40 protein-coding genes (1 of these 40 cut by a window edge) are annotated in these 46402 nt (G+C 69.7%); 14 read left to right on the top strand and 26 right to left on the bottom strand.

All coding sequences use genetic code 11. The features are described from left to right. Window positions 1-73 precede the first annotated feature (73 nt). A complete protein-coding gene (locus QFW96_RS17705) occupies window positions 74-1879 on the bottom strand; it encodes a CocE/NonD family hydrolase (protein ID WP_281456782.1) in 1806 nt (601 codons plus the stop codon). Between the two features lie 410 nt (window positions 1880-2289). Here QFW96_RS17705 and QFW96_RS17700 point away from each other — a divergent pair, with 410 nt between their 5' ends. Together QFW96_RS17700 and QFW96_RS17695 are read left to right on the top strand one after the other, a co-directional pair. Continuing rightward, window positions 2290-3195 (top strand): hypothetical protein, encoded by a 906-nt coding sequence (locus tag QFW96_RS17700; protein ID WP_281456781.1) that lies wholly within the window; start codon window positions 2290-2292, stop codon window positions 3193-3195. Continuing rightward, window positions 3192-3575, top strand: a complete 384-nt coding sequence (locus QFW96_RS17695; protein WP_281456780.1) for a GntR family transcriptional regulator — start codon at window positions 3192-3194, stop codon at window positions 3573-3575. Before QFW96_RS17700 ends, QFW96_RS17695 begins: the two co-directional genes overlap by 4 nt. 453 nt (window positions 3576-4028) lie before the next feature. On the opposite strand, the gene QFW96_RS17690 is transcribed toward QFW96_RS17695, so the two are convergent. The 4 genes from QFW96_RS17690 to QFW96_RS17675 all read right to left on the bottom strand — a co-directional run bounded on the left by QFW96_RS17690 (window position 4029) and on the right by QFW96_RS17675 (window position 8797). Beyond that, window positions 4029-4838: a nitrilase-related carbon-nitrogen hydrolase gene (locus QFW96_RS17690; protein WP_281456779.1), complete on the bottom strand. Its 810-nt coding sequence runs from the start codon at window positions 4836-4838 to the stop codon at window positions 4029-4031. Further along, on the bottom strand, window positions 4835-6274 hold the full coding sequence (locus QFW96_RS17685) for an APC family permease (protein WP_281456778.1): 1440 nt from the start codon (window positions 6272-6274) through the stop codon (window positions 4835-4837). Before QFW96_RS17685 ends, QFW96_RS17690 begins: the two co-directional genes overlap by 4 nt. Before the next feature lie 131 nt (window positions 6275-6405). Continuing rightward, window positions 6406-7617, bottom strand: coding sequence for a CaiB/BaiF CoA transferase family protein (locus QFW96_RS17680; protein ID WP_281456777.1), 1212 nt, complete (start codon window positions 7615-7617; stop codon window positions 6406-6408). 13 nt (window positions 7618-7630) lie between these two features. Next, entirely contained in the window at window positions 7631-8797 is a 1167-nt protein-coding gene (locus QFW96_RS17675) for an acyl-CoA dehydrogenase family protein (protein ID WP_281456776.1), read from the bottom strand. Between the two features lie 190 nt (window positions 8798-8987). Here QFW96_RS17675 and QFW96_RS17670 point away from each other — a divergent pair, with 190 nt between their 5' ends. From QFW96_RS17670 to QFW96_RS17660, 3 genes are read left to right on the top strand one after another with little or no spacing between them, the layout of a single operon-like run. Further along, on the top strand, window positions 8988-10319 hold the full coding sequence (locus QFW96_RS17670; RefSeq protein ID WP_281456775.1) for an MFS transporter: 1332 nt from the start codon (window positions 8988-8990) through the stop codon (window positions 10317-10319). A 41-nt stretch (window positions 10320-10360) separates the two neighbouring features. After that, window positions 10361-11092 carry an IclR family transcriptional regulator gene (locus QFW96_RS17665; RefSeq protein WP_281456774.1) on the top strand — a complete coding sequence of 244 codons (732 nt, stop codon included), beginning with the start codon at window positions 10361-10363 and terminating at the stop codon, window positions 11090-11092. Window positions 11093-11129: 37 nt separating this feature from the next. Beyond that, window positions 11130-11858 carry a FadR/GntR family transcriptional regulator gene (locus QFW96_RS17660; protein ID WP_281456773.1) on the top strand — a complete coding sequence of 243 codons (729 nt, stop codon included), beginning with the start codon at window positions 11130-11132 and terminating at the stop codon, window positions 11856-11858. On the opposite strand, the gene QFW96_RS17655 is transcribed toward QFW96_RS17660, so the two are convergent. The 3 genes from QFW96_RS17655 to QFW96_RS17645 are packed head-to-tail and all read right to left on the bottom strand — an operon-like array spanning window position 11813 to window position 16988. Beyond that, window positions 11813-13039 carry an amidase gene (locus QFW96_RS17655; protein ID WP_281456772.1) on the bottom strand — a complete coding sequence of 409 codons (1227 nt, stop codon included), beginning with the start codon at window positions 13037-13039 and terminating at the stop codon, window positions 11813-11815. The two genes, QFW96_RS17660 and QFW96_RS17655, sit on opposite strands and share 46 nt — an antisense overlap. Window positions 13040-13092: 53 nt before the next feature. Next, window positions 13093-14910: a hydantoinase B/oxoprolinase family protein gene (locus QFW96_RS17650; RefSeq protein ID WP_281456771.1), complete on the bottom strand. Its 1818-nt coding sequence runs from the start codon at window positions 14908-14910 to the stop codon at window positions 13093-13095. Further along, window positions 14907-16988 (bottom strand): hydantoinase/oxoprolinase family protein, encoded by a 2082-nt coding sequence (locus tag QFW96_RS17645; RefSeq protein ID WP_281456770.1) that lies wholly within the window; start codon window positions 16986-16988, stop codon window positions 14907-14909. The genes QFW96_RS17650 and QFW96_RS17645 overlap by 4 nt, the downstream gene beginning before the upstream one ends. Before the next feature lie 1010 nt (window positions 16989-17998). Between QFW96_RS17645 and QFW96_RS17640 the strand changes: the two genes are divergently transcribed. Next, window positions 17999-18409 (top strand): hypothetical protein, encoded by a 411-nt coding sequence (locus tag QFW96_RS17640; protein WP_281456769.1) that lies wholly within the window; start codon window positions 17999-18001, stop codon window positions 18407-18409. A 168-nt stretch (window positions 18410-18577) separates the two neighbouring features. On the opposite strand, the gene QFW96_RS17635 is transcribed toward QFW96_RS17640, so the two are convergent. The 10 genes from QFW96_RS17635 to hxlB all read right to left on the bottom strand — a co-directional run bounded on the left by QFW96_RS17635 (window position 18578) and on the right by hxlB (window position 30719). Further along, the gene (locus QFW96_RS17635) at window positions 18578-19165 is read right to left on the bottom strand and encodes a GPR1/FUN34/YaaH family transporter (protein ID WP_281456768.1); all 588 of its coding nucleotides are present in this window, start codon (window positions 19163-19165) and stop codon (window positions 18578-18580) included. Window positions 19166-19276: 111 nt separating this feature from the next. Then, window positions 19277-20254 carry a class I fructose-bisphosphate aldolase gene (locus tag QFW96_RS17630; RefSeq protein WP_281456767.1) on the bottom strand — a complete coding sequence of 326 codons (978 nt, stop codon included), beginning with the start codon at window positions 20252-20254 and terminating at the stop codon, window positions 19277-19279. Window positions 20255-20743: 489 nt separating this feature from the next. After that, window positions 20744-21154, bottom strand: coding sequence for a LytTR family DNA-binding domain-containing protein (locus QFW96_RS17625; protein WP_281456766.1), 411 nt, complete (start codon window positions 21152-21154; stop codon window positions 20744-20746). 54 nt (window positions 21155-21208) lie between these two features. Further along, complete coding sequence (locus tag QFW96_RS17620; protein WP_281456765.1) at window positions 21209-22897, bottom strand: PQQ-dependent dehydrogenase, methanol/ethanol family; 1689 nt, start codon at window positions 22895-22897, stop codon at window positions 21209-21211. A gap of 13 nt (window positions 22898-22910) precedes the next feature. Next, window positions 22911-23372, bottom strand: a complete 462-nt coding sequence (locus tag QFW96_RS17615; RefSeq protein WP_281456764.1) for an MSMEG_3727 family PQQ-associated protein — start codon at window positions 23370-23372, stop codon at window positions 22911-22913. Between the two features lie 378 nt (window positions 23373-23750). After that, window positions 23751-25946, bottom strand: a complete 2196-nt coding sequence (gene katG / locus QFW96_RS17610) for a catalase/peroxidase HPI (RefSeq protein WP_281456763.1) — start codon at window positions 25944-25946, stop codon at window positions 23751-23753. A gap of 90 nt (window positions 25947-26036) precedes the next feature. Then, window positions 26037-27428 (bottom strand): DNA-binding protein, encoded by a 1392-nt coding sequence (locus QFW96_RS17605; protein ID WP_281456762.1) that lies wholly within the window; start codon window positions 27426-27428, stop codon window positions 26037-26039. A 261-nt stretch (window positions 27429-27689) separates the two neighbouring features. Then, complete coding sequence (locus QFW96_RS17600) at window positions 27690-29099, bottom strand: ATP-dependent 6-phosphofructokinase (RefSeq protein ID WP_281456761.1); 1410 nt, start codon at window positions 29097-29099, stop codon at window positions 27690-27692. Window positions 29100-29108: 9 nt separating this feature from the next. Then, window positions 29109-30077 carry a class II fructose-bisphosphatase gene (gene glpX, locus QFW96_RS17595; protein WP_281456760.1) on the bottom strand — a complete coding sequence of 323 codons (969 nt, stop codon included), beginning with the start codon at window positions 30075-30077 and terminating at the stop codon, window positions 29109-29111. Between the two features lie 45 nt (window positions 30078-30122). Continuing rightward, entirely contained in the window at window positions 30123-30719 is a 597-nt protein-coding gene (hxlB, locus tag QFW96_RS17590; protein ID WP_281456759.1) for a 6-phospho-3-hexuloisomerase, read from the bottom strand. A 634-nt stretch (window positions 30720-31353) separates the two neighbouring features. On the opposite strand from hxlB, the gene hxlA reads away from it, so the two are divergent. The 5 genes from hxlA (at window position 31354) to QFW96_RS17565 (ending at window position 35722) form a co-directional block, all read left to right on the top strand. After that, window positions 31354-31980 (top strand): 3-hexulose-6-phosphate synthase, encoded by a 627-nt coding sequence (gene hxlA / locus QFW96_RS17585; protein WP_281456758.1) that lies wholly within the window; start codon window positions 31354-31356, stop codon window positions 31978-31980. Between the two features lie 80 nt (window positions 31981-32060). Beyond that, window positions 32061-32798: a ribulose-phosphate 3-epimerase gene (gene rpe / locus QFW96_RS17580; protein ID WP_281456757.1), complete on the top strand. Its 738-nt coding sequence runs from the start codon at window positions 32061-32063 to the stop codon at window positions 32796-32798. A gap of 32 nt (window positions 32799-32830) precedes the next feature. After that, window positions 32831-33100: a hypothetical protein gene (locus tag QFW96_RS17575; protein ID WP_281456756.1), complete on the top strand. Its 270-nt coding sequence runs from the start codon at window positions 32831-32833 to the stop codon at window positions 33098-33100. A 39-nt stretch (window positions 33101-33139) separates the two neighbouring features. Beyond that, entirely contained in the window at window positions 33140-35248 is a 2109-nt protein-coding gene (tkt, locus tag QFW96_RS17570) for a transketolase (protein ID WP_281456755.1), read from the top strand. Between the two features lie 3 nt (window positions 35249-35251). Then, window positions 35252-35722, top strand: coding sequence for a ribose-5-phosphate isomerase (locus QFW96_RS17565; protein WP_281456754.1), 471 nt, complete (start codon window positions 35252-35254; stop codon window positions 35720-35722). 121 nt (window positions 35723-35843) lie between these two features. Here QFW96_RS17565 and QFW96_RS17560 read toward each other — a convergent pair whose 3' ends face one another. Genes QFW96_RS17560 through QFW96_RS17550 form a run of 3 tightly spaced genes read right to left on the bottom strand, consistent with a single transcriptional unit; the run spans window position 35844 to window position 39596 of the window. Then, window positions 35844-37430 carry a flavin-containing monooxygenase gene (locus tag QFW96_RS17560; protein WP_281456753.1) on the bottom strand — a complete coding sequence of 529 codons (1587 nt, stop codon included), beginning with the start codon at window positions 37428-37430 and terminating at the stop codon, window positions 35844-35846. Beyond that, on the bottom strand, window positions 37427-38374 hold the full coding sequence (locus tag QFW96_RS17555; RefSeq protein ID WP_281456752.1) for an alpha/beta hydrolase: 948 nt from the start codon (window positions 38372-38374) through the stop codon (window positions 37427-37429). Before QFW96_RS17555 ends, QFW96_RS17560 begins: the two co-directional genes overlap by 4 nt. 43 nt (window positions 38375-38417) lie before the next feature. Then, window positions 38418-39596, bottom strand: coding sequence for an LLM class flavin-dependent oxidoreductase (locus tag QFW96_RS17550; protein ID WP_281456751.1), 1179 nt, complete (start codon window positions 39594-39596; stop codon window positions 38418-38420). Window positions 39597-39730: 134 nt separating this feature from the next. On the opposite strand from QFW96_RS17550, the gene QFW96_RS17545 reads away from it, so the two are divergent. The 3 genes from QFW96_RS17545 (at window position 39731) to QFW96_RS17535 (ending at window position 41941) form a co-directional block, all read left to right on the top strand. Further along, window positions 39731-40522, top strand: a complete 792-nt coding sequence (locus QFW96_RS17545; protein WP_281456750.1) for a thioesterase family protein — start codon at window positions 39731-39733, stop codon at window positions 40520-40522. Between the two features lie 384 nt (window positions 40523-40906). After that, on the top strand, window positions 40907-41734 hold the full coding sequence (locus QFW96_RS17540; RefSeq protein WP_281456749.1) for a helix-turn-helix domain-containing protein: 828 nt from the start codon (window positions 40907-40909) through the stop codon (window positions 41732-41734). A gap of 3 nt (window positions 41735-41737) precedes the next feature. Then, window positions 41738-41941: a DUF397 domain-containing protein gene (locus QFW96_RS17535; protein WP_281456748.1), complete on the top strand. Its 204-nt coding sequence runs from the start codon at window positions 41738-41740 to the stop codon at window positions 41939-41941. A 59-nt stretch (window positions 41942-42000) separates the two neighbouring features. Here the strand turns inward: QFW96_RS17535 and QFW96_RS17530 are convergent, their stop codons facing one another. From QFW96_RS17530 to QFW96_RS17510, 5 genes are all read right to left on the bottom strand, one after another. Then, on the bottom strand, window positions 42001-42165 hold the full coding sequence (locus QFW96_RS17530; RefSeq protein ID WP_281456747.1) for a hypothetical protein: 165 nt from the start codon (window positions 42163-42165) through the stop codon (window positions 42001-42003). Between the two features lie 143 nt (window positions 42166-42308). Next, window positions 42309-43898: an L-lactate permease gene (locus QFW96_RS17525; protein ID WP_281456746.1), complete on the bottom strand. Its 1590-nt coding sequence runs from the start codon at window positions 43896-43898 to the stop codon at window positions 42309-42311. 153 nt (window positions 43899-44051) lie between these two features. Continuing rightward, window positions 44052-45494 (bottom strand): hypothetical protein, encoded by a 1443-nt coding sequence (locus QFW96_RS17520; protein ID WP_281456745.1) that lies wholly within the window; start codon window positions 45492-45494, stop codon window positions 44052-44054. 46 nt (window positions 45495-45540) lie between these two features. Continuing rightward, entirely contained in the window at window positions 45541-46344 is an 804-nt protein-coding gene (locus QFW96_RS17515) for a WXG100 family type VII secretion target (RefSeq protein WP_281456744.1), read from the bottom strand. 27 nt (window positions 46345-46371) lie between these two features. Next, window positions 46372-46402: the final stretch of a YbaB/EbfC family nucleoid-associated protein gene (locus tag QFW96_RS17510; protein WP_281456743.1), read on the bottom strand. Its footprint extends 479 nt past the window's final position; the window shows 31 of its 510 coding nt (coding positions 480-510); its start codon lies off the right edge, out of view; it ends in the stop codon at window positions 46372-46374.

Raw genomic sequence — 46402 nt, 5'->3', positions numbered from 1 at the left:
AACAACCCCCCCCCCCCCCCACCACGAACAGGTGGCCGACCGAAGGTCACCCGATCCACGACCGGGACCCCGGTCAGTTGCCTCCGACGGGTTCGACGTAGTCGCCGGTGAACACCGAGCCCGGCGGCGGGTCGGCGAGCGGCGCGGGCAGCGCGAACTCGGCGGAACCCGTGGGGCCGGCGGCGATCTGCTGCTCCAGGTAGCCCGGGAGCTGCACGCCCGGGTCGCCCTGGACGGTGCCGGTGCGGCGGTACGTGAGGAACGGCAGGTCGATCGAGCCGCCGCGGACCTCGACGGTCTGGCCGCTGGGCGCGGCGAGCTGCCACCAGTCGCGGTTGTTGTCGGTGACGCGCACGCCGATCCGGTGCCCGGCGGGCAGCTTCCAGTCGGCACCCCACAGGGTCAGCGGCACCGTCGACTCGCCGGGTTCGCGCACGAGGTGGCCCTGGCGGGTGATCAGCGGCCCGGTGCCGTCGGGGCCGAGGTCGTAGACGTCGACGACGAGGTTGGCGTTGGGCCGGGTCGTGGTGACGTCGACGGAGACCTCCGGCGAGCCGGACAGGTGCGCGTCGTGCGGCAGCGGCTGGGACACCGTCCACACGCCCGAGGTCACGGTCGGGTCGGTGGGGTCACCGGACGACGAGTTCGCCGCGGTGGACACCGACTGAGCGGTGTCGACGTAGCTCCCGCCGATCAGCGGCGTGCGGTGCTCCCGCACGTCGGCCGGGGGCCACTGGGCTTCGGAGCGCCACCTGCCGTCGTTGGTCTGCACGGCGTGCGGCGGGTCGGCCACGGTCGGCGCCTGGTCCTTGAGGAACCGGTCGTAGAAGCGCATGACCTCGTCGAACCAGCCCTGGCGCCCCATCTTCAGGCGCCCGTTCTCGTCGGTCTCGTTGCCGCGCACGTGCTCCCACGGGCCCATCCAGCTGCGCTCGTAGCCGGTGTGGTTGGCCAGGTACTCCTGCATGCCGTCGGCGACGGTGTTGTTCTCGGTGAGGCCCTGGGCGAGGAACAGCGGCACGTTCGACCCGGTGGCGCCGGGGATCAGGTTGCGCTGCTTCCAGAACTCCGAGTCGTGCCGGTCGTCGAGCGACTGCTGGGCGAGGTTCTTGCCTAGGCACAGCGGGTCGTTGAGGCTGCGCAGGTTGTAGCCGGGATCGTCGGTGATCGGGCCGGGCGAGGCGGCGATCCCGTCGTAGAGCGCGGGTGTCGCGACCGAGTTGGTGCGGCGCATGCCGTCGCCGTAGAGGTAGCGGTAGTCGTCGTACACGGGCTCCTGCGACACCACGGCGGCCAGGCCCGGCGGCCGTTCGTTGACGCCGACGAGCCCGGTCAGCCCGTCGTAGGACTTGCCGTACATGCCGACCCGCCCGGTCGACCACGGCTGGTTCGCGGCCCACTGCACGGCGTTGACGACGTCGGCCTTCTCCCCCGGTCCCGACCAGTCCAAGCACCCGGTGGACCCGCCGAACCCGCGCAGGTCGACCATGACGAAGGTGTAGCCCTTCTTCAGCAGTCCGGAACCCTCGACGAAGTCCTGGAATCGTTCGGAAGGCCCGTCGTTCGGCCCGATCGGGTCGTACGGAGTGCCCTCGACAGCACCCGCGGGACCGGTTTGCCCGGAATGGTTGAAGTACGGCCCGATTGAGAGGATCACCGGAGTCTTCTCACCGGGAGCGAGCCCCTTCGGCCGGAGCACGTCGGCGTGCAACGTCGCCTCCCCGGCGCTGGAAGGCGACGAGATCCAAGCCTCGCTCCACTCCCCATCGGGATAGGCCACCCCAGACGCCTGAGCAGGCACAACAGGAGCGGCCAACGCCACAACCCCGAACACCACCCCGGCACCGCGCCGACGCCACGACCTCCGGAACCCGCGCATCCAAACCTCCCCGAAGCCCTGAAAACCTCCCCCGAGTCACCCACCCCGAACACCCCCTGCCAACCACCCCCGAACCCCCGATGCACGATCGATGCCCCGAAGAAACCCACCCGGAAACACCCGCGAAAAACCGGACGTCGCACCACCACTCCCCCGAAGACGCGGCCCCCCCTCTCCCGCGAACTCCTCACCCCGTTCGCGATTTCAATGGAAGTCGGGACCCCGATCTCCATTGAGGTGATCACAGTGGGTTTCATGTGAGTCGGCCGTGTTCGAGGCGGGGTGGCATAGAGCGCAGCGAGCGCGTGCTCGCGGGCGGCGGTGAGGTCATGCACCGAACCTGGCCTGTTCCGTTCCGCGATCTTTTCTGACACCCTTGTATCAAGCCCTTGATACAAGAGGAGGTGCTCGTGAACATCGCGGTGCAAGCCGTGACCACGATGCTGGTGGGACTGCTGCTCCTCGCCGTCCTGTGGCCCAGCCCCAGGTCCGGCCGAAATCTACTTCGCCGTTGGCTCACCGAGGAACCCAGCGCCGAACAGGTCGGCGTCGCCGTGCGATACCTGAAACGTCGCCGACTGTGGTATCCGGTCTTGTTCGTCGCATTGTCACTGGTGGCTTCCCCGCTGTTGCCCGCCGACAGCGACCGAGGTGGAAGCGCGGTTGCGGGGTACCTGTGGCCGCTGCTGTGCGGGATGCTGCTGGCCGAGCTCGCTGATCTGCGTCCCCGACGCGACGTCCTGCGCGCGGCGTCACTGCGCAAGCGCACGCTGACCGATCTGGTGCCGGGCTGGGCGCTGGTGGTGTTCGGCCTGTTCACGATCGTGACGGTGTTCCTCGGAGTTCTCGGCGTCGTGTACCGGGAACCTGTGCAGGCTTTGCTGCGAGAGCACTCCTCTCAGGTGGACGCGTACGTCGCGGTGCTCATGCTGGAGCAAAGCCCGCGACCCGCGTTCGCGACCGGATTCGCGATCGCGTGCGCAGTGATCGTGCCCGCGATCGCCTGGACCGCCATGGCGCGCCCGACCCGCGACGATCCGGACGTGGACACCGCGCTGCGCCGCCGCAGTGCGCGAGTCGCGTTCGGGCTGGGCATCGCGGTTCAAGCCGTCCTGCTCCAAATCGTGTGCGCGCCCCTGGACAATCCGCTCACCGTGCTGAAGGGCATGCTTTCGCTGTTGCCGGGCCCGGTGCAGTACGCGCACTCCCTGAGCTTCATCTTCAACCGCGTCGCTCCCGTGGTGGGACTGCTGGGCTGGATCTGTTCGGTTTTCCCACATCGACCCAGGGCCCGAACGCGGTCAGCGGTCGGATGACCGGATCCCACCGCGTCGTCGTCGACACCGGCAGCGACCGAGCGCCCTGGCGGCAGGTCCGCGACCAGATCGTGCACCTCATCGCCACAGGCGAACTACCGGTGGGCAGCACGCTGCCTTCGATCCGGCAACTCGCACGTGACCTGGGCCTGGCACCCGGCACAGTCGCACGCGCCTACCGGGCCCTGGAAACGACCGGTGTCCTCGAAACCGCGCGCAGCAAAGGAACCCGCGTCGCATCCTCACCAGAAGCCGCCGCCACAACGGAACCACTGGCGGCGGCCGCACACGAGTTCGCCGAACGAGCACGAGACATCGGCGCCGACCTCAACACTGCCCTGGCAGCCGTCGAGGACGCTTACCGCGCCTCCGAACCCTGACATGAGCAGGAGCCATGAGCACGCGCGTCTCACCGAAAGCCGCAACACGACCGCAACGAGGTGCGAGCGAGCGAACGCCACTGATCACGACGTCGTCGTTGGTCGCTTCAAAGGAGGAAACATGGACATTCTTTCGATCGGACACCGAGTACTGGAATACCTAGCCCTGGGCGTTGTGTCGATGGCCATGGCGGCGCTCGTAGTAGCAGTGCACCCGAAGAAGAAGCGAAGCTGGTGGCGAGGTGGAGGGAGCAGCAACAATGACGACTGAAAGACAGCGCCCAGTGGCACGAACCAGCGCGCGGCGGTGGGGTCGCGCCGGTAGACCTGCCGCCGCGCTGCCTCGGTGAACGTGGCTTCGCCGTGCTCACCGGACGCCGGCCCACCCCGCACCACATCATCGCCGGCCCCCGGTTTTCGCGGACACGGGCAGTGATCGGGTCCCCCGTGGGGTCAGGAGGTGGTGTAGAGGGACGGGTGGCGGTCGTGGAAGAGGTTGTTGCGGGGGCTGATCTGCTTGTCGCGGGCTGTGGTCAGGTCTGCCGTGCACGCGGCTCGGTGGTCGGGGCCCGCTGTGGCGGCGGGCCAGCCGTTGTGGTCGATGACGGTGGTGCCCTCGGTCCACTGCTGGCCTCGTTCGGTGCCGGTGCGGTCGCAGCAGGCGATGGTGACCCGGTTGACGCGGGCCGCGGCTTGGGCGATGAGGACTTCGGGCGGGCGTTCGCCGTCGGGGCGGTCGACCAGCGGCCAGTTGGTGGGGGCGGCGATGAGGTCGGCGCCGGCGAGGGCGACGCTGCGGGTGTACTCCGGGAATTCGAGGTCGTAGCAGATCACGGTCGCGATCCGGCCGAAGCGCGTGTCGACGACCTCGGGCAGCCGGTCTCCCGGCGTGAAGAACAGCTTCTCCCGGTCCCACAGGTGGACCTTGCGGTAGGTCGTGAGCGCACCGGAGGCGTCGAGCACGACGGCGCTGTTGTGCACGAGCCCGTTCTCGCCGCGCTCGGCGAACCCGCACACCACCACCGCCGCCGCACCGCTGATCGCCGCGGCCCACTCACCGACGAGCGGGTCGTCCGGGGTGATCGCGCACGCCGCGACCTCCTCCGGGGTCCGGAAGACGTAGCCGCTGGTGGCCAGTTCCGGCAGGACCAGCACGTCTGCGCCGGCGGCGGTCTCCTCGGCGATGGTGCGGACGATCTCGCGGTGGTTGGCGGCCAGGTCGCCCAGCACCGGGGCGAGCTGGCGGCAGACGATGCGGGTCACTGGTCGTCTCCGTGATCGGTGATGCGGGAGCGCACGCGGTCGGCCAGGCCGGGCACGAACACCACGGTGCTCGTGGACACGACCAGGACCGCGAGGATGACGTACGGGAAGTACCGGGCGGTGCCCTCGGCGTCGACGACGTTGGTGAAGATCGTGTAGCCGAGGAACGCCAGCGCCAGCACCGGGATGACGGCCTGCCAGCGCGGCGCCCTGGGCCGCGGTCCGGTGAACAGGAACCGCAACGCCCCCACCGTGGCCAGCGCGTAGGCGACGAGCAGGGCGAGGGTGCCGAGGGTCAGCCAGTTCATCGTCGCGTCGAGCACCCCGGTCCCGACCAGCCACTGACCGGTCGCGAACACCAGGATCAGCGCGCTGATCACCACGATCGTCCCGGCCGGGGCCCCGCGCCGGGTCAACCGCACCAGCGGCCCGGAGAGCCCGGAGTCGCGGACCAGCGCGTAGCCGATGCGCGCGGCCCCGTTGACGGTGCCCAGCGTGATCGCGAACAGGCTCAGGCTCGCGACGAGGTCCAGCAGCACTCCCATCCAGGTGCCCAGGTACTGCCCGGCCAGATCGCCGTAGGGGTCCTCGGCGGCGGCGAAGGCGTTGACGCCGCTCGTGCCGTAGCCGATGACCTGGCCGACGATGGTGACCAGGAAGAACACGCCCACCACCACGATGGTGATCTTCAGCGCGCGGGGGATCTCCCGCTTGGGGTTCATCGTCTCCTCGCCGAGCGAGGCGGCACCTTCGAACCCGGCGAACGCGAGGAACCCGAACACCGCCGCCGCGGCGATCGTGCCGACGCCCGTCCCGGGCGGCAGCTGAAGGAAGTCCCAGCTCAGCGTCTGCCCCTGCGGGGCGTGGCCGGTGCCGGCGCGCACCAGGATCACCGCGCACAGCAGCACCACCAGCGCGGCCCCGGCGAGCTCGACCAGCAGCAGCGCTCGGGTGATCACCCGGACCTCGCTCAGCGACAGCCCGACGACCAGCACCAGGGCGACCAGGCCGGTCCAGATCCACTCGGTGGGCCCGGTGCCGATCAGCCCGAGCCGGGCGAGCGCCTTGTCGAAGAACAGCGCGATCTCGATCGTCGACCCGGTCCCGATGGCGGCGTAGGCGGTGAGCAGCGCGGTCCCGGCGACGAACCCGGCGCGCGGCCCGATCGTCCGCCCGACCAGCGCGTACACCGAGCCGGTGTGCGAGATGTGCTGCGAGAGCTTGATGAACCCGTACCCGACGAGCGACACCCCGAGCACGGCGAACACGAACGCCCAGGCCGCCCCCTGCCCCAGCAGCCCGGCCGCTCCGACGCCGAGCAGCGCCATCGCACCGACGGGCCCGATGAGCCCGATGGAGAACGCGGCGGCGTCGGTGACCTTCAGCTCGCGCCGCAACCCCTGGGCGGCGGTGTCTGATCCGGTGGTTGCGGACATGTTCCTCGGCTTCTGCTGGTGAGGCTGTGGACGCGGATCGCGCCGTCCCGGGCCCGATCCGGTTCGGAACGCTAAGCACCTCGCCGCCACAGGACCAGTGGGGCAACACCTGGACTTCCCGCAGGTTTTCCCTATGTCGCCGCGTCCTCGCTGGTCAACGCGGCGTCGGCGGCGATGAGCGCTGAGATCTCGGCGTCGGAGTAGCCGAGCGAGGCCAGGATCCGCCGGGTGTCGGCGCCTCGTTCGCGCGGTTCGGTGCGGACGTTGCCGGGGGTGCGGTCGAGCTTGATGGGGATGCCGACACCCCGGTGGCCCTCGTGATCGACGACCATGTCGCGGTGCCGGACCTGGGGGTCGGTCAGCGCTTCGCCGACGTCGTGCACCGGGGTTGCCGGAACTCCCCTCTCCAGCAGCGCCCGGGCCAGGTCGTGGCGGGTCCGCGCGCTGATCGGTTCGGCCAGCAGCGCGCGCAGCTCCTCGACGTGGTGGACGCGGTCGGCGTTGCCGGTGAACCGGGAGTCCTCGGCGAGGTCCGGGATGCCCAGCACTGCGACCAGGTTTCGGAACATCCGGTCGTTGCCGCCGCTGATGAAGATCGGCCCGTCGGCGGCCTCGAAGGTGTCGTACGGCGCGATCGAGGGGTGCGCGGACCCGGTGCGCTGCGGGATCTCGCCGGAGACCAGCCAGGCCGAGGAATGCGGGTGGAGCAGCGAGATCGCGGTGTCGAGCAGCGTGCAGTCGACGAGCTGGCCGCGTCCCGTCCGGTGGCGGTCGTGCAGCGCCAGGAGGATGCCGGAGAACGCGTAGATGCCGGTGACCATGTCGACGATCGGCACGCCCATCCGCAGCGGTGGACCGGTCCGCTCGCCGTTGATGCTCATCAACCCGCCGTAGGCCTGCAGGATCGCGTCGTAACCCGGTGTGCCGCCCATCGGACCGTCGGTGCCGAACCCGGTGATGCGGCAGCGCACCAGGCCCGGGAAGCGCTCGGTGAGCACGTCGTCCGAGAACCCCCACTTGGCGAGCGTTCCGGCCTTGAAGTTCTCCACCAGGACGTCGGCGTCGGCGAGCAGCTCGCCGAGCACCCGCTGCCCCTCGGGTGAGGTGAGGTCCAGGCAGGCGTTGGACTTGTTGCGGTTGATCGCCGAGTGGTACGCGCTCATCGTGCCGGTGACGAACGGTGGGCCCCACGCGCGGGTGTCGTCACCCGCCGGTGGTTCGACCTTGATCACCTCGGCGCCGTGATCGGCGAGCATCTGCGCGCACAGCGGGCCGGCGAGGATGCGCGAGAGATCGAGGACGCGGAGTCCCCTCAAACTGCCTGTCGTTTCCGGTGCGGTCATCCCGTGCTCCCGATCAGTAGGACTTGGGCAGGCCGAGGACGTGGGTGGCGACGTAGTTCAGCACCATCTCCTGGCTCACCGGGGCGAGGCGCAGGATGCGCGACTCCCGGAAGTAGCGCTCCACGTGGTACTCGCGGGCGTAGCCCATGCCGCCGTGGGTCTGGATCGCCTGGTCCGCGGCCTGGAACCCGGCTTCGGCGCAGAGCCACTTGGCCATGTTGGCCTCCCGTCCGCAGGACAGCCCCTGGTCGTAGCGCCAGGCCGCGTTGCGCGCCATCAGCTCGGCGGCGTCGAGGCGCGTCGCGACCTCGGCCAGCGGGAAGGCGATCCCCTGGTTCCGGCCGATCGGCCGGTCGAACACCTCGCGCTCCTTGGCGTAGCGCACTGCGCGGTCGAGGGCGGCACGGCCGATTCCGAGCGCTTCGTGGGCGAGCAGGATGCGTTCCGGGTTGAGGCCGTCGAGGAGGTACCGGAACCCCTCGCCCTCCTCGCCGACTCGTGCGCTGTCCGGGACGAACAGGTCCTCGATCACCACCTCGTAGGACGACACGGCGTTGCGGCCGAGCTTCGGGATCGGGCTCAGGTGCACGTGTTCCGGGTCGATGTCGATGAGGAACAGCGACATCCCGTCGGTCGGTCGGGTGACGTCCTCGCGGCGGGTGGTGCGGGCGATGAGCACCATCTTCTGCGAGTCTCCCGCCTTGGTGATCCACACCTTGCGCCCGTTGACGCGGTAGCCGCCGTCGACGCGTTCGGCGAAGGTCGAGATGCGGGTGGTGTCGGTGCCCGCATCGGGTTCGGTGACGCCGAAGCAGACGTGCAGCGATCCGTTCGCCGCGGCGGGCAGGATCTCCTGGCGCAGCGCCTCGCTGCCGTGCTTGACGATCGTGTTGAGCCCGAAGATGGTCAGGTGCATCGTGCTGCAGCCGTTCATGCCGGCGCCCGAGGCGGCCACCTCCTCCAGCAGCAGCGCGGCTTCCAGCACTCCGAGCCCTCCCCCGCCGTACTGCTCGGGGATGGCGATGCCGAGCCAACCGCTCTCGGCGAAGGCGTTGTAGAACTCCCACGGGAACCGGTTGTGCACATCGCAGTCGGCCCAGTACTCGTCGGAGAAGCTCCGGGCCAGGCCCCGCGCCCCCGCCCGCAGGCTCTCCTGGTCCTCCGACAGCCCGAAGTGCATGAGGTTCCCCTCCTCGAATCAATGCGTTCGTATATACGAATCGTCGCAGGAATGCTCGACCACAATGCTTCGCCGCACTGTTCGATGTCAACTGGTTGACAAGGGAAACGTGCCCTTCTTAGATTTCCTCATCCACGTCACCTTGTTCGTATTTACGAACAGATTCCGCCTTCGACGCGAGGACACAGCAATGACGCTGCACAACGCACCGGCATCACCACCTCAGCCCTCCCGCAAGGCCGTCGGACCAGCGGTGGTGATCGGTTCAGCGCTGGAGTGGTTCGACTTCTACCTGTACGCCTCGATGGCCGCGCTGGTCTTCGGCGAGCTGTTCTTCCCCTCCGGCAACCCGACCGCGGCGACGCTCGCGTCGATGGCCACCTTCGCGGTCGGTTTCCTGGCCCGCCCCTTCGGCGGCATCCTCTTCGGCGTCCTCGGCGACAAGTTCGGCCGGAAGAGCGTGCTGTCGGCGACCTTCCTGCTGATGGGCGTCTCGTCGGGGTTCATCGGACTGCTTCCCACCTACTCGTCGATCGGGCTGGCAGCGCCGATCCTGCTGGTCGTGCTGCGGGTGCTCCAGGGCCTCGGCGCCGGAGCCGAGCTGGGCAGCGCGACCGCCGTCGCCTACGAGCACGCCGACGCGAAAAGCCGCGGCCTGCGGGGATCACTGCCCGCGCTGGGCGTCAACATCGGACTGTTCGCGTCGTCCCTGACCGTCACCGTGCTCACCAGCCTCAGCGACGACGTCCTCCACACGTGGGGATGGCGGATCCCGTTCGTGGCCACGTTCGCGTTGGTGGGACTGGGTTTCTGGGTGCGCCGCCAGATGCCGGAGACCCCGGAGTTCGAGAAGTCCTCCCGCGCCCGGAAGAAGATCGCACCGCTGCGGACGCTGCTGCGGTCGGACTGGCGCGGTCTGGCGGTCGTCATGGCCGTCACCGCGGGCTACAACGGCGCCAGCTACGTCTTCAAGACGTTCTCGCTGTCCTACCTCACGGAGTTCCGCGACGTGCCCGCCAACGTCGGCGCCTTCGGGATCACGCTGGCCAGCGCGTGCGCCATCGTCACGGTGCCGGTCGCCGGACGGATCTGCGACGCGGTGGGCGCCAGGGCGGTCCTGCTGATCGGCGCCGCGGCCACGGCCGTGCTGGCGTTCCCGTTCTTCTGGCTGCTGGACACCGGGCAGAACGCGATGATCTGGGTCGCCCTCGTCCTCGCCACCGGGATCGTCATCCCGTCGATGCTCAGCGCCCAGGGCGCGTTCCTGTCGCAGCAGTTCCCGACCCGCACGCGCGTGTCGGGCCTGGGGACCGGCCGCGAGGTGGGTGGCGCGTTCTCCGGCGGCCTGGCACCGGTGGCCGCGCTCGCGCTGGTCAGCGCCACGCCGGGGCACGCGACCTGGGCGGTGTCGCTGATGTTCGTCGTCGGCGCCGCGTTCATCGGTGTCGGGGCCCTGTGCGACCAGGTCGGACGCGTCGAGACCCGGGAGCAGCGGTCCGCGGGAACCACAGCCGGGCGGTGATGGTCTAGGTTCGACGTGTCCACTCACGACGGAGGAACGCAGTGCCACCTTCCGAGACCGGAGCGGCCAAGGAGCACCGGACCGTTTCGCGGATCACCACGATCCTCGAACTCGCCGCCGCGCACGGAACCGGGGTGCGGCTGTCCGAACTGGCCGCCGCGCTGGACGCACCGCGCTCCTCCGTTCACGGGCTGGTCAAGGGGCTGGTCGCCACGGGCTACCTGCGCGAGGACGACGGCGCCTACATCATCGGCCCGGCGATCAACTCGCTGCTCGCCGCGGCACCGCCCACCGTCGCGGGCCCCGCGCGCACGGCGATGGAGCAGCTGCACGACCGCTTCGACGAGACCGTCATGCTCGCGTCGCTGGTCGGGGACTCGGTGGTCTACACCGACACCATCGAATCCACCCAGCCCATCCGCTACTCGGCCCCGCTCTCCACCCGCCGCCCGCTGCACCCGACCAGCTCCGGCAAGTGCTTCCTCGCCTTCAGCTCAGCGCCGTTCCGCGAGAACCACCTCGCCGACCTGCCACGACGCGAGGAGATCCGCCGCGAGCTGGCCGAGATCGCCGAGAACGGCGTGGCGATCAACCGCGGCGAGACGTTGCCCGACATCTGCGGTGTCGGCGCCCCGATCTTCGACAGCGGGCGCGTCGTCGCGGTCATCGCGGTGGCGGGCCCGACCACCCGCGTCGGCCCCCTGCTCACCGAGGTCGCCGACGCCACCAGGTCCGCCGCCCGGGAAGTCTCCGCCCGCCTCACCGGCCGTTGAGCTCGGCGGCGGGCACCGGCTTGGTTAGCCTGGGGGCGTGAAGGGCGAGGGTGCGGACGAGTCTGTGAAGCTGCCGGCGTACGCGGTGGTGGCCGACCGGATACGACGTCGGATCCTGTCCGGTGATCTGCCGCCCGGGGCGCGGTTGCCGAACGAGGCCGAGCTGATGCAGGAGTCCGGGTTCAGCCGCAGCACGATCCGCGAGGCGACGCGCATCCTCGCCAGCGAGCACCTGGTGCGCACCACGCGCGGACCGGGCGGGGGCACGTTCGTGCTGCGGCCCGATCTGGGGCGGTTGACCACGCAGGTGGAGAACAGCGTGGCGCTGATGACGGTGGCCGAGATGGTCACCGTCGACCAGCTGATGGACGTCCGGCTGCTCACCGAGGTCCACGCGGCCGGGACCGCCGCGCACCAGCGCAGCGCCGAGCAGCTGGCCGCCATGCGGGCCGCGCTGCAGCCGCGCACCAGCCCGACCTACGAGGCCGACCAGGACTTCCACATGCAGATCCTGGCCGCCGCGGGCAACCCCATGCTGGAGCTGGCGTGCGCGCCGGTGTTCCGGGTGCTGCACGACCGGTTCTCCAGCGAGCACGCCTCCGACGACTTCTGGAGCGCCTCGCACGCCGACCACGAACGCATCCTGGCCGCCATCGAGCGCGGTGACTCGATGACGGCCATGACGGAGATGCGCAGGCACCTGGACCGGTTGAACGACACCTACAAGGAGATGGGGCTGCTGCGCGGGGCGTCCGAAGAGGACTGACGGACGCGAACCGGCGGTCGCCGCCGGTGCCAGTCGGTGGCGCGCTGGTAGTCGCGCCCGACCGCGAACAGCGCCGCCTCGTCGGCGTGCGCGGCGGTGAGCTGCGCGCCGATCGGCATGCCCGAGCCGGGGTGGAACCCCACCGGCAGCGACAGCGTCGGCCCGGTGTGCAGCGACCACGGGTAGGACAGCTGCCCGAGCCTGCGGGACTCGGCGATGACCGACTCGTCGCCGTCGATGAACGGCACGTCCACCGGCATCGTCGGCGTCACCACCACCTCGACCTCCTCGAACACGCGGCGCAGGTCCTTGCGGAAGTCGTCGCGGGCTTGGGCAGCGGCGCGCATCGCCCGCTCCCCGATGTCCAGGCCGAGGCGGATGCGCTCCAGGGTCGCCGGTTGGAAGTCGGCGGGCGCGGTGCGCAACCGGTCCCGGTGGATCTCGGCGAGCTCGGGGTACAGCAGCGTGTAGACGTGGTCCTGCGCCTGCTCGGCGTGCGGGATCTCGACCTCGCGGACCTCGTAGCCCTGCCCGCGCAGCTCGTCGACCAGCCCGGACACCGCCGCGGCGATCGCCGGGTCGACGTCGTCGGTGACGAACCGCGACGGCACGCCGATCGCGCTCGGGCGGGGGCGCGGGCGCTGCGGCTGGTGGGTGAGGACGTCGAAGGCCCGCGCCACCAGGTCCACGTCGCGGGCGATCGGCCCGACCGCGTCGAACTCCGCGCTCACCGGGTACACGCCGACGGTGTCGACCAGGCCGGGGCTGGGCCGCAGCCCGCACACCCCGCACGCCGACGCGGGCAGCCGGACCGAGCCGCCGGTGTCGGTGCCCAGCGCCAGGTCGACCAGCCCGGCGGCCACGGCCGCGCCCGAACCGCCGCTGGACCCGGCCGGGACGCGGCGGAGGTCCCACGGGTTGCGCGGACCTCCCGCCGCCGAGTTCTGCGAGGTCACCCCCACGGCGAACTCCGCGAGGTTGAGGGTGGCGACGACCCGCGCACCCGCGTCCTCCAGGGCGCGCACGACGGTGGCGTCGTGCGCGGCGACGTTGTCGCGCAGGAACTTCGACGCGCACGTCGAGCGGACCCCGGCGACCTCGATGTTGTCCTTGATGCCGACCGTCAGCCCCGCCAGCGGCCCCTCGGCGGCGGGCGTCCGGTCGCCGACCCAGCTGATCACGGTGTTGAGCCGGTCGTCGACCGCCGCCTGCTCCGCCGAGGGAGCCCCGGCGTTCAGGACGCCACCCCCGCGCGCAGCGCCGCGGTCGCCGCGTCGTCGACCGTCCAGGTGTCGGTGTCGACCACGACGCCGTAGTCGCGGGCGGCCTCCTCGGCGGTGAGGTACTCGTCCCACACGTCCGAGAGCACCGCGAACGGGTCCCGCTCGAAGGGTTCGCCGAACCCGCCGCCGGAGGGGAGCTTGATCTCCAGCGTCTCCCCAGCGCGGACGACCTCCTGGGTGACCTTCGAGAACAGCACCTCCTCGCGGTCGGTCCCGGCGTTGCGCACGAACGAGCCGGACACGCCGTCGGCACCGCCGAGCGCACCGGCGGGTGCGTCGCTGCGGTTGTCGGCCTCCGAGCCCAGGAACGTGTCGGTCTGCATCAGCCAGGTCCGCACGCTGCCGATGCCGCCGCGCCACTTGCCGGGAGCGGGTGGTTCGTCGCGGAGCTCGTAGCGCAGCGCCCGCATCGCGTGGTTGAGCTCCAGCTCCTCGATGGGGTTGTTGCGGGTGTTGGCCATGAGCGAGTCGACGGCGTCCATGCCGTCCTTGCCGTTGCGGCCGCCGTAGGAGCCCTCGTTGATCTCGATGTAGACCCAGTAGGACCGGCCGTCCGGCGCGAGCCCCGAGTAGGCGATCGCGCACAGCGCAGCGGAGGAACCGGCCACGGCGTGGTCGGGCAGCACCGGCGCCAGCGCCAGGTTGATCGCGTCGAAAACCCGGTTCACCTGGGAGAAGCGGGCGAAGCACGACGCCGGGAAGTTCGGGTTGAAGATGGTGCCCTCGGGCGCGTACGCCTTCACCGGCCGGAAGCAGCCGTCGTTCTGCGGCACGTACTCCTCGGTGACGGCCTCGTCGAGCAGGATCGTGCGGATGGCGCTCACGGCCACCGGCAGCACCGAACCCTCGAACGGCACGTTGAACGCGGTCGGCACCTGGTCGTTGGAGCCCGTGAGGTCGACGAGCACGTCCTCGCCGTCGATCTGCACGCGCACCTGGACCTTCAGCGGCACGCCCCGGTTCTTGCCGTCGTCGTCGAGGTAGCCGATGGGCGCTTCGTAGCTGCCGTCGGGGATCTCGCGGACGCGGGCGCGCAGCATCTGCTCGGAGTAGTCCATCCACCGCTCGGCGGCGCTCATGACGGTGTCGAGGCCGAACTTCTCCAGCAGTTCCAGGAACCGCTTCTCCCCGATGCGCGCGCAGGCGATGAGCGCTTCGAGGTCGCCGCTGTTCTGCTCGGGCGTGCGCACGTTGTCGAGGATGTGCTGGATGAGCATGTCGTTGCGGGCGCCGGCGTCGTAGATCTTCATCGAGTCCATCAGCTTGCCCTCGGCCCAGACGTCGACGACGTCCATGCACAGGCCGGGGAAGTTGCCGCCGATGTCGGAGACGTGCCCGGTGCACCCGGCGAAGCCGACGTGCTCGCCCTCCCAGAAGATCGGGATGACGATGCCGTAGTCCGGCGAGTGCGCGGCCCCGTGGTACGGGTGGTTGTGCAGGATGACGTCCCCGGGCCGGTAGGTCCCGGCGAGCCTGCGGTTGATGCCGCGGATGTAGGCGGGAATCGAACCGCAGTGCATCGGCGTGGAATCCGATTCGCACAGCTCGCGGCCGTTGACGTCGAAGATCCCGGCGCCGAGGTCCTCGGATTCGCGGATCAGGCTGGAGTAGGCCATCCGGTAGAGGACCTGGGCCATCTCCTTGGCCATCGAGTCGAGGGCGCCGCCGATGACCCGCAGCGTGATCGGGTCCACCTCGACGTCGTCCCAGGTGCGGGTGGCGGCACCCGCGAGCGAAACACCGCTGGTGGGCATGGGTTTCGTGGTCATGCGGCTGCCCTTTCGATGATGATGTGGCCGACGCGGTCGACGGTGGCGCGCTGGCCGGGCCCGACGATGGTGGTGGAGTCGAACTGCTCCACGATGGCCGGTCCGGCGAAGGTGTTGCCCGCCAGCAGGTCCTCGCGGCGGTAGACGGGGGTGTCGTGCCAGTCCGGTTCGGTGGAGCCGGGTTCCCAGAACAGCGCGCGCGTCGTGGTCTTCACCGCGTGCGCGGCGTCGGTGCCGCCCCGGGCGATCTCGCCGATGCGCACGTGCGAGACCGCGCCCACGCCGGTGACGCGGATGTTGATGAGCTGCACGGGTTTGTCGTCGAAGCGCTGCGAGTAGGTGCGGCCGTGGATCTCGTGGAACGCCTCGGCGGTCTTCGCCACCCACTCGGCGTCGATCTCCCCGTCCGGTGCCGGGACGCGCAGCTCGTAGCCCTGCCCGAGGTAGCGGCAGTCGGCGGTGCGCTCCAGGGTGATGTCGGCGTCGGCGACGCCGTCGGCGCGCAGCTGGGCTCGGGCCTCGTCGCCGAGCCGCTTCATCTCGTGCCGGATGAGCTCGATGTCGGGGTCGCTGGACGAGGTCCACACGGTGGTGGGCAGTTCGGTGCGGATGTCGGTGGTGAGCAGCCCGACGGCGGAGGTGATGCCGGGGTGCCGGGGCACGACGACGCGCGGGATGCCGAGCTGCTCGGCGATCTGCCAGGCGAACAGCGGTCCGGCGCCGCCCTCCGCGACCAGCGAGAACTCGCGCGGGTCGTAGCCCTTGCGCACCGAGTGCAGGCCGATGGCCTCGGTCATGGAGTGCGCGAGGATCGTGAAGATGCCCATCGCGGCCTTGTCCAGGCCGGTGCCGAGCTTGTCGGCGACGTGCTCGCGGATCGCCGATTCCGCCAGCGCGGGCACCACTTCCATCGATCCGGACAGGAAGCTGTCCTCCCGCAGCCAGCCCATCACGACCATCGCGTCGGTGGAGGTGGGTTCGGTGCCGCCCCGGTCGTAGCAGGCGGGTCCGGGCACGGCTCCGGCGCTGCGCGGGCCGACGCGGAACATGCCGCCCTCGTCCACGGCGGCGATGGAGCCGCCACCAGCGCCGATGGTGTCGACCTCGGCCATCGGGACCATCGCGTGGTAGTCGCCGATGCGGGTGTCGAGCAGGTGCTTCATCCGCAGCCGGCCGTCGGGCGCCACGCCGATGTCGGCGGACGTGCCGCCCACGTCGAGGGTGATGACGCTCGGGAATCCCGAGGCCCGCCCGATCGCGCAGCCGCCGAGCAGCCCGGCGACCACGCCGCTGGCCAGCAGCGACACCGGCTTGTCCTGGGCGCTGCGGGAGGTCACCAGACCTCCGGCGGAGGTCATCAGGTGCACGTCGTCGCCGACCTGCCCGTCGCGAGCGGCGTCGGCGAGGTGGGCGATGTAGCTGGAGGTCTTGGGTCCGACGAAGGCGTTGAGCGCGGCGGTGGAGAACCGCTCGTACTCGCGGTACTGGGGCGCGACCTCGCTGGAGAGCGAGACGAAGGCCTCCGGGAACTCCTCGGTGATGAGCTCCTTGACGCGGCGCTCGTGCGCGGGGTTGCGGTAGGCGTGCAGGAACGCGACCGCGATCGCCTCGACGCGACGTTCCCGCAGCAGCCGCACCTCGCGGCGCACGGCGTCCTCGTCGAGCGGGGTGAGGACCTGACCTGCGGCGTCGATGCGCTCGGGCACGACGCGGCGGTTGCGGCGCGGCACCAGCTGCCACTTCTGCCAGGGCAGGTCCTGGTAGTTGGAGTAGTTCAGCGGCCGCTTCTTGCGCGCGATGTGCAGCAGGTCGCGGAAGCCGTCGGTGGTGATCATCCCGACGTCGCTGCCGTTGTGCTCCAGCACGATGTTGGTGGCCACGGTCGTGCCGTGGAAGAACATCTCGATCTCGGCCGGGTCGATGCCGGCCCGCTCGGCCAGCACGCCGATGCCGTCCATGGTGCCGATCGACGGGTCGTGGTTGGTCGACGGCGTCTTGTGCACCGTCACGCTCCCGTCGTCGTCCCACAGGACGAGGTCGGTGAAGGTGCCGCCGACGTCCACTCCGATGCGCTTCATAGGTGTCCCGATCTGTTGCCTGGCGAAGGTGGGGCGCCACCGTCGACGAGCAGCGCGGCCCACATCGTGGCCCACAACACACCCCGAAGGCAATACCTCTGATGTTTAACCCGCATGAACCCGCGTTACGCCTGGCCACGGCAAGATCAGACCACCACAACCACCAAAAAAGCAGATCTATACGACCGCCCACACCCCCACCACCCCTCAACCCAAACCCGCAGCACGCCCTCCAGCCGAGCCCCCACACACATTCACCCGGGCGAAAACCCCGGTTTTCACGCGACGAAAACCGGGGTTTTCGACACCAGCCGGAACCGAGGCACCGGAGGTGACCGGATTACGGCCGTAATCCGACACCCGAATACGGCCGTAATCCGACACCCGAATACGGCCGTAATCCGGGGTGGGACGGCGTGGTCCTTCGGCAACCGGTCGCAGTGGGGTGGTCTTCGAGGCTGTGGTCGGATCGGCGACGACGGCCACGTCGCCCAGGTCCGGAACGAGGGCCTCGACCGGCCCGTGCGGGCGACTCCGTGTCCACCCCTATGCCCTGCGTCCGAGGCTGGGCAGCCAGACCTGGACCTGCCGAGCCACCGGCGGAGGTGGGCCGATGCCGTCGCCGAGGAAAGATGGCTTCGAAGGACGCGGCCGGTGGCGGAAGATCGTACCAATGAGCGTTGTTCCATTCCGCGAACGCGAAACCTCGTCACCCGTTGCCGCTTTCGTCGAACGCGAAGCGGAATTGCCCAATCCGATTGAGAAACGAGTGGCGCGGGGGCTCGCGAAAATCACCCCAATGCTCCAGTAACGCACACCCGATCGGGTCCTGCGGGGGGCGTCACGCGTGGCGACGGGGATTCGCTGCGGTATCGGTGGTGCGGAGCCCCGGGCACGGTCGTGCGGTTCAGCCCCGATCCGCGCGGTCCAGCAGGCTCCGGACCGGTGCCGTCCACCCCACCTCGACGCGGTGCCGGAACGGGGATCCCCGTTTCCCGAAAGGATTCCACTTGTTCCAGGATCCTGACCAGTGGCTGCGGCGCGGCATCCACTGGCACGCCTACGTCGAGGTCTCCAGCGACGACCCGTTCGAGACCGTCACCACTCGCGACGATCGCCTGGCCCAGCTGCCCGAGTCCGTGCTGCTGTCACCCGGCGACGTGTGCGAATGGATCGCCACCATGACCCACGAGCACGCCCGGCACGACCTCGTCACCCTCCTCGAATCCACCGATTCCGACGGCGGGACCCGGGCGCGGGTCGGCGACGACCGGCACGTCGCGCGCGACCGGCACGAGAACCTCGAACAGCTCGTCCGCGGCAGCTCGGTCTACACCCAATTCCGCCGCTGCCACGACCGGATGCGCCTGTGGGCCGAGGCCGTCACCGGCGAGGACTGCCGGGAGACGCACGGGAGGTGACCGCACGACCCGATCGCGCCCCGAGCCGAGCTCGGGCGCGTCGGGCCGAGCGTCGAAAACCCCGGTTTTCGCGGGGACGAAAACCGGGGTCTTCCACTCCCCCACAGGGCGTGGATGTGGGGGGGGAAGCGCGGAGGCGGTGGGTTGGGGCCGCCTCCGCGCTCCTGTTCACTGGCCCCGCAGGGGGCGGCCCAGTGGCAGCCCTCGGCCGCCCGTGGCCAGTGACAACACGTGCAGGAACATGTACGCGCCCAAGGTGGCGAAGGTGAAGACCACGTACCCGCCGATGGTCTTCAGCTGCGCCGAGTCCTGGGCCGTGGCCAGCAGCACCAGCCCCAACGCCGCCGCGATCAGCGCGAACAGCAGCGTGTAGGCGCTGGGCAGGCGCAACGTCCCCGCCGTCAGCAGTGCCACGACGATGAACCACGACGTCAGGAACAACACCTGCGTGGCGGTGGCGCTGTCCTCAGGCACCCCGAACCAGCTGTGGGTCAGGCCCAGCACGAGGAACCCGTAGCTGAGCCAGAACCCGGCGAAGGTCCCGAAGATCGACGCGACGGCGCTCTGGCCGATCGCCGCCGCCCACAGGGCCGCCACCAGCTGGCCGAGACCGGTGGCGGCAAGGATGATCGCCACCGGCGCTCCGACCGCCTCCGCGGGGACGAAGCCGACGAGGGTCATGCCCAAGGCGATCGAGCCCACCACGAACGTGGGGACGCCGATCAGCGCGGGGTCGCCCGCGAGCGGCCCCGTCACCTCCTCGGGCTCTCGGTGGGCCGGTCTTTCACGGTCCGTTGCAGTGTCCGATGTGGTCACAATCCGCTCCTTTGCGGTTCCGGTGCACCTTGTCGCCGCGGTCCGGGTTGCTCAGCGCGCCGCGGCGTTCGCGACGGCGCGCACCGACAGCGCCTGCTGGGCGTCGGCCCACTTGGCGCTGTCACCCCGCCACGTCTCCAGAGCGGGCCCGACCAGGGCGCGCCCGAAGGAGTAGGTGAGCTCCCAGGGGAGGTCACCGCAGTTCTGCATGGCCCCCAGGTGCCGGGTGGCGAGCTCGGGGCTCTGGCCACCGGAGAGGAACGCGATGCCCGGCACCTCGGCCGGAACAGTGTCGCGCAGCGTGTCCACGGTGGTCTGGGCGACCAGGTCGACGCCGGGCTGCTCGGGGCAGTTCTTGCCGGCGACGACCATGTTGGGCTTGAGCACCATGCCGTCGAGCCGCACCTTCATCAGGTCGAGCTCGTCGAACAGCACCCGCAGCACCGCGCGGGTCACCTGCTGGCACTGCGCCAGCGAGTGCGAGCCGTCCATGAGGACCTCGGGCTCGACGATCGGGACCAGCCCGCCCTCCTGGCACAGGCCCGCGTAGCGGGCGAGCGCGTGCACGTTGGCGCGCACCGCGCGCTCGGTGGGGATGCCGTCGCCGATGGTGATCACGGCGCGCCACTTGGCGAAGGTCGAGCCCAGGCTCACGTACTCGGCGACGCGCTCGCGCAGCCCGTCGAGCCCCTCGGTCACCTTCTCGTCCGGGGAGCCGGCCAGCGGCTTGGCACCGGTGTCGACCTTGATTCCCGCCAGCATGCCCATGTCCTGGAGGGCCTGCGGGAAGGTGCGGCCGTCGGAGAGCTTCTGGCGCGTGGTGTCGTCGGCCAGGATGACGCCGCTGATCGAGTCGACCAGCTGGGGCGTGGTGACGATCAGCTCGCGGTACACGCGGCGGTTCTCGTCGGAGGCCGCCACACCGACGCTCTCCAGACGCGACGACATCGTCCCGATGCTCTCGTCGGCGGCGAGGATTCCGCGCCGGTTGGAGACCATTTCGCGCGCGATTTCGTTCAAGGTGGCCATGTCTCGTTACGCCTCCCAGCGTGAGGCACTACCAGTGCCGGGTTGAGATTCTTCGACTGCGCGAGGGTGACCGCGCGGAGGTTCTGCCGTCCTTGCTCGTACCTGCGGTTTCGAGCCGCCGCGAGGACGCGTATCGGATTCCCAGGCTGCCCCGAACCCCCTGGTGCGTCAACGATTTCGGCACGAACCGGGACGGTCGGCGCACGAACGGTTCTCACGCGAGCGCAAACGGGGGGAACGCACGTGGAGGGCTCGAAACCCATTGCGTCGCCCAAACAGTACGCGTATTCTTTGGCCAGCAGGAAAAAGCACGTGCTTTTCACTCCCGCTCGGACTCCGGATCCGCACCGCGGTGAGCGCACGGAAACGGGGACGGGAACGCGAAAAAGCCGCACCCGCCCCGAGACCCACCCCCAGCGCAGGGGAGCGCCTGGAGCCTCGGAACAGGTGCGGCGACGTGCAGGTGCCGGCCGAAGACGACCGAAAGCGCTACAGACCCAGTGCTTCGGTGACGAACTTGGCCCGCCGGCGGGACACCGGAACGATCCACCCGTAGTTCTCGACGGTGAGTTCCAGCTCCCCACCGTCCTTGCGCGACACTTCGCGAACGCGGTTGAGGTTCACCAGATAACTGCGGTGAACCCGCACGAATCCGCAGGACGCGTACTTGTCATCGATCTTGTCTATCCCATCGGTGGCGCACCGGAATCGTCCGAGGTCGGTCCTCAGCCACACAGCCCTCCCGACGGCTTCGGCCACGATGACCTCGGCGATGTCGAACAGGACCTGGCGGTCCCCCTTGATCCCGACAACGCGTCGTTGTTCACCCAACGCATCCTCCCGTTGCTGTGGTCTCGCGGAAGCGGGTGCGAGCTGAGTCCGGCCGGGCGGTGCGTCCACACGCACACCGCCCGGCCGGAGCCTCCCTGCTTCACTCCGTCTTGCTGATCCCGATCAGTCCGGCAGCGCGAACACGATCAGGGCGGAGCCGTGGCCGGCGCCGAGCATGCCGGGGATGATGCCCTCGAGCCATCCGCCCCAGCCGACCGGCACGGCGACGTACTGCTTGCCGTCGACCGAGTAGGTCATCGGGCTGCCGTGGTGGCCGCTGCCGCACTGGAACTTCCACAGCTCCTCGCCCGTCTGGGCGTTGAGCGCGATGAACTCGCCCGCCGGGGTACCGGCGAACACGAGGTCACCGGCGGTGGCCAGCACCGACGAGGCCATCGGGTGCGGGTTGCGCCAGCGCCACTTCTCGACGCCGTGGGAGTCGAACGCGCTGACCGACCCGGCCATGTTGTCGATGTCCACCTGGACGGCCGCGCCCCAGTAGGGCTGACCTTCCTTGAACTCACGACGACGACGGGTGGCGGTGGCGCCCACGTCCGCGACCGGCACGTAGAACAGGTCGCGGTTCGGGTTGTACGCCGCGTGCGTCCACTCCTTCGCGCCCGCCGGGCCCGGGTAGAAGTGAACCGGCTCGCCTTCCTTGTCCGGGTACTTCCGCGGGGTCACCTTGCCGTCGCGGGTGATGGTGCCCCAGTCGATCCGGTCGACGAACGGCGTGACGTGCTGCAGCTCGCCGTTGGTGCGGTCGAGGACGAAGAAGTACCCGTTCTTGTCGAAGTGGCCGAGGAGCTTCTTCCCGTCCCGCTCGAAGAGGGTCATCTCCATCGTCGAGTCGTAGTCCCACAGGTCGTGCGGGGTGAACTGGTAGTGCCACACGATCTTGCCGGTGTCCACGTTCACCGCGACGACGCTGTCGGTGTAGAGGTTGTCGCCGGGGCGCACCTCACCGTCGAAGTCGGGGGCCGGGTTGCCGGTTCCCGCGTAGTACAGGTTGGTGTCCGGGTCGTAGGTGCCGGTCACCCAGTGGTTGGCACCGCCGCGGGCCCAGGCGTTGGCCTCGGCGTCGCCCCAGGTCTCCGAACCGGGCTCGCCCGGCTTCGGGACCGTGTAGCAGCGCCAGCGCTGCTCGCCGGTCTCCAGGTCCCAGCAGTCGATGTGACCGCGGACGCCGAACTCGCCGCCGGCGCTGCCGGTGATGAGGGTGTCCTTGACGACCAGCGGCGCGAGCGAGGCGCTCTCACCGGCGCGGACGTCGCCGATGGTCTTCTCCCAGACCTTCTTGCCCGTGGTGGCGTCGAGCGCCAGCAGGTGGGCGTTGGGGGTCACGAAGTAGACCTTGCCGTTGGCCACGGCGCAGCCGCGGTTGACGTTGCCGCAGCACAGCGAGACGTCGAACGGGACCGCGTGCTTGTAGCGCCACAGCTGCTCACCGGTCTTGGCGTCCAGCGCCCAGAACCAGCCGTCCCACCCGGTCACGTACATGACGCCGTCGACGACCAGCGGGCAGGTCTCGAACGCGTAGGTCGAGGCACCGGCGATCTGGCCGGAGGTGCCGGCCTGGAAGATCCAGGCGGGGCCGAGGCGCTTGACGTTCTCGGTGTTGATCTGGTCCAGCAGGCTGAAGCGCTTGCCGTCGTAGTCGCCGTAGTAGGTGATCCAGTTGTGCGACTCGGAGCGCGCGTTGAGGATGCGGTCGTAGTCGATGTTGTCCGTGACCGCCGGGGCGGTGCCGGACACGGCGCTCAGCGCACCGTGATCGATCGCCTCACCTGCGTCAACGTACTCGATGGTCATCTGTTCGTTCCTTTCACCGGCGCGGCTGGTCGGGGCGGTCGAGACGGGCTTCCGGCGGGACCTCGCCGAGCACGACGATGGCGGCGGTCAGGCCGCGGCCCTCGTCGTTGCCGCCGGGCGAGCTGTACCAGTAGTAGCCGGGACCATCCAGGTCGAGCGTCGCCCTGCCCTTGGAGTGGTTCAGCAGCCACAGGAACTTCTTGTCGCCGTTGCTGGGCAGCAGGCACGCGTGGGTGTTCTTGTCATCGTTGATGACCGTCAGCTCGACCTTGCCGCCGTGGGGCAGCACGAGGATCGCCGGGTCCCAGGCGATCTCGTCCTCGTTGATCCGGATGGTCGCTTCCATCGTGCCGTCGGGGCGTTCGGTCGCCCGCTCGATGTTGCCGGTACCGAGCACGCGGCCGATCGCCGCGGTGTTCTGTGCGTCCAAGCCCAGTTCGCTCAGAAGGTCGTCGCGTTCCTGAGTCGATGTCATCGGACCTCACCTCCTATTTCGAGTCCACATCCGGATCACTCGCGCACGGGTGTGCCCCGGCCTTTCCGAGGGGATTCGCAGAAAGGCGCTGCGCGCGTTGGATCGGTTTCCTCCCCACAGGCGGTGCAACGGCGTTTCCGACCTGGAGCCGAATGTCCCGAGCACTTCCGAATTAACCTGTGATACTCCGAAATTTTACGGTGACCGGAACCACATAGGAAGGGCTGACCGCTAACCTGCCGTGCCCCACCGCTCCCCCGGAATTAGCTACCGCCCAACCGGATTCGTGCTCGTCAGGGCCTTCGGCGAGACGCCGGAGAACGAGAAAGGTCCTGGTGCCACGAGGGCCCAGGACCTTACTCCAGCGCACGATTTCGGTCAAAAGCGGTCCAGGTTCATCACCTTGTCCCACGCGGCGGCGAAGTCGTGCAGGAACTTTTCCTCGTCGCTGGCGTACACCTCGGAAATCGCGCGGAGTTCGGAGTTCGAGCCGAACACGAGATCCACCCGGCTCGCCTTCCACCGCTGCGCTCCGCTGCTCCGATCGTGTCCGGTGAAGATCCCGCCCTGCGGAAACCACTCGGTGTTCATGTCGAGGAGGTTCACGAAGAAGTCGTTGCCCAGGGTTCCCGGTGTTTCGGTGAGAACGCCCAGCAGCGATCCGCGGTGGTTCGCCCCGAGCACCCGCAGCCCGCCGATGAGCACCGTCATCTCGGGGGCGCTGAGCGTGAGCTGGTTGGCCCGGTCGACGAGCAGGTACTCCGAGGGCAGGGGTGGTTTCGGGCCGAGGTAGCTGCGGAACCCGTCGGCGCGGGGCTCCAGGACGGCGAACGACCCGGTGTCGGTCCACTCCTGGGTGGCGTCGGTGCGACCCGGCGTGAACGGCACCTGGACCCGGTGGCCGGCGGCGTGCTCCACGGCCGCGCACCCGGCGAGCACGATCAGGTCGGCGAGCGAAATCCACTTGGTACCCGGCTGTTCCGCGTTGAAGACCTCCTGAATCCGTTCGAGCTCGGCCAGAACGGGTCCGGTGATCTCGGGATCGTTGGCCTCCCAGTCGCGTTGGGGTTCGAGTCTGATGCGGGCGCCGTTGGCGCCGCCGCGCTTGTCGCTGTCGCGGTAGGTCGAGGCCGATGCCCATGCGGTGAACACCAGCTCCGACACCGACAGCCCCGAGTCCAGGACCCGCCGCTTGAGCTCGGCGACGTCGTCGGCGTCCACCAGTTCGTGGTCGACGGCCGGGACCGGGTCCTGCCAGAGGAAGCGCTGCTGCGGCACCAGCGGTCCGCGGTAGCGCTCGATCGGTCCCATGTCGATGTGGGTGAGCTTGAACCAGGCCCGCGCGAACGCGTCCTCCAGCAGCTCCGGCCGGGCCAGGAACCGCATCGCGATCTTCCGGTACTCCTCGTCCTCCTGCAGCGCGAGGTCGGTGGTGAGCATCGTCGGCCGGTGCCGCTTCAGCGGGTCGTGGGCGTCGGGGATGGTGCCGTGGCCCTGGTCGCCGCGCGGAATCCACTGCCACGCCCCGGCCGGGCTGAGCTCGACGTCCCAGTCGTAGCCGAACAGGGTCTCCAGGAAGCCGTTGTCCCACTGCGTGGGGTTGGGCGTCCAGGTCCCCTCCAGGCCGGTGGAGATCGTGTCGGGGCCCTTACCGGTCCCGAAGTCGCTGCTCCAGCCCAGTCCCTGGTGCTCCAGGTCCGCGCTCTCCGGCTCCGCGCCCAGGTGCGAGACGTCGCCGGCGCCATGGGTCTTGCCGAAGGAGTGCCCGCCGACGATCAATGCCACGGTCTCCTCGTCGTCGAAGGCCATCCGGGCGAAGGTGTCGCGGATGGCCCGCGCCGCCGCGATCGGATCCGGCAGCGTCGCCGGTCCCTGCGGATCGACGTAGATCAGCCCCATCTCGTCCGCCGCCAAGGGTTCTTCCAGGTCGCGGACGCCGGTGTGCCGCTCATCGCCCAGCCAGGTGCGTTCCGGACCCCAGTAGATGTCGGCGTCGGACTCCCAGACGTCCTCGCGACCACCGGCGAAGCCCAGGGTGCGGAAGCCCATCGACTCCAGCGCCCGGTTCCCGGCGAAGATCATCAGGTCGGACCAGGACAGCGTGCGGCCGTACTTCTGCTTGACGGGCCACAGCAGGCGCCGCGCCTTGTCCAGGTTCCGGTTGTCCGGCCAGCTGTTCAGCGGCGCGAAGCGCTGCAAACCCGAGCACGGGCCACCGCGACCGTCGCCCACCCGGTAGGTGCCCGCGCAGTGCCAGGCCATCCGCAGCACCAGCGGCCCGTAGTGACCGAAATCCGCGGGCCACCAGTCCTGCGACGTGGTGAGCGCGCGGTCGATGTCGCGCGCGACCTGATCCAGGTCCAGCTTCGCGAACTCCGCGGCGTAGTCGAAGTCCTCGCCCAGCGGGTTCCGGCTCGGGTGGTGCTTGGCCAGGATCTCCAGGTTCAGCCGACGCGGCCACCAGTCCTGGTTGCTGCCCCCGGCCGACGGCTGATGGCGGGACCGCTCGGCCGCTCGCTTCACGCTCTGGTCGTAGTTGCGCGTGACCGCGATGGCATCGGGGTTCTCCGGCATGGAAGCTCCTTCCCACGACTCTCAGGGGCCCAGCGCCTAGCGTCTCGACGACTCAGCGCCTCGGGTCTCGAAGACCCAGCGCCTCGCGTCTCAAAGACCCAGCGCCTTGCGCACCACCGGGGCGTTGCGCCGCGACACCGGCACCATCGTGTTGGCCTCGTTGTCCATCACCAGGGCCAGTTCGCCCTTGAAACCCCGCTCGACCTCGCGAATCCGGTCGAGGTTGACGACGTACTGCCGGTGCACCCGCAGGAACCCGGCGCCGCCCAGCTCGCGTTCGATCTTGTCCAGCGCCGGGGAGGAGGCCCGCAGCTTGCCCTGGTCGGTCGACAGCCACACGTCGCTGCCGTCGGACTCGGCGAAGGCGACCTCCGGCGGGCGCAGCAGCACCATCCGGTTCTCCCGGGAGGCCACGATCCGCGGCGCCCTGCCCTGCTCCGGGACGGCCGCGCCCGGCTCGGAGCGCGGCATCTGCTCGCCCTCGGAGGTGCCGAACACGACGATGTTGCCCACCAGGTGCCCGAACTGGAACACCGGCCGGATGCTCACCGGCGTCGGCTCATCGGCCAGGTGGGTGAAGATCTGCGTGGACCCGACCCAGTCGGGGTTGCGGGAGGCCTGCTTGGCGGCGTAGCGGACGGCGCGGATCAGGCCCGGCAGACCGGGGTTCCAGCGCTCCGCCGGGTCCGGCGCCGGGGTGCAGCTGGGGACGCCCAGCAGCACGCCCGCGCGGTCGTCGGCGATGACCACGCGGCCCGACGGGTCCACCGCCGCCAGCGACACCGCCGCGCGCGAGCGGGCGTGGTTGTAGGCGGCGATGAGCTCGGCGCCGGCGTCGCGGGCGCGGCGGCGCAACGTGAACTGGGTGCGGCTGGCGGCGTTGCTCAACCACGCACCGGCCGCCTTCGGCAGCTCGCTGCGCCAGCAGGAGATGTTGAGCACGGCCACCGGCTGCTTGGTGACCACGTCGCGAACCGCCACGCCCGCGCAGTTCCAGTCGTGGAACGCCTGGCACCAGTGCTCGGGCCCGCGGATGACCACCGGGGCGGTGGTCTCCAGCGCGGTGCCCATGCCGTTGGTGCCGGTGGCGCTCTCCGACCAGCAGTACCACGGCGCGAGGTTGGCCTTCGCCGCGAAGTTCCGGGTGTCCTTGTTGCCCCACTCGGCCAGCACGCGCCCGGTCGCGTCGGCGACGGTGACGACGCCTCCGATGCTGCTGACCTCGTCGACGACCGAGGCGGCGCGGAAGCCCAGCTCGGCGAACACCACGTCGTGCTCCAGGCTGTGGTCGACGTCGGTGATGGCCACCGGCGCCTCCGTCAGCTTCGGGTCGACGCGGTACTGGTCCCGGCAGCGGTGCCAGGACAGCGCCACCTCGGGCCGCACGCCCGCGATGTCGTCCTCACCCCGCACGAACCGCTCCCACGCCCCGTAGACCGTGGGCTTGCCCGCGTTGCGGGTCGGCAAGGTCAGTCGCTGCATGTCCGCCATCTTCAGACCGCCTTTGGTCTTCTCAACCAACCCGGCGCGCGCGGAGCTCGCGAGGGGAACCGGGCCGGACCACGCCGCCGCGCGGACCGCTGACTTGCTGGAACAGGCCGCGAACCCGAGCGCGGTCGCCTCCTGAGCTCAGGTTTCGCGGCATCGTGGCGAAAGTTACGTCGTGCTGGAATCGCGCGGCAAGCAGAGCACCACGACCGCTGCCGAACGGACCACGAGCGGTGGTGCCGCGACAACCAGCGGTCAGCCCGCGACGACCCCGGCACCGCGTTGCCGGGGTGCGCCCGGGATGCCGGGCCGGTCGAGCTTGCGGCCGTCGCTGGGCGCCACGAGCCCACCGGTGGCCTCCTGCACCGACATCCACAGATCGCCGTCCGGGTCGACCTCGTTGCGGTGGCTGATGATCAGCGGCATCGGCACGTGCACGAACCGGCGGCGCCAGCGCACCACCGCGGTCTCGGTGCGCCCCGCCATCGCCGCGTGGACCGCGTTGTGCGCCAGGCGCAGGCAGTACACGCTGTCGTAGGCGTTGGCGGTGACGCTGCGGATCGCGTAGCTGGGGTCGATGTAGCGCACCGTCGGCGACAGGCCCGCCTCGGTGAGGTGGGCGCTGATGGTCTCGCGCAGCAGCAGCCCGATGTCGCCCAGCTTGGCGTTGCCGGAGGCGTCGGTGGCGCCGCCCTGCAGCAGGCCGCGCTCGGCGAGCACGTCCTGACCTGCGCCTTCGGCGACCACGATGACCACGAAGCCCTTGTCGCGCACGTGGCGCTCGACCCGAGCCAGCAGCCCGTCCTCGCCTTCCAGCCGGAACGGCACCTCCGGGATGAGCACGATGTCGGCGGCGTTGCGGGCCAGCGACGCGTAGCAGGCGATGAAGCCGGAGTGCCGGCCCATCAGCTTCACGATCCCGATGCCGTCCGGGCTGGCCGAGGCTTCGATGGAGACCGACGAGATGAAGTTCGCGGCCTGCGCGAACGCGCTCTGGAACCCGAAGGACTGGTCGGTGTAGGGCAGGTCGTTGTCGATGGTCTTGGGCACGCCGATCACGGCGATGTCCAGACCCCGGGCGCGGATGGCCGCGGCCAGGTTGGTAGCCGCGTTCATGCCGCCGTCGCCGCCGACGACGAACAGCACGTTGACGCCGCGCAGCACGAGCGTGTCGACCATCTCGTCGGCGTCCTGCCCGCCGCGCGAGCTGCCGAGGATGGTGCCGCCCGAGTTGTGGATGTCGCGCACCACGTCGGGCGTCAGGTCGACGGTGTCGTGCCGGTGCTGGGCGGTCAGCCCCCGGAAACCGTTCCGGAAACCGAGGATCCGCTTCACGTCGTACTGGACCGTCAACTCCTGGACCAGGCCCCGGATGACGTCGTTGAGCCCGGGGCACAGGCCACCGCAGGTCACGATGCCCGCGGTGACCTCGGCCGGGTCGAAGTAGATCTTGCGACGCGGCCCCGCGGCCTCGAAGCTCGGCAGCTGATCGGGGGTCATGCCCCGCCGGTCGAGCATCGACACTGTGTCGTCGAGCAGGACCCGATCCCCTTCCGAGACGTAGTGCGGGGAGGTCTTCTTGTCCGCGACCAGATCGGCCAGCGGCGAGTCGTGGCGGCATTCACCGAGGTGGCGAACGCGAAGGTCGTCCAGGTGCAGAGTCACCGGAGCTCCTCACTTCCGGGGCATCGAGCCGAAGGTGGTGTGCGCGATGCGGCGCACCTGACCGCGGGAGACCAGCAGCGACTCGGCGAGCAGGGCGCCCTCGGACTCCCGGGGGCGGCCCAGCAGGGAACCGCTGGTCACACCGGTGGCGGCGAACAGGGCGTCGCCGCCGACGAGCTCGTCGCAGGTGTAGATGCGATCGAGGTCCATGCCTGCCGCGCGGATCGCGTCGGCCTCCTCCTGGCGCTGCGGGGCGAGCCGCCCCAGCATGTCGCCGCCCAGGCCGCGCACGGCCGCGGCGGTCATCACGCCTTCCGGTGTGCCGCCGATGCCCAGCAGCAGGTCGGCGTCACCGGTGGGCAGCAGCGCTTCCAGGCTGCCCCCGACGTCGCCCTCGGCGGGCGTGTGCACCGCCGCACCGGCGGCCAGCAGCCGCGCGATGAGGTCGGTGTGGCGGGGCTTGTCCATGACGACCACGCGCATCTCGGAGACCTTCTTGCCCAGCGCCTTCGCGACGCTGTCCAAGGTGGACTCCGGCGGGGCGTCGAGGTCGATGACGCCCTTGGCGCCGGGCCCGACGACGATCTTGTCCATGTAGAAGCCGGGCCCGGGCGACCAGAGGGTGCCGGGTTCGGCGAAGGCGATGGTCGCCATCGCCCCGGGGAGGCTCTTGGCGCAGAACGAGGTGCCCTCCAGCGGGTCCACGGCGATGTCGAAGTCGGGCCCGTCGCCGTTGCCCACGGTCTCGCCGTTGAACAGCATCGGGGCCTCGTCCTTCTCCCCCTCGCCGATCACCACCGTCCCGCGGCCGGGGGCGTCGGCCAGGACCTGGCGCATCGCCTCGGTCGCCGCGGCGTCGGCGGCGTCCTTGTCGTGCCGTCCCACCCACGGGTAGCTGGCCAGCGCGGCCTGCTGGGTGGCGCCCAGCGCCACGGCCTCCAGGGTGTGGATGTCGCTGCGGGTTCGCGTTTCCTGCATCTCAGGGTCTCCTCGTCTCGACCGTTGCCTCGGTGGCGAACCCGCTCACTCCAGGTTGGCGTGGAGGCGCCAGAGCTCGGTGGCCTGGGTGCCGCTGGAGCGCCAGAGGGCGTGGAACAGGGCGTCGGTGAGCAGCAGGACGGACTGCTCGAACAGGCTGCCCGCGTACTGGTCGGACGCCTTGCCGTCGAAGTCCTGCTTGTCGGCGGCCGGGATGACCAGGACCTCGGTGGAGACCGCGGCCAGCGGCGAGTCGGGCGCGGTGGTCAGGGACACGACGTTGGCGCCCTGCTTGCGCGCGGTCTCGGCCGCCTGCACGACGCGCTTGGTCGTGCCCGAACCCGACGCGGCGATCAGGACGTCGTCCGGGCCGATCGCCGGAGCGGTCACCTCGCCCACGACGTGCACCGACAGGCCGAGGTGCATCAGCCGCATCGCCGCCATCTGCAGGGCCAGGCCGCTGCGGCCGGTGCCGACGGTGAACACCGCCGGAGCCTTGAGCAGCATCGAGCCGGCGCGGGCCCAGGCCGCGGGCTGCACGCCACGGCGGATCCGGTCCACCTCACCGGTGATGGCGAGGGTCGCGTAGTTGAACAGCGGCGGGTTGAGCGTGTCGCCGCCGGGATTCACGGTGTCGGTCATCGTGGCACTCCCCACTCGGATGTCTTCCGTCCAGGCCGCGATGCGCAACCGGACGTCGAGCGGTCCGGTTGCGAGGGCCGAGTTCTTCACCGAAACCCGCGGGAATTCGCGGAGCACGGGACCAAGACGCGGTCGGTGCCGCATCGGATAGCGAGACTGCACGCCGGCCAACGCCCGGTCAACGAATCGGGAACGAACAGATACCGGGGAAGCACGAACGGTTTTGAATTGGGCTCAAACGGATCCGCGGAATCGAATCACATTCTCAGATCACGTGAACAATACCTGATCGCTTCATCAGCGAAAGTGATCGCACAAGCCCCATACCTGGGGTTCCGGACATCTGGAGGCGCGTGGGAGACCGTTTGTGCCGCCGTGACCGCCGTTCGTTCCGCAGAGGTTGACCGCACGGTGAGAATCCGTGCAGTGTCACAGGCCGTTGCTCGTTTGCGGCTCCGATCACCACTGCGGGGCCGGGAAAGGCGCAGCCCGCGGAATCTTTAGTGATCCGCACACATCGCCCGGAATTCTGATCGGTTCGGGCGCCGGACATTGCTCACCGCATCGCGGATCTCGGTTTCGCGGATCATCCGCGCCCGAAATCCGCAGAGCACCACCGATTGAGGAGATTATCGTGAAGCTGCAGGTAGCACTGGACGTCGCCACGCTCGGCGATGCGTTGACCCTGGCGCGCCAGACCGCTGAGCACGTCGACATCCTCGAACTGGGCACCCCGCTGATCAAGGCCGAGGGCCTGCGGGCGATCACGGCCATCAAGGCCGCCCACCCGGACAAGCTCGTGTTCGCCGACATGAAGACCGCCGACGCCGGTGAGCTGGAGGCCGACCTGGCCTTCACCGCGGGCGCCGACCTGGTCACCGTCATGGGCACCGCCGACGACGACACCGTCAAGGGTGCCGTGGCCGCCGGTCGCAAGCACGGCAAGGACGTCGTCGCCGACATGATCGCGGTGGTCGACAACCGCGTCGCCCGCATCCGCGAGGTCTCGAAGTTCGGCGTGTCCTTCGTCGAGATCCACGCCGGTCTGGACGAGCAGGCCCGTCCCGGCTACTCGATCCAGGCGCTGCTGGACGACGGCAAGCAGGCCGGTGTGCCGTTCTCCATCGCCGGTGGCATCAAGACCGACTCGATCGGTGCCGTGCAGGAAGCGGGCGCGACCGTGGCCGTGGCCGGTGGCGCGATCTACAGCGCCGCCGACCCGGGTGCCGCCGCGAAGGCCCTGCGCGCCCAGATCCGCTGAATTTCGGTGCGGGACGGGAAGGGGCGCACGCCCCTTCCCGCTTCTCCGAGCCGTGACCCCTTGGAAAGAGGAACTTCCCGATGGTGGAGCAGTCGACGCTGCGCGCCCGACCGACGCGATCGACCACGCATTCCTCGTGGAACGAGCCGGCGATCGTGGGATCGGTGCTGGGCGCCGACTACGCGCGTCTCGGCGAGGAGGTCGCCGACCTCACCGACGCCGGTGTCGGCCGCATCCAGTGGGACGTGATGGACCGCCGCTTCGTCCCGAACATGACCTTCGGCGCCGACGTGGTGGCCGCGTGCCGCGCCCACAGCGACATCCCGTTCGAGGCGCACCTGATGGTGCAGGACCCGGACCCGGTCCTGGCGGACTACGTCGAGGCCGGGTGCGACACCGTGATCGTGCACGTCGAGACCTGCCCGCACCTGCACCGCACGCTGGCGGCCATCCGGGAACTGGGCGCCAAGGCCGGTGTGGCGGTGAACCCGTCCACGCCGCTGGACTTCGTGCGTCACGTGCTCGGTCAGCTCGACCAGATCGTGATCATGACGGTCAACCCGGGTTTCGGCGGCCAGCAGTACATCGCGGCGATGGAGCACAAGGTCGCCGAGATGCGCGCGCTGGTGGACGTGTCCAACAGCGCGCTGAAGATCGAGGTGGACGGCGGGATCTCGCGCGACACCGCCCGCTCGGCGTGGTACGCGGGCGCCGAACTCCTCGTGGCCGGATCGGCCGTGCTCTCCCACCCGGGCGGCAAGCGCGCCGCGGTGGAGGAGCTGCACCGGGCGATGGCCCGCCCGATCCCCGCGGCGTAGCGGATCACCTTGAGCGAGAGGGAGAACCAGACATGGGCAGCAACTGCCAGGTGGGCTTGAGCGACGTGCAGCGCACCCTGCTGCGGCAGGCCGCCGCGATCGTGCGGCGGCGCTACGACGGCGGTTTCGACGGCGACACCAGCGTCTCGGTCGCCGACGCCGAGCGCCTGGCCACCATCTTCGAGGGAATCTCCCGCGACGAACCCGATTTCGACGCCCTGGACCGCAACGAGGCGATCGCGCTGGCGCACCGCCTCGTCGACGACGACCACCCGGAACATTCGCGGATGTGGCCCGCGTAGGACCCGTTGGCAATCACCGAGAACTCAGGAGTGCCCGCCATGACCGCTGTACCCCGCGTGAGCGACCAGCTCGACCGGTTGACCACCTCCCACGTGCCCGATGACTGGACCGAACTCGACGTCCGGGCGATCGACACCGCTCGCGTGCTGGCCGCCGACGCGGTGGAGAAGTGCGGCAGCGGCCACCCGGGCACGGCGATGAGCCTGGCCCCGACGGCCTACGCGCTGTTCCAGCACGTCATGCGGCACGACCCGAACGACGCGGACTGGCTGGGCCGCGACCGCTTCGTGCTCTCGGCGGGCCATTCGAGCCTGACGCTGTACGTGCAGCTGTTCCTGGCCGGCTACGGCCTGGAGGTCGAGGACCTCCAGGCGCTGCGCACCTGGGGGTCGCTCACCCCCGGCCACCCGGAGTACGGCCACACCCGAGGCGTGGAGACCACGACCGGCCCGCTGGGTCAGGGGCTGGCCAACGCGGTGGGGATGGCGATGGCCGCGCGCCGCGAGCGGGGCCTGCTGGACCCCGAATCCGCGCCCGGCGAGAGCGTTTTCGACCACCACATCTACGTGATCGCCTCCGACGGCGACATCGAGGAGGGCGTGACCTCCGAGGCGTCGTCGCTGGCGGGAACCCAGCAGCTGGGCAACCTCACGGTGATCTACGACGCCAACGACATCTCGATCGAGGACGACACCAAGATCGCCCTGTCGGAAGACACCGCGAAGCGCTACGAGGCCTACGGCTGGCACGTGGTGACCGTCGACGGCGGTGAGAACATCACCGGAATCCTGGCCGCGCTCAAGGCTTCTCAGCAGGAGACGTCGCGTCCGACGCTGATCGTGCTGCGCACGGTGATCGGTTACCCGGCTCCGACGAAGATGAACACCGGCAAGGCGCACGGCGCCGCGCTGGGGTCCGACGAGCTGGCGAAGGTCAAGGAGCTGCTGGGCTTCGACCCGAACGACAGCTTCCAGGTCGACGAGGGCGTGCTGGACCACACCCGCGCCGTCGGCGAGCGCGGCCGGGCGCTGCGCGAGAAGTGGCAGCTGGCCTTCGACGCCTGGGCGGCGGCGAACCCGCAGCGCAAGGCCCTGCTGGACCGGATGCGCACCCGCGAGCTGCCCGCCGGCTGGGCCGACGGGCTGCCGACCTGGGAGCCCGACGCGAAGGGCGTGGCGACCCGCAAGGCGTCCTCGGAGGTGCTGGCGTCGCTGGGCGAGGTGCTGCCGGAGCTGTGGGGCGGCTCGGCCGACCTGGCCGAGAGCAACAACACGACGATCAAGGGCGCCGACTCCTTCGGCCCCGAGTCGATCTCCACCGACACCTGGTCGGCCAACCCCTACGGCCGCACGCTGCACTTCGGCATCCGCGAGCACGCGATGGGCTCGATCCTCAACGGCATCGCGCTGCACGGCGGAACCCGGCCCTACGGCGGCACGTTCATGGTCTTCAGCGACTACATGCGCCCGGCGGTGCGGTTGTCGGCGCTGATGCGGCTGCCGGTGATCTACGTGTGGACGCACGACTCCATCGGTCTCGGCGAGGACGGTCCGACGCACCAGCCGGTGGAGCACCTGGCGAGCCTGCGCGCGATCCCGGACCTCGCGGTGGCCCGACCCGCGGACGCGAACGAGACCGCGGCGGTGTGGAAGGCGGCCCTGGAGAACACCGGCGGCCCGACCGGTCTGGCGCTGACCCGGCAGGCCGTGCCGACGCTGGCCGGGACGGACGCCGAGGGCGTGGCCCGCGGAGGGTACGTGCTGGCCGACGCCTCGGCGGCGGTGCCGCAGGTGGTGCTCATCGCCACCGGATCGGAGGTCCAGCTGGCCGTGGCCGCGCGGGAGGCCCTGGAGGCCGACGGGATCGCGACCCGCGTGGTGTCGATGCCGTGCGTGGAGTGGTTCGAGGACCAGGACGTGTCCTACCGGCGTTCGGTGCTGCCGCCGTCGGTGCGGGCCCGGGTCGCGGTGGAGGCGGGCATCTCCCAGCCGTGGCACCGGTTCGTCGGTGACGCGGGCGAGATCGTGTCGCTGGAGCACTTCGGCGCCTCGGCGGACTACCAGCGCCTCTACGCCGAGTTCGGCATCACCTCGGACGCGGTCGTGGCCGCGGCCCGGCGTTCGCTGAACACCGTCCGGGCGGGCTGAGCGGTGCGGGTCTACCTGGGCTCCGACCACGCCGGTTTCGAGCTCAAGAGCCACCTGGTGAAGAAGCTGGCCGACCGGGGTTACGAGACGATCGACGTGGGCCCGGCGACCTACGACCCGAGCGACGACTACCCGCCGTTCTGCATCCACGCGGCGTGGCAGGTGGTCGCCGACCAGGGCAGCCTGGGCGTGGTGATCGGCGGCTCCGGGAACGGGGAGCAGATCGCCGCCAACAAGGTTCCCGGCGCCCGCGCCGCCCTGGTCTGGAACGCCCACGTCGCGCGCTTGGCCCGCAGGCACAACAACGCCCTGCTGGCCGCCATCGGAGCCCGCCTCCACGCCCTGACGGAAGCGGAGCTCATCGTGGACACCTTCCTCTCCACGGAGTTCGAGGGCGGCAGGCACCAGCGCCGCCTCGATCAGCTCGCCCACTACGAGACCTCGGGCGAACTACCTCCGCTCCGAGCGGACTGAAACCCGCCTCCGGACCCGCCGCACACCCACCGGGTCCGGAGGCGCCCCACCCGTTCGAAAACCCCGGCATTCACGCGACGAAAACCGGGGTTTTCGTCTTGAGTGGCCCGATGGGGTGGAATCAGGTGAGTTCGAAGCCGTGGTAGTGGGCGATGGCGATGCCGTCGCAGTACTGCTTGTAGGTGCCCACGCCGCCCACGAAGGGCATGAAGACCCGCTGCTTGCCCGGGATGTTCGCGCCCATGTACCAGGAGGCGGCTCGGGGCATGAGGGTGAGGTCCGCGACGTCGTTGGTGGTCGTGACCCAGTTGTCCTCGGCCGCGGGGTCGGGTTCGATGCGCTCCAGGTCGTGGTCGCGCAGGTGCTGCAGGGCGTTGGCGATCCAGTCCACGTGGTACTCGATGGAGGTCATCATGTTCGACAGCACCGACGGGCTCTGCGGGCCGGTGATGGTGAACAGGTTCGGGAACCCCGCCGACATCAGCCCGAGGTAGGTGCGCGGGCCGGTCGCCCACTTCTCGCGCAGCGTCGTCCCACCGCTGCGGATGTCGATGGCGTTGAGGGCCCCGGTCATCGCGTCGAAGCCGGTGGCGAACACGATCACGTCCACCTCGTACTCGGTGTCACCGGCGACGATGCCGCGTTCGGTGATCCGCCGGATCGGCTCCTCGTTGATGTCCACGAGGGACACGTTGTCCCGGTTGAACGTCTCGAAGTAGCCGGTGTCCACGCACATCCGCTTCGCCCCGACCGGGTAGGACGTCGGGGTGAGCTTGGCGGCCGTGACCGGGTCGTCGACCTTCTGCCGGATCCGGGCGCGCACGTACTCGCTGGCGGCCTCGTTGGCCTCGGCGTCGCGCAGCACGTCCTGGAAGGTCTGCGTGTAGCACAAACCACCTTCCAGCCAACGCCTTTCGAGTTCCCGATCAGCGGTGTCGCGATCGGTCTCGACGAACCAGCCCGTCTCCTCCTCACCGCACTGGAAGCCGGTCTTGGCCATCCGGCTCAGCTCGCGGAACTCCGGGTAGTGGCCGCGCACCTCGCGCAACCGCTCCCCCACCGGCCCGTTGCGCGCGGGGATCGCGTACGACGGGGTGCGCTGGAAGACCACCATGCTCGCCACGTCCGGCCCGATCGCGGTGATCGTCTGCAGCCCGGACGAACCGGTCCCGATGACCGCGACGCGCTTGCCGGACAGGTCGACGCCCTCGTGCGGCCAGCTCGACGTCCAGTACTGCTCGCCCCGGAACTCGTCCCGGCCCGGGAACTCCGGTTTCGACGGCATCGACAGGCACCCGGTCGCCGCGACCACGAATCGCGCGGTGCTCGTCGCGCCGTCGTCGGTGGTCACCGTCCACCGGTTCGCCTCGTCGTCCCAGTCCAGCGCCTCGACCCGGGTGTTGAGCACGACGTCCCTGCGCAGGTCGTAGCGCTCCGCCACGTGCCGGGCGTAGGCGAGGATCTCGGACTGGGAGGCGTAGCGCTCGGTCCAGTCCCACTCCTGCTCCAGATCGGGGTCGAAGGAGTAGGAGTACTCGATCGACTCGATGTCGCAGCGCGCACCCGGGTACCGGTTCCAGTACCAGGTCCCGCCGACGTCGCCCCCGGCTTCGACGACCCGGACGTCGAAACCCAGCCCGCGCAACCGGTGCAGCTGGTACAGGCCCGCGAACCCGGCGCCGATGATGATCACGTCGTGGTGGGTCATGCCGACTCCCCGAACCGCGCGATGAACTCGTTGACGTGCTTGGCCACCAGCTCCAGGCCGGTCTCGGCGCCGGGCAGGATGCTGACCATCTGGAAGTAGGCGTGCATCTGCCCTTCCGCCTCCTCCAGGTCCACCGGGACCCCGGCGGCGCGCAGCGCTTCGGCGTAGGCGACGCCCTCGTCGTGCAGCGGGTCGTGCTCGGCGACGTAGACCAGCGCGGGCGGCAGGCCCGCGTGGGTCCCGGCGCGCAGCGGTGAGGCGTCCGGGTGGGTCCGCGCCCGCTCGTCGGGCAGGTAGTGGTCCCAGAACCACCGCATCGTGTCCCGGCTCAGCATCAGCTGGTTCTCCGGCGCCACGTAGGAGGGCCGGTCGAAGTCGCAGTCGGTCACCGGGTACACCAGCACCTGGTAGTCGATGCGCGGCCGCCCCCGGTCCCGCGCGCGCAGCGTCATCACGGCGGCGATGTTGCCGCCCGCGCTGTCCCCGGCCACGATCAGCGGAACCCCTGGTGGCGCGAGCTCGTCGGCGTGCTCGGCGACCCAGGTCAGCCCGGTGAAGGAGTCCTCGATCGCGGTCGGGAACGGGTGTTCCGGCGCCTTGCGGTAGTTGACGAGCACGACGGTCGAGCGCGTCAGGCTCGCCAGCTTCCGGGCCAGGTGGTCGTACTGCAGGTCGATGTCGCCGAGCACCCACCCGCCGCCGTGGAAGTAGACGAGGACGGCTTGCGGCTCGCCCTCGGGCCGCAGCACGCGGACCCGGAACGCGCCGCCCGCGCCGTCCAGCTTGAGGTTGCGCACCGACGCGACCTCCGGTCCGCGGCCGCTGAGCCCGGCGAGGATCGGCCCGCTCATCCGGGCGACCGCCGGGGTCGACTCGTGGATCGGCGGGTCACCGGATGCGGCGAGCTCGGCCAGGAAAGCCTGAGAGGCGGGTTCCAACGACATCGCGCGTTCTCCTTCGAACCTCGATCGCGTCGGTGCTCTGTTGTCAGCTGTCGGCGACTTCCTTGGCGTACTTCTCCGTCATGTGGTCGACGGCGGCCATCTGCTGCTCGGCGTGGCCGCTGCGGGTGTCGCGGGCCCGCTGCTTGGCGCGGACGGTCGATTCGTGGTGGCTGATGCCCGAGCCCTGGAAGTGCGGCATGACGTCTTGGGCGATGAGCTCGTAGGAGCGCCGGGTGGCTTCGGGGTTGGCCCACTCGTGCGCGAGCAGCAGCATCGCGCCGAACCCGCCGGACTGGTCGGCCAGGCGTTGCACCTGCGCGCGGGCGTCCTCCGGGGTGCCGATGGCGCCGATGCCGGCCTCGTTGATGAAGTCGATCATCTCGCGGATGTTGGTGCCGTCGACGGCCATCTGCGGGAAGGCGGCCACCTTCTGGAAGTAGGTGAACCACTGCTCGATGCCGTACTCGACGTCCTTGTATGCCTGCTCGCGGGTCTCGGCGATGTGCATGAGCCCGACCAGCCGCCACCCGGACCGGTCCGGCGCGGGCTGGCCGAAGTGGGTCGCGCGCTCCTCCACCACGTTCCAGTGGTGGGCGAGCGCGTCGAAGCCCTCCTGGGTGAGGGTGGCGCCGATGGACAGCAGGCCGGTGCCGTGGCGTCCGGCGAGGCGCGGGCCGGTGGGCGACGCGACGGCCGCGACGGCGACGTCGAAGCGCGGTTCGGTGTAGGGCCGCAGCTGCAGCTGGGCGTCGACGAGCTTGTGCGTCGGCGTCTGCTCGGTGACGGTCTCACCGGCGAGCAGCCGCATGATGATGTCGAAGTTGATGTCGAGCAGTTCGCGCGTGTCGGTGGGGTTGAGCCCGATCATCGCAGAGTCGGTGGGCAGCGATCCGGGTCCGACGCCGAGCATGGACCGGCCTCGGGTCAAGTGGTCGAGCATCACCATCCGGTCGGCCACCCACAGCGGGTTGTGGTAGCTGACCGAGGTCACGCCGGTGCCGAACTTGATGTTGCGGGTGCGCTCGGCCGCGGCGGCGATGAAGATCTCCGGCGAGGCGATGATCTCGCTGCCCGCCGAGTGGTGCTCGCCGATCCACGCCTCGTCGAAGCCGACGTCGTCGAGGTGTTCCATCAGCTTGAGGTCGCGCCGCATCGCCAGCGTCGGGTTCTGCCCCGCTGGGTGGAAGGGGGCGAGGAACACCCCGAACCGCATTCTGCTCATGTCCGACTCCTTCGTCAGCGATCAACCCGACCTGCGTAACCCAGGTCACATCATCGGATGATCCTTTGCAAGGCGAAGTCGGCGGCCGATCGAGGTGTATTCCGGAACTCGATCGACCAGGTAACGTGCCGCGCATGGGTTCCTTCATCGATGCGCTGACCACGAAAGAGCTCCGCGACGGGGTCTGCGGATCGACTCTGGACCCCGAGTGGTCGCTCGGGAAGAACCCGCACGGCGGGTACATGATGGCGCTGCTGACCAAGGCCGCGCTCACCGCGACCGAGCGGTCTCATCCCCTCGCGGTCAGCGCGCACTTCCTGCGCTCACCGGAGGTCGGCGACGTCGAGCTGCACACCGAGACGGTCAAGCGGGGACGGCTCTACACCACCGCGCACGCCCGCATGGTGCAGAACGACAAGGTCTGCATCGAAGCCACGGTCACGGCGGGCGAGATCTCCGACGCCGCTCACGAGTGGGAGGCCCGCGAGCAGCCCCCGATCACACCGCTCGACGAGTGCGCCGATCACCGCACACCCGCCGAGAACCTGCTCGGCCACATCGACGTTCGCCTCGACCCGGGCTCCACGGCGTTCCTGCGCGGCCAGACCGCCGGCGACGAGGTGCGCGGCTGGATGCGGCTCACCGACGGCACCGACTTCGACCCGCTGTCGCTGATCATCGCGGTCGACCTGCTCCCGCCCACGGTGTTCGGCCTGGGCCACGGCGGCTGGTGCCCCACCGTCGAGCTGACCTACCAGCTGCGCGGACTCCCCGCCCCCGGCCCGATCGCCGCCTACACCCGCTGCGACGCGCTCAGCGCCGACGGCTGGTTCAACGAGGACGCAGTCGTCTACGACTCCCGAGGCCGCCTCGTCGCCCAGAGCCGCCAACTCGCCCTCTCCGGCAACGCCCTCAAGGCCCGCTGACTACTCGGCCGGGCGCCCTGACAGCACTCGCATGCACTCCAGGCACGACGGCGCCAGTATCCAGTCCATTTCGGATGGCTGCGCCATCGGAACCTCCTCACCGCACACGGAAGTGTCCGAGCAGCGCCCGTCCCAGCGCGCTCCGAGGAACGCGTGTCGAGCCTTGTCGTAGTGGCCCGTGACCACCGGAAGCCAGTAGTGGCGGTTCGCGATCGGCGCGCTCATGGCGTTGTCCTCCGAGAATGATGCCCTGCAACGCGTGGGGTTGAGGCTACAAGTGAGACTCAACCTTCGACACGTATATGCTGTGCCACGTTCGTGGGAAGTTTGAGACTCAGATGAAGACGGCCCCGGAGAGCGGCCGACGTGGGAGAGACTGCACGCATGCACGACGAAGATCCCGGACCGATCGTCCAGCGGCTCATCCTCGGCGAACGACTTCGCGCTCTCCGAGAAGCCAGCGGCATCAGCCTGGAAGACGCCAACGCAGCGCTCGGCTGGTACCGGGGCAAGCTCTCCAAGGTCGAGATGGGCACCCTCGGAACCTCGGAGAAGGAGCTGGACACGCTCCTGCGGACGTACACGATCCGAGGCCCGAAAGCCGAGCAGGTCCGCCAACTCGGCCGCGACGCCCGTCGCCGCGCCGCCCCGGAACGCGTTTCGGACTGGGCCAAGCAGTACATCCCGCTCGAACGCGCAGCGACCGAGATCCGGATGGTGTACAGCGAGATTCCCGGGATGCTCCAAACGAAGGAGTACGCACGCGCGCAACTCTCCCGCTCGCCCGTGGTGACCGCCGCCGACCTCGACGGAATGGCGACCGCTCGCGAGGAACGCGGAAACCGCTTGTACTCAGCCGGGGCACCCCAGGTGTTCGCCGTGCTCGGCGAGGAAGCGCTCCTGCGCAGGGTCGGGACCCACGAGGAGATGAAAGCCCAGCTGCAACGCCTCGTCGAGATGGCCGAGCTGCCCACCGTCTCGGTGCGCGTGATCCCGCTGGACAACGGGCCCTACGCAGGACTGAGCTGTCCGTTCACGTTGCTCTGGATTGAGAAGGCACGCACCACCATCGCCTACGTCGAAACCATCACGGGCGCGGACTACATCAAGTCCGTGGGCGCGTATACCCTGGCCTTCGATCAAGCCGAAAATGATTCACTCTCGCCGGACGACTCGCGAAAGCTGATCGAAAACTACCTGGGTAAGGACTAGTACGTGAGCAACCTGACCAACTCCCCGACGTGGCGGAAGTCCAGTCGCAGCGGTGGTGCGCAGCAGTGCGTCGAGGTGGCCACCAACGTGCCCGGCTCGGCCTTCATCCGGGATTCGAAGCTGGGTGAGGACTCGCCCGTCTTACGCACTTCGCCGAAGAGCTTCGCGGCGTTCCTCGACGCGATCAAGGACGACCGCCTCAGCTGATCCCCGACAGCACGACGGCCGCGATCGGATTCCGATCGCGGCCGTCGTTCGTCAGCGCCTCAGTCCTCGTCGTCGGGCTTGGCGTGGTTCGGAACTCCCGGGTTCGGGTCGCGGGAGAGGTCGATCAGCGGGTCCACGCCCGCGCCCTCGGGGCGGGCGTGGTTCGGGACCCCGGGATCGGGGTCGCGCGAGAGATCGATCTCCGGGCGCTCGTCGTCGGACATGCATTCCCCCTGGTGCTCACCAGGCGCTCCCCGCGCCTGGTCCTGATCTAACCGCCCCAGCATGCACGTTCCCGCCCAGCGGAGGTCAACCAGGTCCCGCGAACGGCGCTGCTCGACGACCGCAGAGCAGGAGAGCCGACCTCCTACGGCACCATCCAGGCGAGGACCGGGAGGGACTGCAGGTACGCGAGCGCGCACATCGCCACCAGGAACACGACGCTCCACGGCAGGACCCGCCGGAAGATGTCGCCCTCCTCGCCGGACATGCCGACCGCGCCCGCGGCGATGGCGAGGTTCTGCGGGGAGATCATCTTGCCGAGCACTCCCCCGGAGCCGTTGGAGGCGGCGGCGAGGACCGGGTCGATGCCGACCTTGTTCGCCGCGGCGACCTGCAGCGCGCCGAACAGCGAGTTGGACGAGGTGTCCGAGCCGGTCACGGCGGTGCCCAGCCACCCAAGGATCGGGGCGATCAGGGCGAAGACCCCGCCCGCTCCGGCCATCCAGTTGCCGAGCGTGGCGGTCTGACCCGAGGCGTTCATGACGTAGGCGATGGCCAGCACCGACATGACCGTGACGATCGGCCACTTCAGCTGCACGTAGGTGCCCAGGTAGCGGTCGAGCGCGTCGCGGCCGCCGATGCGGATGGCGGCGATGCTCAGCAGTCCGGAGATGAGCAGCAGGCTGCCCGCGCTGGTGAGCCAGTTGAACTTGAACTCGGTGAGCGACAGCTCCTCGCCCGCGGCGTTGGCCACGTGCAGGCCGGGCCAGTTGAACTTCACCGTCACCGCGTCCAGCAGGTCGCTGACCGGGCCGATCTGGGCGACCACGAACACCGCGATGATGATCAGGTACGGGGCGTAGGCGCGGACGATCTCGGCGCGGGAGTCGGTGTGCGCAGCGGTGTCGGGCTCGGCGGCGCCCTGCGGCGTCCACACCTTCAGCAGCAGCACGGTGGCGCCCGCGGCCACCAACGCGGCCACGATGTCGGCCAGCGGCACCGAGATGTAGTTGGCGGCGGCGAACTGGGCCAGTCCGAAGGTGATACCGCAGGTCAGGGTCGCGGGCAGGGTCTCGCGGACGCCCTTGAGACCGTCGATGATGCCCACGAGCACGATCGGCACCACCACCGCCAGGATCGGGGTCTGCCGACCCGTCATCGCACCCAGCTCCGACAGCGGCAGGTCGGTGACGCTGGCGAGCGTCACCAGCGGCGAGGCCAGGGCCCCGAAGGCGACCGGGGCGGTGTTGGCGACCAGGGCGACGACCGCCGAGGTGATCGGGGTGAAGCCCAGCGCCAGCAGCATCACGGTGGTGATCGCGACCGGGGTGCCGAACCCCGCGAGGGCCTCCAGGAGCGCGCCGAAGCAGAACGCGATGATCACCGCCTGGATCCGACGGTCACCGCTGACGCGGGAGAAGGTGCGTTGCAGGACGTCGAAATGCCCCGTGGTGACGGTCATGTTGTAGACCCAGATCGCGTTGATCACGATCCACAGGATCGGGAAGAACCCGAACGCCGCGCCCAGCGTCGCCGACAGCAGCGCAGGTCCGACCGGCATCGGGTAGATGAACACCGCGATCGCGAGGGAGACGGCCAGGGCGATCAGCGAAGCCTTCCACGCCGCCATCCGGACCAGGCCCAGCAGGACGAACAGCACCAGCAACGGCAACGCGGCGGCCAGCGCGCTCCATCCCAGCGAACCGAACAGCGGATCCAGGACCTGTTCGTACACAGCCACTCCCTCGGGGCATCGAACCGTTCCGGCGCAACATAACGGCCCGATCAGCCGAGACAAGTCACACGACTACAACGAAAACGGCAGAACCGCCACACCTTTCGGTCCGCTTTGGGAGCTTTGGCCGACTCTCGCGGGAGGTGCTGCGGCTCAGCCGAACGCCTTGGTCTTGCGCTCGGCGTACCGCTCGTTCGCCGCGGTGATCTCCGAATCGAACGAACCCTGCCCGTCAGGACCGTTGCGCTCGTACATCTCGAAGTACCCGTAGGTCTTGCTCGACTCCTGCTGCCGGCTGAAGTCCGCTGCGGTCTCGAAGGTCAGGTCGCTGTTGCCGTCCTTGCCGACGACCGTCGCGAAGTGGTTCTCCCACCCGGTCTTGTCGGAGAAGTTCTTGTAGTAGTTCTGCCCGGGTTGAGGATCGTCCTTCACGCTGCTCAGCTCGGCGGCATCCCGTCCGGTGAGCTGCGCCGCCCCCTGCTTGCAGTCGTTCGGCATGGTCATCCGCAGGCCGTCGGACGTCGCGCGTCGTTCCGCGTCGAGAGCCGCGCCGTGGTCGACGACCATGTCGGAAAACATCGCCTGGTACTGCTTCTCGGTCGGTGGCTTGGTTCCGAACATCCCCTCGTGGTGCGCGGCGATCCAGGGCATCCCCATCTTCTGCTGCGCCAGGTTCATCGCCGCGTCCTTGTGCTTGTCGGCGACGACCTTCTCCGCCGACTCGCCCGGGAAGATCCTCGCCTTCGCCTCTTGGAAGGAGGCGTGAATCTCACCTTGCTTCTTGACGATGTCCGCCATCGAGTTGTCCAGGGACTTGTGGAACGCGGCGAGCTTGTCGGCGCGCTGCTGCTCGGTCTCCCCCGCGATGGGTTCGTGCTCGGGCTTGAGCGGATGCCGCACGTCCTCCGCGGACTTGAAGACGGGCACGATCTCGTGCTTGGAGGTGCCGTCCAGCGGTTTCCCCGCTTCCAGGGTGATCCTGGAATTCGGAGCGAGCCGAGCCGCGTACCGCTCGATGGTGGCCTTGTCCGCGTAGGCCTTGTTCCCGGCCACCCCGAACTCCCCGTTCTGCGACTCGCGCAGGCGTGGACCGCGGTTCCCCTGCGGGCCGGTGGAGGCGGGTTGCGTGGAGCCCGGCCGGACATCGGTGTCGGGATCGATGTCGCGGAGCCTGGCGGCGCTGTTGTCGTCGTGGAGCTGCGCGGTCTCCTTCGACGCCCTGACGGCCGCACCCGCGTCCTTGGAACCGCCCGCGGCGCCCCGGGTCGTGTCGGCGGCTTTGGTGATGGCCTGGTTCGTGCTGCCGGACACGCCGCTTCCGACCAGCCCGTAGGCCTCGGTGCTCACGGTCTGGGAGCCCAGCTTCGACCCGATCGCCGCGAGCCGGTCACCGGTCCGGTTCAGGTGCTCGGTCATCGCGTCCATCGCGTCGGGGAGCATGCCGGTGCCCTTGCCCGGCGCGGGACCCGAGAAGGACTGCGACAGCCCCGGGGGTTGCTGTCCGCCACCGGAGGACGAGCCGGGGCGCCCGCCACCGGGAGCGCCACCGCCGGCGTCGCCGCTGGAACCGGGTGCGTCGGTGCTGCTTCGAGCCACGGGTCGACTCGTCCTCTCTGAACGTCGTTACTGGCTGATGTCGATGTCAGGCGGTGTTCGCGGCCTGGCCGATGTCGTTGCCGATGCTCGCGACGCCCGCCGCGTCGGCGAACCGGCCGAAGTTCTTCGTCAGGTCGCCCATCGCGTCACCGAGCTTGGCGAGCCGGGTTCCCTGCCGGGCGAACGCGGCGATCAGCTTGGCGATCTTGGATCCGATCTCCACGCCCAGCGCGGCCACCCGGCCGATCGTGTAGGCGACGAACCCGGCGATCGAGGCGCCGAAGGTGATCACCGCCGTGGACACCGCCACCAGGGCGCCCTGGATCAGCGAGGTGATCAGCTCGACGATCATGTCGCGGACGAGATCGCGCAGCGTGATGACCAGGGTTCCGTTGACGGCGGCGATGTTCGCGGTGGTCGCCACGGATTCCGACAGGCCGGTGTACTCGTCGGCCAGCTGCAGCATGCTCTTGCGGAACGCCTCGGCGGCTTCGCCGGTCCAGCCCTGGAACGCCTGCACGGCCTCGCGGTGCTGGTCGGCGATCTGCTTGACCTCGTCGCTGTGCTGCTTGAGCCCCTCGGTGTGGGCCTGGATCTCGTCGGGATCGCCCATGAGCGCGTCGAGCGGTTCCCGCAGGATCGACACGTGCTCGAACAGCCATCCCACGCCCGCCGAGATCACCGAGCCGAGCGGATCGACCACGGTGGACGCGATCGAGGCCGCCGCGTCGATCGAGGCGAAGGTCATGTCGAGGACCTTCTCGGTCTCGCTCTCGGACTCCGCGTTGATCGTCTGGTTCAGCCCCGCGACGGACTCGACGACACCGGCCCCCGCGAACGCGTCAGTCATCGGTTCCCCTCCCCTGTCCGGCGCGCGTCACCACGGCCGCTCGTCCTCGTCGGTCTCC

The organism is Saccharopolyspora ipomoeae, from assembly GCF_029952525.1.
Classification (GTDB): Bacteria; Actinomycetota; Actinomycetes; order Mycobacteriales; family Pseudonocardiaceae; genus Saccharopolyspora; species Saccharopolyspora ipomoeae.
This window is presented reverse-complemented; position numbering and strand designations above follow the sequence as displayed.

Bases quoted from the DNA above. Each gene is read 5' to 3' on its own strand.
- QFW96_RS17515 (WP_281456744.1), bottom strand. From the start codon at position 46,344: ATGACTGACGCGTTCGCGGGGGCCGGTGTCGTCGAGTCCGTCGCGGGG.
- QFW96_RS17645 (WP_281456770.1), bottom strand. From the start codon at position 16,988: ATGAAGCGCATCGGAGTGGACGTCGGCGGCACCTTCACCGACCTCGTC.
- QFW96_RS17575 (WP_281456756.1), top strand. From the start codon at position 32,831: ATGGGCAGCAACTGCCAGGTGGGCTTGAGCGACGTGCAGCGCACCCTG.
- QFW96_RS17680 (WP_281456777.1), bottom strand. From the start codon at position 7,617: ATGACCGCACCGGAAACGACAGGCAGTTTGAGGGGACTCCGCGTCCTC.
- QFW96_RS17550 (WP_281456751.1), bottom strand. From the start codon at position 39,596: ATGAGCAGAATGCGGTTCGGGGTGTTCCTCGCCCCCTTCCACCCAGCG.
- QFW96_RS17560 (WP_281456753.1), bottom strand. From the start codon at position 37,430: ATGACCCACCACGACGTGATCATCATCGGCGCCGGGTTCGCGGGCCTG.
- QFW96_RS17530 (WP_281456747.1), bottom strand. From the start codon at position 42,165: ATGTCCGACGACGAGCGCCCGGAGATCGATCTCTCGCGCGACCCCGAT.
- QFW96_RS17685 (WP_281456778.1), bottom strand. From the start codon at position 6,274: ATGTCCGCAACCACCGGATCAGACACCGCCGCCCAGGGGTTGCGGCGC.
- hxlB (WP_281456759.1), bottom strand. From the start codon at position 30,719: ATGACCGACACCGTGAATCCCGGCGGCGACACGCTCAACCCGCCGCTG.
- QFW96_RS17615 (WP_281456764.1), bottom strand. From the start codon at position 23,372: ATGACATCGACTCAGGAACGCGACGACCTTCTGAGCGAACTGGGCTTG.
- QFW96_RS17620 (WP_281456765.1), bottom strand. From the start codon at position 22,897: ATGACCATCGAGTACGTTGACGCAGGTGAGGCGATCGATCACGGTGCG.
- rpe (WP_281456757.1), top strand. From the start codon at position 32,061: ATGGTGGAGCAGTCGACGCTGCGCGCCCGACCGACGCGATCGACCACG.
- QFW96_RS17670 (WP_281456775.1), top strand. From the start codon at position 8,988: ATGACGCTGCACAACGCACCGGCATCACCACCTCAGCCCTCCCGCAAG.
- katG (WP_281456763.1), bottom strand. From the start codon at position 25,946: ATGCCGGAGAACCCCGATGCCATCGCGGTCACGCGCAACTACGACCAG.
- QFW96_RS17605 (WP_281456762.1), bottom strand. From the start codon at position 27,428: ATGCAGCGACTGACCTTGCCGACCCGCAACGCGGGCAAGCCCACGGTC.
- QFW96_RS17650 (WP_281456771.1), bottom strand. From the start codon at position 14,910: ATGACCACGAAACCCATGCCCACCAGCGGTGTTTCGCTCGCGGGTGCC.
- QFW96_RS17540 (WP_281456749.1), top strand. From the start codon at position 40,907: ATGCACGACGAAGATCCCGGACCGATCGTCCAGCGGCTCATCCTCGGC.
- QFW96_RS17705 (WP_281456782.1), bottom strand. From the start codon at position 1,879: ATGCGCGGGTTCCGGAGGTCGTGGCGTCGGCGCGGTGCCGGGGTGGTG.
- QFW96_RS17695 (WP_281456780.1), top strand. From the start codon at position 3,192: ATGACCGGATCCCACCGCGTCGTCGTCGACACCGGCAGCGACCGAGCG.
- tkt (WP_281456755.1), top strand. From the start codon at position 33,140: ATGACCGCTGTACCCCGCGTGAGCGACCAGCTCGACCGGTTGACCACC.
- QFW96_RS17675 (WP_281456776.1), bottom strand. From the start codon at position 8,797: ATGCACTTCGGGCTGTCGGAGGACCAGGAGAGCCTGCGGGCGGGGGCG.
- glpX (WP_281456760.1), bottom strand. From the start codon at position 30,077: ATGCAGGAAACGCGAACCCGCAGCGACATCCACACCCTGGAGGCCGTG.
- QFW96_RS17545 (WP_281456750.1), top strand. From the start codon at position 39,731: ATGGGTTCCTTCATCGATGCGCTGACCACGAAAGAGCTCCGCGACGGG.
- QFW96_RS17555 (WP_281456752.1), bottom strand. From the start codon at position 38,374: ATGTCGTTGGAACCCGCCTCTCAGGCTTTCCTGGCCGAGCTCGCCGCA.
- QFW96_RS17630 (WP_281456767.1), bottom strand. From the start codon at position 20,254: ATGGCCACCTTGAACGAAATCGCGCGCGAAATGGTCTCCAACCGGCGC.